This is a genomic window from Oceanihabitans sediminis (assembly GCF_003337215.1).
GTDB lineage: Bacteria > Bacteroidota > Bacteroidia > Flavobacteriales > Flavobacteriaceae > Oceanihabitans > Oceanihabitans sediminis.
On sequence record NZ_QPIG01000004.1, the window covers coordinates 57,672 to 115,342 of the forward strand.

Annotated in this window: 56 protein-coding genes and 1 tRNA gene (2 of these 57 cut by a window edge); 38 read left to right on the forward strand and 19 right to left on the reverse strand. The window is 32.8% G+C overall.

Translation table 11 applies throughout. The annotated features are described in order from the left end of the window. From nagB to DU428_RS10475, 3 genes are all read right to left on the reverse strand, one after another. Positions 1-485 carry the 5' portion of a glucosamine-6-phosphate deaminase gene (gene nagB, locus DU428_RS10465; RefSeq protein WP_113966323.1) on the reverse strand. Its footprint begins 295 nt before the window's first position, so the window shows 485 of its 780 coding nt (coding positions 1-485); the start codon lies at positions 483-485; the stop codon falls past the left edge of the window. 377 nt (positions 486-862) lie between these two features. Further along, positions 863-1,291, reverse strand: a complete 429-nt coding sequence (locus tag DU428_RS10470; RefSeq protein WP_072350791.1) for an FKBP-type peptidyl-prolyl cis-trans isomerase — start codon at positions 1,289-1,291, stop codon at positions 863-865. A gap of 351 nt (positions 1,292-1,642) precedes the next feature. Continuing rightward, a tRNA-Pro gene (locus DU428_RS10475) sits at positions 1,643-1,717 on the reverse strand. 115 nt (positions 1,718-1,832) lie between these two features. Between DU428_RS10475 and DU428_RS10480 the strand changes: the two genes are divergently transcribed. The 13 genes from DU428_RS10480 to DU428_RS10540 all read left to right on the forward strand — a co-directional run bounded on the left by DU428_RS10480 (position 1,833) and on the right by DU428_RS10540 (position 13,955). Next, the gene (locus tag DU428_RS10480; RefSeq protein ID WP_072350858.1) at positions 1,833-2,939 is read left to right on the forward strand and encodes a PQQ-dependent sugar dehydrogenase; all 1,107 of its coding nucleotides are present in this window, start codon (positions 1,833-1,835) and stop codon (positions 2,937-2,939) included. Between the two features lie 36 nt (positions 2,940-2,975). Continuing rightward, the gene (gene udk / locus DU428_RS10485) at positions 2,976-3,584 is read left to right on the forward strand and encodes a uridine kinase (RefSeq protein WP_113966324.1); all 609 of its coding nucleotides are present in this window, start codon (positions 2,976-2,978) and stop codon (positions 3,582-3,584) included. Further along, on the forward strand, positions 3,584-3,883 hold the full coding sequence (locus DU428_RS10490; RefSeq protein ID WP_072350789.1) for an FtsB family cell division protein: 300 nt from the start codon (positions 3,584-3,586) through the stop codon (positions 3,881-3,883). The genes udk and DU428_RS10490 overlap by 1 nt, the downstream gene beginning before the upstream one ends. Then, entirely contained in the window at positions 3,883-5,259 is a 1,377-nt protein-coding gene (locus DU428_RS10495) for a methylmalonyl-CoA mutase subunit beta (protein WP_113966414.1), read from the forward strand. The genes DU428_RS10490 and DU428_RS10495 overlap by 1 nt, the downstream gene beginning before the upstream one ends. A gap of 15 nt (positions 5,260-5,274) precedes the next feature. Beyond that, complete coding sequence (locus tag DU428_RS10500; protein ID WP_072350788.1) at positions 5,275-5,904, forward strand: hypothetical protein; 630 nt, start codon at positions 5,275-5,277, stop codon at positions 5,902-5,904. Between the two features lie 6 nt (positions 5,905-5,910). Continuing rightward, the gene (gene scpA, locus DU428_RS10505; protein ID WP_072350856.1) at positions 5,911-8,040 is read left to right on the forward strand and encodes a methylmalonyl-CoA mutase; all 2,130 of its coding nucleotides are present in this window, start codon (positions 5,911-5,913) and stop codon (positions 8,038-8,040) included. A 324-nt stretch (positions 8,041-8,364) separates the two neighbouring features. Next, a complete protein-coding gene (locus tag DU428_RS10510) occupies positions 8,365-9,129 on the forward strand; it encodes a ParA family protein (protein ID WP_072350787.1) in 765 nt (254 codons plus the stop codon). 3 nt (positions 9,130-9,132) lie between these two features. Next, positions 9,133-10,038, forward strand: coding sequence for a ParB/RepB/Spo0J family partition protein (locus DU428_RS10515; protein WP_072350786.1), 906 nt, complete (start codon positions 9,133-9,135; stop codon positions 10,036-10,038). Next, positions 10,028-10,621, forward strand: coding sequence for a DUF5683 domain-containing protein (locus DU428_RS10520; protein ID WP_113966325.1), 594 nt, complete (start codon positions 10,028-10,030; stop codon positions 10,619-10,621). The genes DU428_RS10515 and DU428_RS10520 overlap by 11 nt, the downstream gene beginning before the upstream one ends. 3 nt (positions 10,622-10,624) lie before the next feature. After that, positions 10,625-11,323 carry a 4-hydroxy-tetrahydrodipicolinate reductase gene (gene dapB, locus DU428_RS10525; RefSeq protein WP_072350784.1) on the forward strand — a complete coding sequence of 233 codons (699 nt, stop codon included), beginning with the start codon at positions 10,625-10,627 and terminating at the stop codon, positions 11,321-11,323. Positions 11,324-11,398: 75 nt separating this feature from the next. Further along, positions 11,399-12,997, forward strand: coding sequence for a signal peptidase I (gene lepB, locus DU428_RS10530; protein WP_072350783.1), 1,599 nt, complete (start codon positions 11,399-11,401; stop codon positions 12,995-12,997). 26 nt (positions 12,998-13,023) lie between these two features. Continuing rightward, positions 13,024-13,647 (forward strand): WbqC family protein, encoded by a 624-nt coding sequence (locus DU428_RS10535; protein WP_072350782.1) that lies wholly within the window; start codon positions 13,024-13,026, stop codon positions 13,645-13,647. Further along, positions 13,647-13,955, forward strand: coding sequence for a DUF6122 family protein (locus DU428_RS10540; RefSeq protein WP_113966326.1), 309 nt, complete (start codon positions 13,647-13,649; stop codon positions 13,953-13,955). Before DU428_RS10535 ends, DU428_RS10540 begins: the two co-directional genes overlap by 1 nt. Positions 13,956-13,986: 31 nt before the next feature. Here the strand turns inward: DU428_RS10540 and DU428_RS10545 are convergent, their stop codons facing one another. The 8 genes from DU428_RS10545 to DU428_RS10580 all read right to left on the reverse strand — a co-directional run bounded on the left by DU428_RS10545 (position 13,987) and on the right by DU428_RS10580 (position 20,578). After that, positions 13,987-15,012 (reverse strand): endonuclease/exonuclease/phosphatase family protein, encoded by a 1,026-nt coding sequence (locus tag DU428_RS10545; protein ID WP_113966327.1) that lies wholly within the window; start codon positions 15,010-15,012, stop codon positions 13,987-13,989. 33 nt (positions 15,013-15,045) lie between these two features. Continuing rightward, positions 15,046-15,909 (reverse strand): rhomboid family intramembrane serine protease, encoded by an 864-nt coding sequence (locus tag DU428_RS10550; RefSeq protein WP_072350779.1) that lies wholly within the window; start codon positions 15,907-15,909, stop codon positions 15,046-15,048. Continuing rightward, positions 15,909-16,658, reverse strand: coding sequence for a rhomboid family intramembrane serine protease (locus tag DU428_RS10555; protein ID WP_072350778.1), 750 nt, complete (start codon positions 16,656-16,658; stop codon positions 15,909-15,911). Before DU428_RS10555 ends, DU428_RS10550 begins: the two co-directional genes overlap by 1 nt. Before the next feature lie 46 nt (positions 16,659-16,704). After that, positions 16,705-18,558: a DNA mismatch repair endonuclease MutL gene (gene mutL, locus DU428_RS10560; RefSeq protein ID WP_113966328.1), complete on the reverse strand. Its 1,854-nt coding sequence runs from the start codon at positions 18,556-18,558 to the stop codon at positions 16,705-16,707. 3 nt (positions 18,559-18,561) lie between these two features. Next, a complete protein-coding gene (locus DU428_RS10565) occupies positions 18,562-18,843 on the reverse strand; it encodes a riboflavin synthase subunit beta (protein WP_072350776.1) in 282 nt (93 codons plus the stop codon). Between the two features lie 11 nt (positions 18,844-18,854). After that, entirely contained in the window at positions 18,855-19,073 is a 219-nt protein-coding gene (locus DU428_RS10570; RefSeq protein WP_113966329.1) for a hypothetical protein, read from the reverse strand. Between the two features lie 238 nt (positions 19,074-19,311). Next, positions 19,312-19,797: a 6,7-dimethyl-8-ribityllumazine synthase gene (gene ribH, locus DU428_RS10575; RefSeq protein WP_072350774.1), complete on the reverse strand. Its 486-nt coding sequence runs from the start codon at positions 19,795-19,797 to the stop codon at positions 19,312-19,314. A gap of 10 nt (positions 19,798-19,807) precedes the next feature. Further along, a complete protein-coding gene (locus DU428_RS10580; RefSeq protein WP_072350773.1) occupies positions 19,808-20,578 on the reverse strand; it encodes a tetratricopeptide repeat protein in 771 nt (256 codons plus the stop codon). A gap of 132 nt (positions 20,579-20,710) precedes the next feature. On the opposite strand from DU428_RS10580, the gene recF reads away from it, so the two are divergent. The 4 genes from recF to DU428_RS10600 all read left to right on the forward strand — a co-directional run bounded on the left by recF (position 20,711) and on the right by DU428_RS10600 (position 22,816). Beyond that, positions 20,711-21,790, forward strand: a complete 1,080-nt coding sequence (gene recF, locus DU428_RS10585) for a DNA replication/repair protein RecF (RefSeq protein WP_072350772.1) — start codon at positions 20,711-20,713, stop codon at positions 21,788-21,790. Beyond that, entirely contained in the window at positions 21,787-22,203 is a 417-nt protein-coding gene (locus DU428_RS10590; protein WP_113966330.1) for a hypothetical protein, read from the forward strand. The genes recF and DU428_RS10590 overlap by 4 nt, the downstream gene beginning before the upstream one ends. A 43-nt stretch (positions 22,204-22,246) precedes the next feature. After that, on the forward strand, positions 22,247-22,543 hold the full coding sequence (locus tag DU428_RS10595; RefSeq protein ID WP_072350770.1) for a DUF721 domain-containing protein: 297 nt from the start codon (positions 22,247-22,249) through the stop codon (positions 22,541-22,543). A gap of 81 nt (positions 22,544-22,624) precedes the next feature. After that, positions 22,625-22,816, forward strand: a complete 192-nt coding sequence (locus DU428_RS10600) for a cold-shock protein (RefSeq protein ID WP_072350769.1) — start codon at positions 22,625-22,627, stop codon at positions 22,814-22,816. Positions 22,817-23,099: 283 nt separating this feature from the next. Here the strand turns inward: DU428_RS10600 and DU428_RS10605 are convergent, their stop codons facing one another. Then, the gene (locus DU428_RS10605; protein WP_113966331.1) at positions 23,100-25,655 is read right to left on the reverse strand and encodes a M4 family metallopeptidase; all 2,556 of its coding nucleotides are present in this window, start codon (positions 25,653-25,655) and stop codon (positions 23,100-23,102) included. A gap of 116 nt (positions 25,656-25,771) precedes the next feature. Beyond that, a complete protein-coding gene (locus tag DU428_RS10610) occupies positions 25,772-26,191 on the reverse strand; it encodes a nucleoside-diphosphate kinase (RefSeq protein ID WP_072350767.1) in 420 nt (139 codons plus the stop codon). Between the two features lie 87 nt (positions 26,192-26,278). Between DU428_RS10610 and DU428_RS10615 the strand changes: the two genes are divergently transcribed. Genes DU428_RS10615 through DU428_RS10625 form a run of 3 tightly spaced genes read left to right on the forward strand, consistent with a single transcriptional unit; the run spans position 26,279 to position 29,037 of the window. Then, complete coding sequence (locus DU428_RS10615; RefSeq protein ID WP_113966332.1) at positions 26,279-27,298, forward strand: DHH family phosphoesterase; 1,020 nt, start codon at positions 26,279-26,281, stop codon at positions 27,296-27,298. Then, a complete protein-coding gene (gldI, locus tag DU428_RS10620) occupies positions 27,291-27,836 on the forward strand; it encodes a gliding motility-associated peptidyl-prolyl isomerase GldI (protein ID WP_072350765.1) in 546 nt (181 codons plus the stop codon). Before DU428_RS10615 ends, gldI begins: the two co-directional genes overlap by 8 nt. Positions 27,837-27,858: 22 nt before the next feature. Then, entirely contained in the window at positions 27,859-29,037 is a 1,179-nt protein-coding gene (locus DU428_RS10625; protein WP_072350764.1) for a peptidylprolyl isomerase, read from the forward strand. Between the two features lie 68 nt (positions 29,038-29,105). Here DU428_RS10625 and DU428_RS10630 read toward each other — a convergent pair whose 3' ends face one another. Next, a complete protein-coding gene (locus DU428_RS10630) occupies positions 29,106-30,566 on the reverse strand; it encodes an aminoacyl-histidine dipeptidase (RefSeq protein ID WP_113966333.1) in 1,461 nt (486 codons plus the stop codon). Between the two features lie 108 nt (positions 30,567-30,674). On the opposite strand from DU428_RS10630, the gene DU428_RS10635 reads away from it, so the two are divergent. From DU428_RS10635 to DU428_RS10710, 16 genes are all read left to right on the forward strand, one after another. Beyond that, complete coding sequence (locus DU428_RS10635) at positions 30,675-31,742, forward strand: DUF3810 domain-containing protein (protein ID WP_072350762.1); 1,068 nt, start codon at positions 30,675-30,677, stop codon at positions 31,740-31,742. A gap of 29 nt (positions 31,743-31,771) precedes the next feature. After that, the gene (locus tag DU428_RS10640) at positions 31,772-32,107 is read left to right on the forward strand and encodes a hypothetical protein (protein ID WP_123796514.1); all 336 of its coding nucleotides are present in this window, start codon (positions 31,772-31,774) and stop codon (positions 32,105-32,107) included. A gap of 75 nt (positions 32,108-32,182) precedes the next feature. Continuing rightward, positions 32,183-35,149 carry an amidohydrolase family protein gene (locus tag DU428_RS10645; protein WP_072350760.1) on the forward strand — a complete coding sequence of 989 codons (2,967 nt, stop codon included), beginning with the start codon at positions 32,183-32,185 and terminating at the stop codon, positions 35,147-35,149. 10 nt (positions 35,150-35,159) lie between these two features. Further along, on the forward strand, positions 35,160-36,464 hold the full coding sequence (locus DU428_RS10650; protein WP_072350759.1) for an amidohydrolase family protein: 1,305 nt from the start codon (positions 35,160-35,162) through the stop codon (positions 36,462-36,464). Positions 36,465-36,590: 126 nt separating this feature from the next. Continuing rightward, complete coding sequence (locus tag DU428_RS10655) at positions 36,591-37,400, forward strand: TrmH family RNA methyltransferase (protein WP_072350758.1); 810 nt, start codon at positions 36,591-36,593, stop codon at positions 37,398-37,400. A 3-nt stretch (positions 37,401-37,403) separates the two neighbouring features. Then, positions 37,404-38,636, forward strand: a complete 1,233-nt coding sequence (locus DU428_RS10660; RefSeq protein WP_113966335.1) for a M48 family metallopeptidase — start codon at positions 37,404-37,406, stop codon at positions 38,634-38,636. Positions 38,637-38,715: 79 nt separating this feature from the next. Then, positions 38,716-40,932 (forward strand): RelA/SpoT family protein, encoded by a 2,217-nt coding sequence (locus DU428_RS10665; protein WP_113966336.1) that lies wholly within the window; start codon positions 38,716-38,718, stop codon positions 40,930-40,932. Between the two features lie 25 nt (positions 40,933-40,957). Next, entirely contained in the window at positions 40,958-41,410 is a 453-nt protein-coding gene (locus tag DU428_RS10670; protein WP_072350755.1) for a Fur family transcriptional regulator, read from the forward strand. A gap of 10 nt (positions 41,411-41,420) precedes the next feature. Further along, complete coding sequence (locus DU428_RS10675; RefSeq protein WP_072350754.1) at positions 41,421-42,692, forward strand: adenylosuccinate synthase; 1,272 nt, start codon at positions 41,421-41,423, stop codon at positions 42,690-42,692. 127 nt (positions 42,693-42,819) lie between these two features. Then, on the forward strand, positions 42,820-44,631 hold the full coding sequence (locus DU428_RS10680) for an OstA-like protein (protein WP_243633507.1): 1,812 nt from the start codon (positions 42,820-42,822) through the stop codon (positions 44,629-44,631). A gap of 2 nt (positions 44,632-44,633) precedes the next feature. Next, positions 44,634-45,818 carry an aspartate aminotransferase family protein gene (locus DU428_RS10685; RefSeq protein ID WP_072350855.1) on the forward strand — a complete coding sequence of 395 codons (1,185 nt, stop codon included), beginning with the start codon at positions 44,634-44,636 and terminating at the stop codon, positions 45,816-45,818. Positions 45,819-45,959: 141 nt separating this feature from the next. Further along, entirely contained in the window at positions 45,960-47,342 is a 1,383-nt protein-coding gene (locus DU428_RS10690) for a tetratricopeptide repeat protein (RefSeq protein WP_113966415.1), read from the forward strand. A gap of 118 nt (positions 47,343-47,460) precedes the next feature. Next, a complete protein-coding gene (locus DU428_RS10695; protein ID WP_113966337.1) occupies positions 47,461-48,468 on the forward strand; it encodes a DUF368 domain-containing protein in 1,008 nt (335 codons plus the stop codon). Next, entirely contained in the window at positions 48,469-49,488 is a 1,020-nt protein-coding gene (locus tag DU428_RS10700; RefSeq protein ID WP_072350751.1) for a DUF368 domain-containing protein, read from the forward strand. Continuing rightward, positions 49,481-50,218 (forward strand): shikimate dehydrogenase family protein, encoded by a 738-nt coding sequence (locus DU428_RS10705; protein WP_072350750.1) that lies wholly within the window; start codon positions 49,481-49,483, stop codon positions 50,216-50,218. The genes DU428_RS10700 and DU428_RS10705 overlap by 8 nt, the downstream gene beginning before the upstream one ends. 84 nt (positions 50,219-50,302) lie before the next feature. Continuing rightward, complete coding sequence (locus tag DU428_RS10710) at positions 50,303-52,216, forward strand: DUF349 domain-containing protein (RefSeq protein WP_072350749.1); 1,914 nt, start codon at positions 50,303-50,305, stop codon at positions 52,214-52,216. Positions 52,217-52,440: 224 nt separating this feature from the next. Here the strand turns inward: DU428_RS10710 and mazG are convergent, their stop codons facing one another. From mazG to ruvX, 5 genes are all read right to left on the reverse strand, one after another. Next, positions 52,441-53,214 (reverse strand): nucleoside triphosphate pyrophosphohydrolase, encoded by a 774-nt coding sequence (gene mazG / locus DU428_RS10715; RefSeq protein WP_072350748.1) that lies wholly within the window; start codon positions 53,212-53,214, stop codon positions 52,441-52,443. Positions 53,215-53,292: 78 nt separating this feature from the next. Then, on the reverse strand, positions 53,293-53,712 hold the full coding sequence (locus DU428_RS10720) for a DUF5606 family protein (protein WP_072350747.1): 420 nt from the start codon (positions 53,710-53,712) through the stop codon (positions 53,293-53,295). Between the two features lie 53 nt (positions 53,713-53,765). Next, on the reverse strand, positions 53,766-54,356 hold the full coding sequence (gene def / locus DU428_RS10725; RefSeq protein ID WP_072350746.1) for a peptide deformylase: 591 nt from the start codon (positions 54,354-54,356) through the stop codon (positions 53,766-53,768). A 120-nt stretch (positions 54,357-54,476) separates the two neighbouring features. Beyond that, a complete protein-coding gene (locus tag DU428_RS10730; protein ID WP_113966338.1) occupies positions 54,477-55,055 on the reverse strand; it encodes a T9SS type A sorting domain-containing protein in 579 nt (192 codons plus the stop codon). A gap of 148 nt (positions 55,056-55,203) precedes the next feature. Continuing rightward, a complete protein-coding gene (gene ruvX / locus DU428_RS10735; protein WP_072350744.1) occupies positions 55,204-55,614 on the reverse strand; it encodes a Holliday junction resolvase RuvX in 411 nt (136 codons plus the stop codon). A 161-nt stretch (positions 55,615-55,775) separates the two neighbouring features. On the opposite strand from ruvX, the gene DU428_RS10740 reads away from it, so the two are divergent. Beyond that, positions 55,776-56,591 (forward strand): 2,3,4,5-tetrahydropyridine-2,6-dicarboxylate N-succinyltransferase, encoded by an 816-nt coding sequence (locus DU428_RS10740; RefSeq protein ID WP_113966339.1) that lies wholly within the window; start codon positions 55,776-55,778, stop codon positions 56,589-56,591. A gap of 7 nt (positions 56,592-56,598) precedes the next feature. Continuing rightward, positions 56,599-57,671: the 5' portion of an LTA synthase family protein gene (locus DU428_RS10745; protein WP_113966340.1), read on the forward strand. Its footprint extends 796 nt past the window's final position; the window shows 1,073 of its 1,869 coding nt (coding positions 1-1,073); its start codon is at positions 56,599-56,601; the stop codon falls past the right edge of the window.

Sequence of the window (57,671 nt, forward strand, 5' to 3'; positions counted from 1 at the left end):
GAGCGTGGTTCATTAAAACCAATATGACCATTGCGACCAATTCCTAATAATTGTAAATCTAAACCACCATAACTTGCTATTTTTTCTTCATATTCATTACAATACTTTGAAATATCAGTTGAAGAACCATCTACATGTGGGATATGAATATTTGAAGACTTAATATCTACATGAGCAAACAAATTTTGCTCCATAAAATAAGTATAACTTTGAGAGTCTCCTGCATTTATTGGGAAGTACTCATCAAGATTAAAGCTTATAACATTCTGAAAACTTAAACCTTCATCATTATGCATACGAATTAATTCCTGATAAACTCGCTTTGGTGTATTTCCTGTAGCCAAACCTAATACTGCATGCTTACCTTCTTTTTGTTTCCTTGATATAAGTGCTGCTATTGTATTTGCAGTATATATAGAAGCCTCCTCGGCATTTTTATACAATGTAAGATTAACTTGAGTAAGATTGTCAGTACTATAATTCATAATTGGTTAAAACTATTGCTATTTGCTATGATGATTAAAAGCTTCAAAAAAATATCAAATAATATTCTGCTTAATAAAATAAAAGGTTGCAAAAATACTACTTTTATATGAGTTCATCACATACCTTATTACGTTTTTCCAACAAAAAAAAACCATAGACACATGAATTTAAACAACTTATAAAACGATCATGTTTCTTAAGCAATTAAATAATATTTGATAGTTTTTTTATAGAGCAGCATATTTTTTAGTTATTTCAACTGGTGTAACCCTGTCAATTATCTTGAAAAATTGAAGAGTATTCTAGTATTCTTTCTGCAAAAAAAAAGCCATTTACAAAACTTGTAAATGGCTTTTTATATTATAATGATAGATGATTATTTGATCTCAACTAACTCTAAATCAAAAACTAAATCTTGACCAGCTAAAGGGTGATTTCCATCAACTACGATATGATCTTCATTAACCTCTGCAATTCTAAATTGGTGCTCTCTTCCGTCTTCACTTTTTGAAACTAAACCTAAACCTACTTGTGGTTCCAACTCTTGAGGTAACTGAGCTTTATCAACTTTGTGAAATAATTCTTCACGAACCTCACCATAAGCCTCATTTACAGGAATCTCTACTGTTTTTTTATCATTCACTTTCATATCGATAACAGCTTTTTCAAAACCAGGAATCAACATACCTTCACCTAATGTAAACTCTAAAGGTTCACGCTCTAACGAACTGTCAAAAACTTGACCATTACTTAATTTTCCTGTGTAATGTACTTTTACCGTGTCTTTTTCTTTTACTTGACTCATAAATATTTTTAAAATTTTAATAAATAAAGTGCAAAGCTATTATTTATATATTGAATATTAGGAGAATATGCGATTTTTCAATATAAATTAAGAAAAACTTAACTTTATTATATCTTTTTAAATATTTAGGTTACTAAAAGATTAAACTACATAGTATAGCGGAAATCACATTCCATGCGAAATTTACTTTCTATAATTAACCCACTACTAACTGTGTATTAACTTATAATCTAGTATCAACTTGTATCGCATTTTCTATGTAGAATAAATACTTAGGAAGCCAAAAAAACCATAAAACCTTGTAAATCATATGATTTACAAGGTTTTAGTTTCTTTTTGTATATTGTTTTGTCGGGGTGGCAGGATTCGAACCTGCGACCTCCGCGTCCCAAACGCGGCGCGATAACCGGGCTACGCTACACCCCGAATTGGTTATCTAGAAATCACAAATAGTGAATTTCGAGGTGCAAATATATAGATTTTCTTTATAAACAAACAATAAAAAGAAGTAAATTGTGAATAGATTTTATTTTTTTAAATGATGAAACAGATATCACTCCTTATAACTATATTATTTTCAATAAGTTTCAGCTCTTGTGCACAAGACAAAAATCCGGTAAATAAAAATCATTCTTATGAAATTATTGTTCCAGAATTACAAAATCCATGGGGATTTGAGTTTCTTCCAGACGGTTCTATGCTAATAAATGAGAAATCAGGAAGAATGATTCATTATAAAAATGGAAAAAAATCAATAATTAGCGGATTACCCAAAATAGAAGTCCTTGGTCAAGGTGGGTTAATGGACATAAAACTCCATCCAAACTACAAAAATAACGGTTGGATTTATATTACTTACGCTGCATCTAATGATACGAATAAAGGAGCCAACACTTCTATCATGAGAGCAAAACTAGAGGGCAACAAACTAAGCAATCAAGAAGTTCTTTATACAGCAACTCCCAACACAACGGCAGGTCAGCATTTTGGTTCGAGAATAGCTTTTGACGCTAATAACCACCTCTATTTTTCTATTGGGGATCGAGGCGAAAGAGATGTTAATCCGCAAGATCTTAGTCGTGATGGAGGAAAGATCTACAGACTAAATGATGATGGTAGTATTCCTAAAGACAATCCCTTTTTAAATAATCCAAATGCTAAAAAAGCTATTTTTAGTTACGGACATAGAAATCCACAAGGTATGGTGATTCACCCAGAAACCGGCGAAATTTGGTCGCATGAACACGGACCAAAAGGTGGAGACGAAATCAATATTATTCAATCTGGAAAAAACTATGGCTGGCCGCTTGTAACTTATGGCATCAATTATTACGGAACAAAAATTTCAGATAAAACTAGAATGCCAGGAACCCAACAGCCAATATATTACTGGGATCCTTCCATTGCACCAAGCGGCATGGCTTTTATTACAAGTGACATCTACCCTAACTGGAAAGGAAACCTTTTAATAGGCTCCTTAAAGTTTCAATATTTAAATAGATGTGTTATAAAAAAAAACAAAGTTATTAAAGAAGAAAGGCTGCTTGACAAAATTGGAAGAGTTCGCAGTATAAGACAAGGTCCAAATGGTTATATTTACGTCGGGGTGGAAAATGTTGGGATTGTTAAAATTATTCCGAAGAATTAATATTAAATTTGTGCTCTTATATAAAAACATAATTTCATGCTTATAATAGGAATAGCCGGAGGAACAGGTTGCGGAAAAACAACCGTTGTAGATCAGATTTTAAATCAATTACCTGAAGGAGAAGTCGGTATCATATCTCAAGACTCATATTACCAAGACACCACTCACCTTTCTTATGACGAGCGTGTAAAAATCAACTTTGATCACCCTAGAAGCATCGATTTTGAACTATTAGTAGATCACTTAAAAGAATTAAAAAATGGCAATCCCATTGAGCAACCCGTTTATTCTTTTGTAAAACATAATAGAACCGGCGACACAATTAAAACGCTTCCTAGAAAAGTAATGATAGTTGAAGGTATTTTAATACTTACAAATCCAGAATTAAGAGATATGTTTGATATTAAAATATTTGTACATGCAGACAGCGACGAGCGTTTAATAAGACGTTTAAAACGTGATATCGCAGAACGCGGAAGAGATATAAACGAAGTGCTTACCCGTTACCAAAACACACTAAAACCAATGCATCAGCAGTTCATTGAACCAATGAAAGAGTATGCAGATATTATCATACCTAACAACAAATACAACACCGTTGCTGTAGATATTGTAAAAACAATCATAAACGAAAAAATTAGCTAATGTTTAAAAGGATAAAAGAAAAAAAGTATGTTTTTATTTTTATATCCTTTGTTATTTGGATGCTTTTCTTTGATGCAAATTCCTATTTAATTCACAGAGAACTAAATAATGAGCTAGACGAACTAGAAGTTGAAAAAGATTTTTATATTAAAGAAATTCAAAAAGATAAAAAAGAGCTTAAAAAATTAAGTACAGACGAAGGTTTAGAAAAATTTGCTAGAGAAGAATATTATATGAAACGTCAAAACGAAGACATTTATATAATAGAATATGAAGACAGCTTAAAAACAAAGAAATGATGAATAAAAAACTGTTTACAGGTTTTGAAAAAGTTTCTTCCAAAGAATGGAAACAAAAAATACAAGTAGACCTTAAAGGTGCAGACTATAACGAAACACTTATTTGGAAAACAAACCAAGGTATAGACGTAAAACCGTTTTATCATGCCGATGAATTTGAAGCTCCTTTCCATAAGATTTCAAATGACATAAAATGGTCTATCTGCCAAAGTATTTTTGTGCACGATGTAGCTTTAAGTAACCAAAAAGCTTTAGATGTATTAAACAGAGGTGCAGAAAGTCTACAATTTATTCTTCCGAATGCGGAAGTTTCTATTAAAGATTTACTTCAAAATATAGATCTTGATAAAACCATTCTATATTTCAAACTAGAGTTTTTAGATGCTGCATTTGTAAAACAATTATCTCAAATCCCTTCAAAAGCTGGAATATATATTTTTACAGATATTATTGGTAATCTTGCTAGAACCGGAAATTGGTTCAGTAACTTAAAGGAAGACCATACACAATTTGAAGCTATTGTTAAGGAAACCAACAGTTTTAGTATAGATGTTTCTCTTTATCAAAATGCAGGAGCAACCATGGTACAGCAACTAGCGTACGCACTTGCAAAAACTAACGAATACCTAAATCTTTTATACAACAACAAGGAAGCTAGCGAAACAAAAAACCAAGAACTAACTTGTGTTTTCAATGTTGCTGTTGGCACAAACTATTTTTTTGAAATAGCAAAACTTCGTGCTTTACGAGTTTTATTTGATGCATTAGTTTCAGAATATAATATAGAAGCTACTTGCCATATTGTTGCAACACCTTCAAAACGAAATAAAACCATCTACGACTATAATACAAACATGCTTCGCACAACTACCGAATGTATGAGTGCTATTCTTGGTAACGCAGATGCTGTTTGCAATTTAGCTTACGACGCCATTTACCATAAAGACAATGAGTTTTCAGATCGTATTGCAAGAAACCAATTATTAGTATTAAAAAACGAAAGCTATTTTGATGCTGTAGAAAATGCTTCTGATGGATCATATTATATAGAAAGCCTGACCAATCAACTTGCAGAGAAATCCTTAGAATTATTTAAAGATATCGAAGAACAAGGTGGTTTACTACACCAACTAAAAGAAGGCACAATTCAGCGTAAAATAAAAGAAAGCGCTGCTAAAGAAAAAGAGCAATTAGATGCCGGAAAGATGGTGCTTTTAGGAACCAATAAGCATCCAAATAAAGCAGATAAAATGAAAGAGGAATTAGAGTTATTCCCTTTTGTTAAAACAAATATCAGAAAAACACTTATCTCACCAATCATTGAAAAAAGATTGGCAGAAAACATAGAACAAGAACGATTAAAAACAGAAAATTAAATTAATTAAATCATCATGAAAACTTTTAGTATTAAACTTTTATTGGTAATCTTAATTATTAACCTTTCTAGCTGTAAACAAGAAAACACTCCGACATTTTCAAATTATAAATTTGCTGAAAAACCTCAAGTATTATCCTGTACAGATGTAGATAGTAAACTTTTAAATGAAGCATTATATTCTTTTGAAAGTGATATTGCTGCATCGTATAATAACCATCGAAACAACTTAGTCTTATCTATTAATACTTTTACAAGACAAGCAGCCTCTAGAACTCCAGACTATGCTAAAATTGCAACGCAACATTCTGTAGAATTAGCTTCAGCTTTAAAAGATGCAGGATTTTTAAATGATAACGGAGTTAATTATAACAATCCTGTATTTGATTGCTTTACAGAAAAAATTCAAGAGAGCGGATTAAAAACAACTTTTAATGCATTGCTTTCTACCAATAGCCTTAAAAAAGAATTAATTAACCCGCCACTACAAAGAAACGCACATACTGTAGGAAACGATAAGTATTTAGCAATGTATGTAGCTTTAGAATATTATTATTCAGCAATTTTAAACATGGATTTAGAAGCTGAAAATAAACCAGCAGAAAACACTAAAGTAGATTTTAACAAGCGTCCAGCTAGGAAATAAATGAATATGCGCAAGAAAGTTCAACATATTACTCTTAAAACATACCATTCTAAAAGTAAAGAAGCGAATACCAAAAAGGAGCTTTTCAATACTGCGGAAGATATTCCTGTAAAACAGAATTACACAGAAGAGGATTTAAAAGATGTAGAGCACATCGGTTTTGTTGCAGGAATTGCTCCAAACCTTCGTGGCCCATACAGTACCATGTACGTTCGTAGACCATGGACTATCAGACAGTACGCAGGTTTTTCAACTGCAGAAGAAAGTAATGCCTTTTACAGAAGAAACCTTGCTGCTGGACAAAAAGGACTTTCCGTTGCCTTCGATTTGGCTACACATAGAGGCTATGACTCCGATCACGAAAGAGTGGTTGGAGATGTAGGAAAAGCAGGTGTTGCAATAGATTCTGTTGAAGACATGAAAGTGCTTTTCGATCAGATTCCTTTAGATAAAATGTCGGTTTCCATGACCATGAACGGAGCCGTTTTGCCAATCATGGCCTTTTATATTGTTGCTGCTGAAGAACAAGGAGTTAAACCAGAACAACTTGCAGGTACTATTCAAAACGATATTTTAAAGGAGTTTATGGTAAGAAACACATACATCTACCCTCCTACTCCTTCCATGAAAATCATATCAGATATTTTTGAGTATACGAGCAAAAACATGCCGAAATTCAATAGTATTAGTATTTCGGGTTACCATATGCAGGAAGCTGGTGCAACTTGTGATATTGAGTTAGCTTACACTTTAGCAGACGGATTAGAATATATAAGAAAAGGTTTAGATGCCGGAATGGATATTGACACCTTTGCTCCTAGACTTTCTTTTTTCTGGGCAATTGGGATGAACCATTTCATGGAAATCGCCAAAATGCGTGCAGCAAGAATACTTTGGGCTAAATTGGTAAAACAATTCCAGCCAAAAAACGAAAAATCTCTTGCTCTAAGAACGCATTGCCAAACTTCTGGATGGAGCTTAACAGAGCAAGATCCTTTTAATAACGTAGCTAGAACAACTGTAGAAGCTGCAGCAGCTGCTTTTGGAGGAACACAGTCCTTACATACTAATGCCTTAGACGAAGCCATTGCTTTACCAACCGATTTCTCTGCAAGAATAGCAAGAAACACGCAAATATTCTTACAAGAAGAAACCAATATCACCAAGACAGTAGACCCTTGGGCTGGTAGTTATTATGTTGAAAAACTTACTCATGATATCGCACAAAAAGCTTGGACTTTAATTGAAGAGGTGGAAGAACTAGGCGGAATGACCAAAGCTATTGAAGCTGGAATTCCAAAAATTAGAATTGAAGAAGCTGCGGCAAGAAAACAAGCTAGAATAGATTCTGGTCAAGATATTATTGTTGGTGTTAATAAATATAGACTAGCGGAAGAAGCTGCAATTGCAACTTTAGAAGTAGACAACCAAACCGTTAGAAACCAACAAATAGCTAGCTTAAACAAAATTAAAGCCGAAAGAAATAACGAAAAAGTAAAAGAAGCTTTAGCTAATTTAACCGAAGCTGCTAAAACAGGAAAAGAAAACTTACTATCTTTAGCTGTAGAAGCTGCTCGAGAAAGAGCAACATTAGGTGAAATTAGTGATGCTTTAGAAGTAGCTTTTGGAAGATATAAAGCACAAATAAAATCATTTTCTGGCGTGTATAGTAAAGAAATAAAAGATGACAAATCTTTTGCTACAGCAAAAGAAATGGCAAACCAATTTGCAGAATTAGAAGGTAGAAGGCCTAGAATTATGATTGCAAAAATGGGTCAAGATGGCCATGATCGTGGAGCAAAAGTTGTTGCAACTGGTTATGCCGATGTTGGTTTTGACGTAGATATAGGCCCCTTATTCCAAACACCTAAAGAAGCTGCCAAACAAGCGGTAGAAAACGATGTTCATATTCTTGGTGTTTCTTCTTTAGCAGCAGGACACAAAACATTAGTTCCACAAGTAATTGAAGAACTTAAAAACTATGGCCGTGAAGATATTATGGTAATTGTTGGTGGAGTAATACCAAAACAAGATTATCAATATCTATTTGATGCTGGTGCAGTTGCTGTATTTGGACCTGGAACTAAAATTAGCGATGCAGCAATTAAAATCTTAGAAATCTTAATTGACGAATAAATAAATTCTCTTCTATTTTTACAAAGAAATTCTAGTTTATGTCTGATAAAAAAAGATGGTTATTGGTGATAATTATGACAATAGTTTCCGTTTTAATCGGAGGAATTTCTTTGTTTTTCATCTAACATAAACACCTGAAGCATCTAGATTAACAATCGTTTAAAAGAAAATATTAAAAACTTTCTTCTAAACGATTGTTTGTTTTTGGGGCTTCGCAAAACAAATCTGCTTTTTTGACTTTGTTTTAACCAAGTGTTAACAACTTCCGTTTTATTTACTCATAAATAATCGTATTTTTGATTCTCCTAAAATCAAATCAAATTAATGGGTAAAATTATAGCTATTGCTAATCAAAAAGGTGGTGTTGGAAAAACAACTACCTCTATAAACTTAGCAGCCTCCCTAGGTGTGCTTGAAAAGAAAGTATTACTGATAGATGCAGATCCGCAAGCAAATGCGACTTCTGGATTAGGTATAAATGTTGAAGAAGTAGAAGTTGGTACTTATCAACTTTTAGAACATACCAATTCCTCTAGACAAGCTATTGTAAAAACAGAAACTCCAAACCTAGATATAATACCTGCTCATATTGACCTAGTTGCAATTGAAATTGAATTAGTTGATAAGGACCAGAGAGAATATATGCTAAAAACAGCATTAGAAGAAGTTAAAGATGATTATGACTATATTTTAATCGATTGTGCTCCTTCTTTAGGCTTATTAACATTAAACGCTTTAACAGCTGCAGACTCGGTTATTATCCCAATACAATGTGAATATTTTGCATTAGAAGGTTTAGGAAAATTATTAAACACCATAAAAAGTGTTCAAAAAATTCACAATACAGAATTAGATATTGAAGGACTTTTACTTACTATGTACGATTCGCGTTTACGCTTATCTAATCAGGTAGTAGAAGAAGTACAAAAGCACTTTAACGATATGGTTTTTAACACCATCATCCAACGTAATGTACGTTTAAGTGAGGCTCCAAGTTATGGTGAAAGCATTATTAATTATGACGCTTCCAGTAAAGGTGCAAGTAATTATTTAAGTCTTGCAAAAGAAATTATTACAAAAAACTCTTAGAAAATGGCGAAGGCAACGAAGAAACAAGCTTTAGGAAGAGGGCTTTCAGCTCTTTTAAAAGATCCTAGCAACGATATACAATCAGCAAAAGACAAAGATGCAGACAAGGTAATTGGTAATATTGTAGAGTTAGAATTAGACTTAATTGAAGTGAACCCATTTCAACCACGTACTAATTTTAATGAAGAATCGCTTCGTGAATTAGCTTCCTCAATCAAAGAGCTTGGTGTTATTCAACCAATAACAGTAAGAAAACTTGCTTTTAACAAATACCAATTAGTATCTGGAGAGCGTCGTTTCCGTGCTAGTAAACTTATAGGTTTAGCTACGGTTCCTGCATATATACGAATTGCAAACGACCAAGAAAGCCTGGAAATGGCACTGGTTGAAAACATTCAACGTCAGGATTTAGACCCAATCGAAATCGCATTATCCTACCAACGTTTAATTGACGAAATTCAATTAACACAAGAGGAAATGAGCGAGCGTGTTGGTAAAAAACGATCAACTATTGCTAACTATTTACGTTTATTAAAACTAGATCCGATTATTCAAACAGGAATGCGCGATGGCTTTATTTCTATGGGCCATGGTCGTGCAATTATTAATATTGAGGATCAAGATGTTCAGTTAGAAATTTACGGAAAAATTGTAGAAAACAAACTTTCTGTTAGAGATACAGAAACGCTTGTAAGAAACTATAATTCCTCACAAGAAGTAAGTGTTCCTAAGAAAGACAAACCTGCATTACCTAAGTTTGTAAAAACAGGAATTAAAGATTTTTCAGAATACTTCGGACATAAAATAGACGTTAAAGTTTCTTCTAACGGAAAAGGAAAAATAACCATTCCTTTTCATTCGGAAGAAGATTTCAACAGAATTAAAAGGTTGTTACAGCGTGAAAAGTAGAATTTTCATATTAGTAGCTTTTTGTTTTTGTTTTCAGTTTTCCGCTTTAGCGCAAGAAAAAAAAGAAAATAAAGCAGAAAAGCAAAAACTAGAAGAAGGGCTTATTATCGAAGGAGAATTAGACACCAAAGATGCCATAGACCCGCTTTCGCCTGCTCGAGCTGCATTCTACTCTGCCGTCTTACCTGGCTTAGGGCATATACACCTTAAACAATATTGGAAGGTTCCTGTAATTTACGCAGGTCTTGGTGCCGGAACCTATTTTTACATCAACAATCATAATGATTATAAAAGATACCGAGAGGCTTACAAACGTAGGTTAGCAGGTTTTCAAGATGATGAATTTTATGGTTCGGTGACAGATAAAGGTTTAGAGGAAGCCCAAAAAACATTAAAAAGAAACAAAGAATTATCGCTTTTGGTAACTGCCGGTGTTTACGTATTAAACATTGTTTGGGCGAATGTAGATGCACATTTACTTCAGTTTAATGTAGATGAAAATCTAACTTTTATGCCACATTATAAACTTAATGAATTTGACAATTCTGGTGATGTAGGTCTTACCGTAAACTTTAAATTTTAAATAATGAAAATTGCACTACTTGGCTACGGAAAAATGGGAAAAACCATTGAGCAAATCGCTATACAACGTGGTCATTCTATTGTAATTAAAACCAATAACGAAGATTACGATATTAGCAAAGCAGATATTGCTATTGATTTTAGTATTCCAACAGCTGCTTTTAATAACATCACGCACTGTTTAAATAACAATATTCCTGTAATTTCCGGAACCACAGGTTGGCTTGAAAATTATGATAAAGCTGTAGCTTTATGTGAAGAAAAAAAAGGTGCATTTATCTATGCTTCTAACTTTAGTCTAGGGGTAAACATTTTCTTCGAACTGAATAATACGCTAGCAAAAATGATGCATTCTTTAAAAGAATATAATGTTTCTATTGAAGAAATTCATCATACACAAAAACTAGATGCTCCTAGCGGAACGGCAATCACACTTGCTAACGGAATTATTAAAGAATATTCGAATTTAAACGGATGGAGTTTAGAACCGAATAAAGAAGATGCTTTACCTATTACAGCAAAAAGAATAGATGCAGTTCCTGGCACACACACTGTAACTTACCAAAGCAAAGTAGATACCATTGATATTAAACACACGGCCCACAGCAGAGAAGGTTTTGCTCTTGGTGCTGTAGTTGCTGCAGAATGGCTTTTAGGTAAAACAGGGGTGTTTAGCATGAAAGATGTGCTAAATATTAACTAAGTAATAATATATTTGTACTGCTTAAAACAGTAGAATAACCATTAATTGCTTCATGCAATTAGCATTATATAAATTATGACATTAACGCAATTACTTATCATTTTCCTTATTATTCAAGTAATCCACGGATTAGGTACTTGGAAATTATATATAAAAGCTGGTAGACAAGCATGGGAAGCTTTTGTTCCTGTTTACAACGCGGTAGTTTTAATGAAAATTATAAACAGACCTTGGTACTATACCATTCTATTATTTTTACCTATCGTAAACCTGATTATGTTTCCAGTAATTTGGGTAGAAACAGCGAGAAGTTTCGGTAAAAACCAATATCTAGATACCTTTCTTGCAATTGTTTCTTTAGGTTTTTATAATTACTACTTAAACTACGCGGCAGATGTAGAACATATTAAAGACAGAAGCTTACAGCCTAAATCTTCGTCTGGCGATTGGGTAAGCTCTGTGTTATTTGCTATTGTAGCAGCAACTATTGTACATACTTATTTTATTCAACCATATACTATCCCTACTTCTTCATTAGAGAAATCTTTATTAGTAGGTGACTTTTTATTCGTTAGTAAGTTTCATTATGGAGCTCGTGTACCTATGACTGCAGTTTCAGCACCTATGGTACATGATACTATTCCTATTATTAATAAGAAATCTTACTTATATGATGATAATGTAGAAAACAAAAACACTTCTTTCATCAATAAGCTATCCTTACCATATTTAAGAATTCCTGGATTTCAGAAAATTAAACGTAATGATATTGTAGTTTTCAACTGGCCGGTAGATACTTTATACAATATGTATATGCCAGCAGAAAGAAATTATTACAAACCTATTGATAAGAAAACAAACTACGTAAAACGTTGTGTGGGTATCCCTGGAGACAGTTTATCTATTCGTGATGGATATGTATATATCAACGGAAAGCAAAATGAATTACCGGATAGAGCGAAGCTTCAGTTTTCCTATTTAGTAAAAACTAAGAACAACCAAGATTTCAATCTGCAATACCTACATGACAGGTATGATATGAACCCTAATAGAGTTGGAAAAGTAGATCAAGACGTTTATAAATTCATGGGAATTTATTCAGGAGATTTAGAGAAATTCAAGCATAACCCGAAAGTAGATCAAATTATTCCTTTAAAAGAAGAAGAAGGAAAACGTAACCCAAGCATTTTCCCTCACGACCCTAATTACCCTTGGAACAATGACTACATGGGTGCTTTATATATTCCTGAAAAAGGAGCAACTATAGACATTAATTTAGATGTATTGCCAATTTACAAACGTATTATTACTGAATACGAAAATAATACGCTTCAAGTTAAAGGGAATCAAATATTTATTAATGGAGAATTAGCTACCAAATACACCTTTAAACAAGACTATTATTGGTTAATGGGAGATAACAGACATGACTCTCAAGATTCTAGAACCTGGGGATTTGTACCTTGGGATCACGTAGTAGGCAAGCCTGTATTTATTTGGTTTAGTTGGGATGCTAACGGACAAGGAATTGCAAACAAAATTCGTTGGGATAGAGTATTTACAACTGTTGGAGGTAGCGGAGAACGTGTTTCATACTTAATACCATTCTTAATTTTACTAGCAGGATGGTATGGCTACGGTAAATGGAGAAAAAGAAAAGAAGCAAATAGCTAATTTCTAAAAGTAAAAACCTGAAACGAATGAGTGCTGTTATTCACCCAACGTATTTTCCAAATATCGCGAATTTCACTGCTATACTGCATGCTGCAGACGATTTAGTTTTTGAAATGCACGATAATTACCAAAAGCAAACCTATAGAAATAGAACTTTTATTTATGCTGCCAACGGAAAGCTGCAATTGAGCATTCCTATAATTCACTCGCATAAAGACAGACAAATGTATAGGGACATAAAGATTGCTAATACAGAAAAATGGCAATCTATACATTGGAAATCACTTGAAACTGCTTATAGAACTTCTCCTTATTTTGAATTTTATGAAGATGATATTCAGCCCTTATTTACTGAGGAAGCAGAGTATCTTTTAGATTTCAATATAAAGTGCTTTGAAACCGTTTTAGAATGTCTACAATTGGAAGTAAACACTTCAGAAACAGAAGTATTTCAAAAAACAATTACTAACAAGTCTGACTTTAGACATTTAGCAAATTCTAGAAAAGAACCTAAATACGCTTTTGATAAATACACGCAAATTTTTGACGATAAGCATGGATTTATCTCTAATTTAAGCATCTTAGATTTATTATTTCACGAGGGCCCAAACGCTATAAGTTATTTAGAAAACCAATATAAACACTTATAATGCTACAAGCCTTTCTACATTATGGTATTCACTTCGGTTTTCCACTAGTTGTCGCACTTATATTCTTTAAGTCTAATTGGAAAATTGCTTATTTAATAATGGCTGCTGGTATTTTAATAGATCTAGATCACTTATTAGCTACGCCAATGTTTGACCCGAATAGATGTAGTATTAACTTCCACCCTTTGCACACTTACTATGCTATGGCGGTTTATGTATTGCTATTAATTCCTAACAAAACAAGATTAGTAGGGTTAGGATTAAGTATTCACATCCTAGCAGATTATGTAGATTGTTCTTTTATGTAATAATTTCTAGGGAAGATTTTAAAAGACGAACTTAATCTTTGAAAGAAAGTTTTGCCATTACAGGAAAGTGATCGGAATAATGCACATCATAAGTTTTGAAAGCATCTACTTCAAAATGATTATCAACTAAAATAAAATCTATTCTTGTAGGGAAAAATTTAAAGTCATAGGTTCTTCCGAAACCATTTCCTGCCACTTTAAACGCATCGGTTAAGCCTTCGCTTATTTCTTTATAAACATAAGAAAACGCAGTATTATTTAAATCGCCACAAACAATAACCTTGTGTTTAGACTTGTTTTTATGTTTTAAGAACATTTCTGTTTGTTCTTGCTGCATCTTAAAAGAATTCCCAATTCGCTTCACCAAACGCTCAGAATTCTCTTGAGAAATAGCTTCAACTTTCGTGTCTATTTTCAAAGATTGTAAATGAATATTATATACACGTATAGTATCTTTTTTCTTTACAATGTCCACAAAAATGGCATTATTAGAAGTTTTAGGAAATGAAATAGAACCAGAGTTTATGATTGGATACTGTGAGAAAATCGCTTGCCCAATCTTATTTCTTTTTCCTGAAAGTTTTTCGTATTTATATTTAAAGAAAGATAAATCTATATCTATATGCGGATGATACTCTTGGAAACTTACTACATCGGGTGCTTTATCTTTAATAAAGTCCACTAGTTTGACTTGTGTATCTTTATCCTCTATCCAATCGTATAAATTAAAAAGCCTAACATTATAATTCATTACACTTAGGCTATTCTCTTTATCTATTTCAGCGGGAGTAGAAAATTTATATAAGGAGCCGAAATACAAATAACCGACTACTAAAACAACAAAAGATAAAAAGAACTGCTTTTGGACTTTTAGCAACCAATACAGAAAAAACAATGCATTAACCAATATCAAAAATGGTACAGCCAAACTTAAAACAGAAAGTACTGAAAATGTCTTTGGAGGAATAAAAGGTAAAACATACGAAAGCAATAAAAGTGTGGCCGCAACAGAGTTGAAGAAGAATACAATTTTATTAATAAAGTTTAATTTTTTCATATGTTGGTTAAAACAGCAAACTAACTTTAGCGTCTACTTCCCTGCTCTAAATAAAAGTTCCTTTTCCTCTTTTGTTAAACTATCGTAACCGCTTTTACTAATCTTATCTAGGATAATATCAATCTTCTTTTGGTTATTAAACTCTTGAAATTCTTCTTTAGTATATCCTGCGACTTTTCCTTTCTTTTTATGAACGGTTTTTAAATTACTAGGTTTATTTTTAAATAAAGCCATAAAACTATCCATATACTTTTCAAAACCTTTACCTATATCTTTTCCTTTGGTGAATTGTGTGGCATAAAAATATCCTAAAATACTACCACCAAAATGCGCTAAGTTTCCTCCTGCATTTGCTCCAAATAACCCTAAAAAATCTATAGCAACAATGGCAATCCCGATATGTTTTAATTTGATATTAAAGGTGAAGAATCGTAAATCCATATTAGGTATATAAGCACACATAAAAATAATTAATGCTCTTACTCCTGCAGATGCTCCAACTAATTTTGAGCTAGGATTAAAAAATCCTGGTAATAAATTATACCCCAATAAAAAGGCTAAAGCACCAAAAATAATACCTAGAAAATATACGTTTAAAGCTAGTTTAGTAGGAAGCATATTTAGAAACATCCTACCTATAAAATACAGCCATAGTAAATTGAATAGTGTGTGAATAAACTCATAATGTACAAAGGCATAAGTTATGATACTCCATGGTTGCATTAAAAACGCATAAATATCACTCGGTAACTCAAACCAAGCTAAACTAGAGCTTGTTTTTAAGGCAAACCTTAAAATTTGTGCTAGTATAAAAACAACAATATTTACAGCTATTAGTTTTTCAAAAACATTTAGCTGCTTAAATTTATGCTGAAAATCTTGCGTGAAATTATTCATTAATCCCAACGATTTTGGTTAAACTGATTTCGTTTCCAATACCACATAATAAGAAAACCTGTTATTGCTCCACCAACGTGAGCCATATATGCTGTATTACTCGGACTAAAAAAAGATTGCCCTGATAGTGCAGAAACAACATCTAATAAGATAATTCCTGGTATAAAGTATTTGGCTTTTATAGGTATTGGCAGAAAAATCATCATCAATTTTGCTTCTGGATTCATCATACCAAAAGCTGCCAAAACCCCCATAATACAACCAGAAGCCCCAACCATGGATGCATTATAAATAGGAAAAATGCTTTTAAGATTTGCTAACTGGCTATCACTTATTTGCGAAGTAACTTGATTGGAAGAAACCATACGCACAATCTCTTCACTAGTTAATCCTGAATTTACTAACTCGTTAAAAGTTGGTATATAATTAAAATAATAAAACCCTAACTGAAATAATAAAGCTCCTAAACCCGCAGACAAATAAATAAACAGAAACTTCTTACTTCCAAGAACTTGCTCTACGGCAGTACCAAACATCCATAAGGCAAACATATTAAAAAGTAAATGTGTAAAACCACCATGCATAAACATATGCGTTATAATTTGCCACGGCTGAAAGGCTTCATTTTTAGGAAAATATAAAGCAAACCAATCATAAAATAATTGTCCGCCACCAATAGTCATCGTACCTATAAACATAATTACGTTTATGATGATAAGATGCTTTACTGTGTCTGTAATTCTATTCATATGTATATTCCGAGAAACTGGAAACCTATTTTAATTAAACTTGTATTTATAAAAACTTTCTATCCAACTCATCTATATTCATAGTGATAAAAGTTGGTTTGTTTGTTGGCGAAACACTAGGCTCCTTACAAGCAAAGAGTTTATTAACTAAATGCTCTTGCTCTTGCATGGTTAAACCTTGTCCTGTTTTAATTGCCAAGCTTTTAGACATGGATTTTGCAAGTAAATCTGCAGCGCTAAAGTTACTATCTGGCACCTCATTTTCTACGTCGCTAATTAGCTGTTCTAAAATAATAGAAACCTCACTCTCTGGCACACTAACAGGCACACCAGTAATTTCTAATCCGTCTTCAGTAATATTATCAAACATAAATCCTGTATGTTCTAAATCTTCTTTAACCTGTTTGATAATAGCTATTTCTTGCGGTGAAAAATGTAATTGCAAAGGGAACAATAGTTGTTGACTCATTGCTTCTTTCACCGTTATATATTGAAGAAAATCTTCATATAAAATACGCTGATGTGCTTTATGCTGATCTATAAGAAGCATACCTGATTTTATCTTGCTAATAATATACTTGTTATGTAGCTGATAGGTGGATTGCTGCTGTTCTACTTCATTTTCATTTTGAAACATAGAAGCCGTTTTCTCATCACTTTCATAACGAACCTCACTAAAATCTTTTTGTGATTTTGTTCCTTTAGATTCTAATCCAACATAAAGACCTTCCCTGGAACCAGCAGGCTCTTTTTTAAAGGAACGCGTTTGCGTATTACTCGCAGTTCTTTCCTCTTGAAAAGGGTTAAAGCCTTTATCCACTTCAATTACAGGCACTTTAACTCCTTTGTTTTGATAGTCATAAGGCGTATCTAAATCGGCATCACGGTCAAAATCTAAAACTGGTGCTATATTAAATTGCCCTAAACTATGTTTTACCGAAGCTCTTAAAATGGCATATAAAGTATGCTCATCATCAAATTTTATTTCGGTTTTTGTTGGGTGAATATTTATATCTATGGTTTGCGGATTCACTTCTAAATTTAAGAAATAGCTCGCATGCGCTCCGTCTTTCAATAAACCTTCAAAAGCGGAAGCAATTGCATGATTTAAATATGCACTCTTTATAAACCTATTGTTTACAAAGAAAAACTGTTCTCCTCTAGATTTCTTGGCATATTCTGGTTTTCCCACAAATCCTGAAATCTTAATAACTTCAGTATCTTCATTAACAGGTACTAACTTTTCATTTGTTTTGTTTCCAAAGATATTAACAATACGCTGTCTGTAGTTACTTTCCGGAAGCATAAAAACTTCACTTCCGTTATGATACATAGCAAAAGCAATATTAGGATGTGCTAAAGCTACTCGGTGAAACTCATCTACAATATGGCGTAATTCTACGGTATTCGATTTTAAAAAATTTCTTCGTGCTGGAATATTAAAAAACAAATTCTTGACAGCAATCGAAGTTCCTTTAGGGGTTACCACTACCTCCTGCTCTACTACTTCACTTCCTTCAATAATAATACTTGTTCCAACTTCATCTTCTTCCTGCTTGGTTTTTAATTCTACATGTGCAATCGCTGCAATACTAGCCAAGGCTTCCCCACGAAAACCTTTTGTATTTAACTTAAAAAGATCATCTGCAGTACGAATTTTGGAAGTTGCATGGCGTTCAAAACTTAAACGAGCATCTGTAGCACTCATTCCTTCGCCATCGTCTATAACTTGAATTAAAGTTTTACCAGCATCTTTTACAATTAGCTTAATGCTTGTAGCATGAGCATCAATAGCGTTTTCTAGTAATTCTTTCACTACCGAAGCAGGACGCTGTACGACTTCGCCTGCCGCTATTTGGTTAGCAACATGATCTGGTAAAAGTTGAATAATATCTGACATAAATTATTTTGAAAAGAATATAGATAAATCAAAATCTATAATAAGCAAAAATACAAAGATGAGGATAGCTAGAATAATCAAAACACGTTTATTTGCCGACTTGTCTTCGTTGTGTTTATAGTCGTTTAAAGCAGAAACTAGCTTCGATTTTAGTCCACCTTGATTACCAACCGTTTGTCTGTGGTCATCAAATTTATGTTTAATTTCATAAGGATTTCCTTCGCCCTTATAAAAGCGAGGTTCGTAGCCAAACTTCTTATTTTTTCGTGTTTTAAATATTCCCATAATCTCTTTCTTTATTCGTAACTACCTAAAACATATAGCAATATTAATACTGCTATCAAAAACATTACCATTACCGGTAAACTAGAGAAAACACTTCCTTTTCTTTTAGAAGTACTTCGAATCTCATCCCATTGGGATGCTAAACTTTCTTTTTGTGAAAGTTCTTCTTCTCGCTTCTGTTTAGATGGAAAGTTAAACTTTCTGTTTTTTCTCTGATTAAATAAATTCACTGTAAAATTGAAAGTGTGAGTTACTCTTCAAATTTACTCAATTTAGTAGGATATAGCAGATATTTAGTGCTAAAAATTGTTAACATACAAACCGAAAACAGGCAGAATGACATAAGTTGTAATTGAAATATTACAGAAAGATTTAAGCTATATACTAAAAAAGAAAAAGCGACTAAAATGATTTTAAAAAATCACTCTAGTCGCTTTTTATATAATTATTTACTATCTATAACAAATACTAAAGACTAGTATTTAGATATGCCATTTTAATTGCAGCTACAGCAGCCTCTGTCCCTTTGTTTCCATGTTTTCCTCCAGAACGATCAATAGCTTGTTGCATATTCATATCTGTAAGTACACAGAATATTACCGGAACATCATGTTGTACATTTAGGTCTTTAATACCTTGAGCAACAGCTTCGCAAACAAAGTCAAAATGTTTTGTTTCTCCTTGAATAACACTACCTATTGCAATTACAGCATCTACATTGTATTGCTGCATTTTTTTGCTTCCGTAGATAAGTTCGTAACTTCCAGGAACATTCCATCTAAGGATATTTTCAGCATCTACACCATTTTCTATTAGTGTATCGTAAGCACCTTGAAATAGTCCTTCTGTAATATTATCATTCCATTCTGAAACAACAATCCCAAATCGAAAATCTTCTGCATTTGGGATTGTAGCTTTATCATACTCTGATAAATTTGTATTTTTTGTCGCCATGTTGTGCTTCTTATTTGTTTGCCAACACTTCTGCTTTACCTATAAATACATCGATATTTGTAGCTTCTTTAGCAGTAGCAAAATCTTCTTTAATTTTATTGAAATATTTTAAAGCTTCATTAGCCTTTCCTAAATCTAAAGCAGTAATTCCCGCTTTATATAAGTACATTGGTGTTGTTAAGTTGTTTGTACGCATTTCAGCAGCTTGTACATAATAACCTAAAGCATCTTCTTTTTGGTTTAATTGTACAAATGCATCACCAATAGCACCTTTAGCAATAGGACCAGTAGCTTCGTCTTTTCCTGTATATTTACCTAAATATGTTACTGCATTCTTGTAGTCTTTCATATTTAAATAAGCCATACCTGCATAGTAAGTTGCAAGGTTAGCAGCAGGAGTTCCGCTATGTTCAGAAATAATATCTAACATACCGTATTTTCCTTCACCTCCATTTAAGGCTAAGTTAAATAAAGAATCTTTTTCTGTTCCTGTTATCGCTTCGTTATAATATTTCTGCGCTTGGAACATGTCGTTCATTGCTTCTGTTTGTGCAGGTTTTGCTACAAATTCATTGTAACCCAAGTAACCTAATACTCCAGCTGCAACAATTCCAACGATAACAAAAATGTATTTTTGATTCTTAATAACCCAGTCTTCAGTTTTAGAAGCCGATTCATCTAGTGTATTAAATACTTCTGCAGTTGTTGAATTTTCTTCTTCAACATGCACTTCTTCCTCTTTCGTTTTCGGTTTATAACCTCTTTTCTTGTAAGTTGCCATGTATATATAATTATTGCGTGCAAAAATAAAATTTTTCTTCAGATATAAGGTCTATTTATTTGTTATTTTTGCAATAATTTGTAACTAACATTAAAAAAACAACTTCTAGGTATATCTTTATCTAACTATTTTATGATTTTAAAATCTCTTTCTTTACTTAATTATAAAAATTTTGACTCTAAATCTTTTCAGTTTAACGAAAAGATAAACTGTATTGTTGGTAACAACGGTATAGGGAAAACCAATGTTCTAGACGCCATTTACCACCTTTCGTTTGGTAAAAGTTATTTCAACCCAATAGCATCTCAAAACATAAAACACGACGAAGATTTTTTTGTAATTAATGGAGATTATGAAAAAGAAAGCAATACCGAAAAAATAGTTGTAAGTCTAAAAAAGGGACAAAAAAAGATTATTAAACGAAATAATAAGATTTACGAAAAATTTAGCGACCATATTGGCTTTTTACCTTTAGTGATTATTTCGCCAGCAGATAGAGATTTAATTACTGAAGGAAGTGATACTAGAAGAAAATTTATGGATAGTGTTATTTCTCAAAGTGATAAAAACTACCTAGACGACGTAATTAAATATAATAAGGTTTTAGCTCAACGAAATTCTCTTTTAAAGTACTTTGCGTTAAACAACACGTACAATCAAGATACTGTTGAAGTTTATAACCAACAATTAACAGATTACGGGACAAGAGTTTTTGAAAAGCGAAAGGCATTTTTAGAAGAATTTATCCCGGTATTTAAGTTACAATACCAAGCAATTAGTAATAATAATGAAGAGGTAGAATTAGTATATAAGAGCGATCTATTTGATACAGACCTCAACACCTTACTAATGCAAAACATCAATAAAGATAAGGCTTTACAATACACAAGTGTTGGTGTACATAAAGATGATTTAATTTTCAATATCTCGGAACATCCTATAAAAAAATTTGGGAGTCAAGGACAACAAAAATCTTTTTTAATAGCTTTAAAATTAGCACAGTTTGATTTTATCAAAAAACAAAGTGGCGTGAATCCTATTTTACTTTTAGACGATATTTTTGATAAGTTAGATGAGCAGCGTGTGGCGCAAATCATCAAGTTGGTAAACGATGAAAACTTCGGACAGCTTTTTATTAGCGACACGCATGCTGATAGAACCGAAAATGCCGTAAAACAAGTACATCAATCCTACGAAATTTTTAAATTATGAAACATTACGCATTAATTTTAGTCACATTTCTAGTATTTAGCTGCTCAGCAGATCCTAAAACCTATATAGAACATATAAATGGTTATTGGGAAATTGAAGAAGTCACACTACATAATGGCGAAAAAAAAGCTTATAACTATAACGATACTATTGATTATTTTGAAATAAACGATAGTTTAAACGGCTTTAGAAAAAAGCTGAAACCTAATTTTTCTGGTACTTTCGAAACTTCTAAAGATGTTGAAAACATAAAGCTTGTTTTAGAAAATGATAGTTTAAATATTTACTATACTACTCCTTTTTCTAAATGGAAGGAAACTGTTTTGTTAGCAACTAAAGAGCAGTTAAAAATAGTAAACCAGAATAAGCACGTATATTTATACAAACGCTACCAACCCTTAGATTTAGATTAAATAGTAACAAATAAAAAGATTCTCGCTTTCGCGGAAAACACCTATGGCAAAACGTAATAATGAAAACTTAAGCATTGCAGATGCATTAAAAGAATTTGTAGAAACGAATAAATTAGAAAAAGGTTTAGACAAAGTTCATGTAGCTGAAGCTTGGGCAAACTTAATGGGTAACGGCGTAAACAACTACACAACAGCGATACAATTAGAACGCGACACCCTTTACGTACAACTAAGTTCTAGTGTTTTAAGAGAAGAATTGAGCTATGGTAAAGAAAAAATAATTAAAATGCTCAATGAAAATCTTGGAAAGGACCTCATCAAAAAACTTATTTTAAGATAATTTTCTGTAATTATGGTTTTATTTAATTTATTGGCACTATATTTGCCCTAACATAAATAATTAATATTTAATATTTTAACAATGAGTAAAGGAACAGTTAAGTTCTTCAACGATACCAAAGGTTTTGGTTTTATCACAGAAGAAGGTTCAAACAAAGAACATTTTGTACACATTTCGGGATTAATCGATGAAATTCGTGAAGGCGATGACGTTGAGTTCGAATTAACAGAAGGAAAAAAAGGATTAAACGCAATAAACGTAAAAGTTATCTAAATATATACGCTTATCTTTTTAAACAAAAACGCAACCAAATTAGGTTGCGTTTTTTTGTTTATAGCAAGCTTCAAAGAACTTCCCAAACTAAAATATTTAACATTGCATAGCTCGATAATGTTTTTAACTCTTCCCCAAACTAACTAATCCTCTTATTAATAGTCGGAGTTTATCATACCCCCTCTTGCTTTAATACAATAAGCACATTCATATAAAATTGATGTATAACTAAAAAAAAAGCACAACTTAAGAGTTGTGCTTTTTACTTTTTACAAATTTGAAATTATTGCTTCACTAGCTTCAATACTGTTTTAGCTTCTGGGCTTGTAATGGTTACAAAGTAAATTCCGGATGAAAGATGTGTTAAATCCATATCCTTTTTCATTTGCATATTTGATAAATCAAACTCTTTTATTACTCTTCCGTTTATATCATGAATTTTCGCAGAACTTAAATGAATGTTTTGTGTTTTCTTTAAAGTAAACACTCCGTTTGATGGGTTTGGATATACTTTCACACTATTAGTTACAACATTAAAATCTGTAACCGATAACGGCATTGCACAGTTAAAAATAGCAATATCATCAAGATACCAACCTATTCTTCCATTACAAGCATCTGAACCCAATTCCCATCTAAATTTAACAGCATCATTTGCTCCAACTCCTATTGCTGATAAATCAATAACACTTCTACCCCAACTTCCTGAAACAGAACCTCCATCTGTACCAGTAAAAGCTTCTTCACCTCTAAGCGGGTTGGTGTTTTGAGCAAATCTTAAAGTTGCGTTATACGGATTTGCAGTAAATGCCGAACTTGGTACAATAGCCCATGTAAGACCATTATCTACACTATATTTTATATTTCCTCCATCCCATTCATATTCCGTTGCAACAAAATGATCAAAGAACATTTGAAAGTCACCATCTGTAAAGTCTGGCAAGGTAATTAACGGACTCTCTAATCTAATCAATCCGTCTTGTAGGTCGAATTGGCAGTCACCATTCACTGGGTTTGCTCCAAAGACACCTTGTCCTTCTCTACCATCTGGAAGTGAAGAAACAATTGTCCAATCTCTAGATTCCCAGGTTAACGGATTTAAAGGTAATTCAGACACAGTCCATCCTTGCAACCCAGTTTCCCAATCTTGTTTATAAACTGGATTACCTTCTGCTACAGGACATAATTCGAATATTGGACCTAAAATAGTTTCAAAATTACAAGCATCTGGATTTGTTTTTAATTCAACAGCTAAAAGTACATTTACTAACTCATCAAAATCTGTAGAAGTTATAATTTCTCCGGAAGGCCCTGCCGGAGTACTTGTAAATGAAAGTCCTTCTAAATTTATGCCTAATAAATCAGTGCAAGAAGCTTCTAAGGCATCTGCTAAATTGTAAAAATCACTTGTTGCCGTTAGATAAGTACTTTGGGCTCTCCAAAAAATATGAGCTGCTTTCGTAAAGCCTAACCCATTAATGGTATACCCATTAAAAGTACCACCATCTACTAATAAAGCGTAGGCATGATTTGGAACACCAGAGTTAATATGTACTCCTCCGTTATCTCCTTCATTACACCAATAGTTATTGTCAGTTACTTTTCCTGGATGGTTTTTACAATTAGGATTCCACATATCTCTAATTGGTGAAGATATAGCAGTTGCACTTTCTCCTATTTTCCATCTCTGTGAATTAGAACAGTCTGTTCTTAAAGAAAGGTCTTCATTTTGATCACCATAAGCATTTAGTATATCTACTGTTTCTCCCCAAATATCTGAATAAGACTCGTTAATTGCACCAGATTGCCATGCATAAATTAATCCGCTTGTATATTCAGTATAAGCATGTCCCCACTCATGTGCAATCACATCATCAGAAGCTATTCCGTCACAGTAATTTACTGTTACTCCGTTCCAGTTTGCATTAGGACAATTAATATTCGGATTATTATTTATAGTTTTCATTTGAGCACCAATACCATCATAAGAATCTTGTCCAAAAGTATTATTAAACAGATGATAAACATGCCCTGAAGCCTCTACTTCATTTAATTGCCAAGTAGACAAAGTTCCAGGCAAAGGGTCACCTTCCTCCCAAACAGTATTATTCATATTACCCTCATAAATCACTCGATACAAAGCATGAGGCATTCCTGTAAACTGCTCTACAAGCTCCTTTGAGTGCGCATCTATAAAAACAAATTCACGTACTCCTGCTCCATTTCTAACCTCTACTTCATAAACAAGGTGACGCGTAGTAAAATTTCCTTGCGCTAAGCCCTTCTGAAAAAGATACAATGTATTATTATTAGCTTCTAAAGCTAGTCCAGAGGTATTTAATTTTTGATTATTTACAGTTTGAATTGCTAACGACGCTGCTTCCGATGGACTAATAGCCGGTGTAGCATCAATTTTTATATTCGGAATAAAATTTCCATTAACAGCAGTTAGTTTATTTTCAGCATTAAAATGGAATCTTAATTTACCATCGTATACAGGAACATTTTGATGCACCTGTTTTAATGTTATACGATTAAACCCATATGCATCTGTTTTTACATCTTCTACTTTAAAAGATGCTTCAACAGCGCTAAGCTGAAATATTGCTTTGTATTTTTCTAGAAAATAAAAGGCTTTGTCTTGAATAGTTACTCCTTCTAAATCTAGAAAATTTTCAGGAGCAAATTTTATAAACTCAGGAACTCCAGAATTTTCATTTACTGTAACAGTAGCATGAGTTTGTTTTACAAAAGCTACAAGATCTTTTTGTGCCTCTTGTGCATTTAAGAAAAATGTGAAAAATAAAAATACAATTAACGATAATGGGGATTTATACATGTCTAAAAATTTTCGCTAAATATAGTATTTGATATTTTAAATTATCTTAAATCTTATTTTAAAAAACAAAAAAGCCTGCAAATTGCAGGCTTTTTATTATAAATATATCTATTTGTCTAGAACATTTCTCTTCCAGAAAAGTGAAATGCGCTTTCAATAGCTGCATTTTCATCACTATCACTTCCGTGAACAGCATTTTCTCCTATAGAAGCTGCATACAACTTACGAATAGTTCCTTCTGCTGCATCTGCAGGGTTAGTTGCTCCAATTAAAGTTCTAAAGTCTTCAACTGCATTTTCTTTTTCTAAAATTGCAGCTACAATTGGACCACGAGTCATGTACTCTACTAATTCTCCAAAGAAAGGGCGCTCACTGTGGATTGCGTAGAATTCTTGTGCATCTGCAGTAGTCATTTGCGTTAACTTCATTGCTACTATTCTAAATCCTGAAGCTGTAATTTTTTCTAAAATTGCACCAATATTCCCTTTTTCAACAGAATCTGGTTTAAGCATTGTAAATGTTCTATTTGTTGCCATTCTTTTATTATAATTTTGTGCAAAAGTAACGTTTTTCTACAAAAAAACAATATAAAGCATTATTAAAAAATTGTATCTTCGCTTTCTATGAAAAAACAAGAGATTGCAGATATAAAATCACTATTAAGCACACCTAAAAAAATAGTGATTGTACCACACAAAAACCCAGACGGGGACGCTATTGGCTCTACTTTAGGATTATATTTTTATCTTTTAAAATACCAGCACGAAGCACAAGTAATTGCTCCTAATGATTATCCGGATTTTTTAAAATGGATGCCAAATGAAGATAGTGTCTTAAAATACGACACGCAAAAAGAAGAAAGCGACAAGCTTATTAATCATGCAGATATCATCTTTACATTAGACTTTAATGCACTAAATAGAACTGGCGATATGGAAACAGTTCTTGCAAGCACAGAGTCTATAAAAATCATGATAGATCATCACCAACAACCAGAAGATTATGCACTTTATACCTATAGTGATGTAAGCATGAGCTCTACCTGTGAAATGGTTTACAACTTCATCGACATGCTTGGAGATATAAATAAGGTTGATGCAAATATTGCCACCTGTTTATATACAGGTATTATGACAGACACTGGCTCTTTTAGATACCCATCTACAACAGCTACCACACATAAGGTTATTGCTGATTTAATAGAAAAAGGTGCTCAAAACGCGCAAATTCATAATGCTATTTATGATACTAACAGCTATAGTAGATTACAACTTTTAGGCTGCGCTCTAAGCAACTTAAAGGTTTTACCAGAATACCGTACTGCCTATATTACATTATCACAACAAGAGCTAAATGACTTCCAATATAAAAAAGGAGACACCGAAGGCTTTGTAAACTACGCACTATCTCTTCAAAATATTATTTTTGCTGCTATATTTATTGAAGACCAACAGCAAAACATTATTAAAATATCTTTACGTTCTAAAGGAGATTTTTCTGTAAACGAATTCTCAAGAGCTCATTTTTCTGGTGGAGGACATACCAATGCAGCAGGAGGTAGAAGTGAATCAAGCTTAGAGGAAACTATTGAAAATTTTATTAGTATCTTACCAAGCTATAAAAACATATTAAAGAATGAATAAACTCCTATTAACATTCTCTCTATTAACACTAGTTTTTTCTTGTAAATCACCTGAAGCAAGAAGACCAATTTCTGAATCATCTGGTTCATTTATTAAAGAATCGGTAGAAAGAAACAAAGAACTATATGCAAAAGAACAGTCTAGCATTGAAGCAATAATGCAACAAAACCCGGAGCATGAATACCTAGCTTCAAATAGTGGTTTTTGGTATTATTACAACACAAAAGAAAACGACAGTTTAGAAAAGCCCGACTTTGGAGACATTGTAAACTTCGATTATAATGTAAAGTCATTAAACGGCGATTTTATTTACACCAAAGAAGAGCTTAAAACACAAAACTACGCAATGGATAAGCAAGAGCTCTTTACCGGATTACGAGAAGGTCTTAAACTTATGAAAGCTGGTGAAACAGTAACTTTCTTATTTCCATCGCAAAAAGCCTATGGTTACTACGGAGACAACAATAAAATAGGAACAAGCATTCCTTTAATTTGTGAAGTAACTGTAAATTCAATAACTCAAAACCAATCTAACTAATATGAATTTTTTAAAACAGACTATGAAAATTTTTATCCTAGCACTACTACTTAGTGCTACCTCTTGCCAAGACAAATATCCAGATCTTGAAGACGGACTTTACGCTGAATTTGTAACGAATAAAGGTACAATGGTTGCTAAATTATATTTTGAAAAAGCTCCTGTTACCGTTGCAAACTTTGTTGCATTGGCAGAAGGAACACACCCTAATGTTACCGATTCTTTAAAAGGAAAAAGATATTATAACGGCATCATTTTCCATAGAGTAATTGACAAATTTATGATTCAAGGAGGAGACCCTACAGGAACTGGCGCAGGGGACCCAGGTTATAAATTCACAGATGAATTCCATGTAGATTTAAGACATAATAAGCCTGGTATTTTATCTATGGCAAACTCTGGAGCAAACACCAACGGATCTCAATTTTTTATAACAGAAGGTCCTACTCCAAACCTAGATGCTTTTGATGCTGCAGACAACCCAAAAAACTGTGGAACTCCAGGAGTAAGCTGTCACGCTGTTTTTGGTGAATTAGTTATAGGTTTAGATGTACAAGACACTATTTCAAACGTAGCTACACAAAAACCAGCAAACAGACCAATTGAAGATGTTGTTATAAACGAATTAAACATCATTAGAAAAGGGAAAGCTGCAATAGCTTTTGATGCTCCAAAAGTATATACAGAAGAGCTACCTAAGATTGCAGAAAGAAATAAGAAATTAAAAGAAGAAGCAGAAGCAAAACTTAAAGAGGAAGCAAAAGCTGCTACAGAAAATTTCTTAAAAAAGAATGAAGATTTAGAAGGCACTGTAAAGAAACTACCTACAGGATTGGTAATGATTGTTAACGGTTCAGAAAACGCTACAAAACCAAAGTCTACAGACAAGGTATTAATTAACTATGCTGGTTACTTTGAAAACGGAACCTTATTTGACACTAGCTGGGCTAAGGTTGCAAAAGAAAACAATCAATACAACGAGCAACGCGATAAGCAAGGTGGTTACAAACCATTCCCAATGATATATAACGAAACAGCTACTCTTATTCCAGGATTTAGAGAAGCGATGCTTAATATGAAGGTTGGTGATAAAGCTCGTGTTTTTATTCCTAGCTATTTAGGTTATGGCTCTAACGGAGCTGGACCAATTCCACCAAACACAAACTTAGTTTTTGATTTAGAGATTATGGGTATTCAGTAGTAATTTGAATACTTACTAAACAAAAAAAGCAGCTCTAAGAGCTGCTTTTTTTTATGACTTACAATTCCTTATTTCTTCGGAATATTCTTTAAAATCTCTAATACAAATTTCCAGTATTTTTGAGCAGAAGATATGCTTGCTCTTTCATCTGGTGAATGCGCTCCTTTAATAGTAGGTCCAAAACTAATCATTTCCATATCTGGATAATTAGTTCCTAGAATACCACATTCTAAACCAGCATGACATGCTGCTACATTTGCTTTTTCACCATTCATTTCTTCATATAAGCTATCTAAAACTTTTAATATAGAAGAATCCATGTTTGGAGTCCATCCTGGGTAATCTCCAGAAAGTTCTACTTCACATCCTGTTAATTCAAAAGCTGCACGAAGGGAGTTTGCTAAATCTTCTTTAGAACTTTCTACAGAAGATCTTGTTAAGCATCCTATTTTAATTTCACCATCTTTCACTATTACTCTAGCGATATTGTTAGATGTTTCAACTAAATCAGGAATATCTGCACTCATTCTATATACACCATTACAAGCTGCATATATTGCACGAGTTAATCCTTCTTGCACACCAAGATCCATTATTGTTGCAGGAGTATCTATTTTAGAAACTACGATTTCCAATTCTGGCTCCATAGTTTTTAACTCTGTTTTAATAGTAGCTGCTAGCTCCTTCATTTCAGCAATAAATGCTTCTTCGTGCACAGCATCAATTGCAACCTTTGCGTTACTTTCTCTAGGTATAGCATTGCGTAAACTTCCACCGTCTATTTCAGAAATACGTAAACCAAAGTTTTCAAAACCATCAAATAAAACTCTATTCATGATTTTATTTGCATTTCCAAGTCCTTTGTGAATATCCATTCCTGAATGCCCTCCTTGAAGTCCTTTAACGCTAATAGCAAATCCAGTTTTAAATTCCGGAGTTTCTTCTACTTCATACGTTCTAGTTGCTGTGATATCTACACCACCTGCACAACCAACACCAATTTCATCATCTTCTTCTGTATCTAAGTTTAAAAGTATTTTACCGTCAAGTAAACCTCCTTTTAAACCCATTGCTCCTGTCATTCCTGTTTCTTCATCTATAGTAAATAAAGCTTCAATTGCAGGGTGCGCAATATCGGTACTTTCTAAAATTGCCATAATAGTAGCTACTCCCAAACCGTTATCTGCTCCTAAAGTTGTTCCTTTAGCTCGTACCCAATCACCATCCACATACATTTCAATTCCTTGTGTGTCAAAATCAAAATCTGTGTCGTTATTCTTTTGGTGAACCATATCTAAATGCGATTGCATAACAATGGTTACTCTGTCTTCCATTCCTGCAGTAGCTGGCTTTTTAATTATTACATTACCAACTTCATCTTCTATGGTTTCTAATCCTAGTTTGCTACCAAAATCTTTCATAAACGCAATAACGCGCTCTTCTTTTTTTGAAGCTCTAGGAACCGCATTTAAGTCTGCGAATTTATTCCAAAGTTGTTGTGGCTGTAATTGTCTTATTTCTGAATTCATATATAAGTATTTTTTTGAAAGCGCTAAGATACAAATTGTATTAAACAACCTTGTTCCTTTTTAAAACCTTAAGAGAAAGATTAACAAACAATTGTTTATTTTTGAAGGATGCTAAAGAACCCAAAGCCATATATAGCCTTTTCTATACTCCCACTCTACTTTATTGTTAGACTGATTTCTAAGTACCCAGAATTTATAGAAACTTATTATAGTAACGGATTGTATCCCATAACCTCTAAGTTGTTTCGATATTCTTTTGGATGGCTTCCGTTTTCATTTGGGGATATTTTTTACGCAGTTTCCATCATATATATTATTAGATGGTTTTATAAAAATAGAAACCGTATTTTAAAAGACACCAAGGCTTGGTTCATTGATGTTTTAGCTGCAACTTCCATAGTCTATTTTGCATTTCATTTATTCTGGGGAATGAATTACTACAGACTTCCACTACATAAAAACCTAAGCCTAGAAGCAGATTATACCACTAGTCAATTATTGGAAGTAACCAAACAACTGATAAAAAAATCGAACGACATACACCTTCAAATTACCCAAAATGATTCGGTAAAAGTAGAAATGCCTTTTAGTAAATCGGAATTATTACAACTCACTCCAAAAGGTTACACTGTTTTAGAGGAAGAATTTCCGCATCTAAGCTACCATTCAAAGAGCATAAAAAAATCTATTTTTAGTACACCCCTAACCTATATGGGATTTTCTGGTTATTTAAATCCCTTAACTAACGAAGCACAAATAGATGCTTTAATTCCTAAATATAAATTCCCTACTACTGCTTCACATGAAGTAGCGCATCAATTAGGATATGCTGCAGAAAACGAAGCGAATTTTATTGGTTTTCTAGCTGCAACACATCACCCAAATATCTATTTTAATTATTCGGGTTACAGTTTTGGATTGAGACATTGTTTAGTAGAAGTATACCGACGAGACCCTGCTATTTATGAAGAATTATTAAGCACTATAAACCCAGGTATTCTAAAGAACTATCAAGAAACACAAGATTTCTGGAAAAGCTATCAAAATATTACAGAACCTGTTTTTGAGTTTATATATTCTTCTTTTTTAAAAGCTAATAACCAAAAAGGAGGTATGAAAAGCTATAGTTATGTAGTGGCTCTTTTAGTAAATTATCATTATTCTAAAACATTATAATTTATTATCTTGGTGCAATAAATTAACTTATGAAAACTACATTAGCCATTATCGCTCTTTTTGTAAGCTCTATGAGTTTTTCACAATCTACGGATCTGAAAGAATTCTTCAAGAAAAACTATACTTTTTTTGACAGCTATACTTTTGACAAAATATACACTTTAAAGGAAAATTTAAAAACAACCATTCCTTTTAAAATCTACGAAACCTCCAATAGTGGTATAATTAGTTTCGCTCCACAAGATTTAAATAAAAGCATTTATTTTCAGGATTTTTCTAAATATTATTTAAAAGACGAACTTAGAAAAGTAATGTTAGAAATCCCTGGTTTACACAGACCTATAGACCATGACCCTAGAAAATAATTAGCAAACCTAATTCTAACTTTTTTAACCCTAATACTTTTAAGTATCTTTAAAACTTATTTTTAATTAACCAATATGACTAGAAGACTTTATCTACTCATGCTGTTTTTGTTTAGCATAACAATTTCTGCACAAGAGTATTTTCCGAAAAACGATGGTGTAAAAACCACAAACAACCACTACACCGCATTTACAAATGCCAAAATCTATGTTAGTCCCACACAAATTATCGAAAACGGTACTTTACTAATTAAAGACGGTAAAGTTGTAGCTACAGGAAAATCTGTAGCTATTCCTAAAAATTCGATTGTTATTGACGCAAGCAATAAAAGCATCTACCCTTCTTTTATTGATGTTTTTTCAGACTTTGGGATTTCTAAACCAGAAAGAATTTCTGGCCGAGGCGCACAATATGATGCTAGCAGAGAAGGTTTTTATTGGAACGACCATATAAGACCAGATCAAAACGCCATCGATTTTTATAAATATGATGAAAAATCTGCATCAGATTTACGTAAAGCAGGTTTCGGAGTAGTAAACACGCATTTACAAGACGGAATTATTAGAGGTACAGGAACTCTAATTGCTTTGACTCCAAATAGCACAGATGCTTCTAGAATTTTAGAAAATAAGTCTGCGCAATATTATTCCACTAGAAAAAGTGTACAATCCAGACAATCATACCCTAACTCCTTAATGGGAACTATGGCTCTTTTACGTCAGGTACATTATGATGCAAAATGGTATGCAAACGGAAACGTTAATAATAAAGATAGAGCTTTAGAAGCATATAATACAAACAAAAGCTTAGTACAAATCATGGATGCTGGCAGCAAAATAAACGCTTTGCGTTTTGCTAAAGTTGGTAAAGAAACAAATACGGAGTTTGTATTTGTAGGCGGCGGAGATGAATACGAAAACATCATCGAAATTAAAGCTACCAATGCGTCGTTTATTATTCCTTTAAATTTCCCTGATGCATTTGATGTTTCAGATCCATTCTTAGCGGAAGGTGCTGGAATAGCAGATTTACGTGCATGGAATCAAAAACCTGCAAACCCAAAAATATTAGCAGAAAACAATGTTCCTTTTTCGTTTACTTTAAAAGGATTAGATGCTGCAAAAGATTTAATGCCAAACCTTCAAAAGGCAATTCAATATGGTTTAGGTAAAACCAAAGCATTGGAAGCTCTAACTACCACTCCAGCAAAAATCTTAGGTAAAGAAAATAGCATTGGTTCGCTTAAAAACGGAGCTTACGCTAACTTCCTTATTACTTCTGGAGATGTTTTTGATAAAAACACAATCCTTTATCAAAACTGGGTAAATGGTGAAAAGCACGAAATCCACCCCATGTCCACTAAAGACATTAGAGGGGATTATAACTTTACCCTTGCAGGCGAAACTTACGATTTAAAAATTTCAGGCGACATAGCGAAGCCAAAAGCCAGCGTTTCTTCTAAGGATAAAAAATTAGGAACAATACTTTCGTTTAAAGACGATTGGTTAAATATTTCTTTTACTAGCACAGACACAACTAGCAAGAACCTTACGCGATTAGTTTCCAAAATTTCTAACCCGAAGATTTTAAGTGGAAAAGCTATTTTACCTAACGGAAATGAAACAAGCTTTTACGCTAAAAGAGCAGAAAGCAAAGAAGTTTCCGAAGAAGATAAAAAAGAAGAAAAAGATACACCAAAGGTATTTCCTATAACATATCCTAACGAAGCTTACGGATTCAAAACACTTCCGCAGCAAGAAACCATCTTATTTAAAAACGCAACGGTTTGGACAAACGAAGCAGAAGGTATTTTAGAACAAACAGATGTTTTAGTGAAGGATGGAAAAATTGCAAAAATTGGAAACAACCTGAAGCACGGTAATGCAAAAATTGTAGATGCTACTGGAAAACACCTAACTACAGGAATTATAGACGAGCATTCACATATAGCAACTTCCGCAGTAAACGAATCGGGTCAAAATTCTTCTGCAGAAGTTAGCATAGAAGATGTTATTGACGCTGAAGATGTAGATATCTATAGAAATCTTGCTGGTGGAGTAACCTCTATTCAAGTTTTACATGGTTCGGCAAACCCTATTGGTGGTCGTTCGGCAATTATCAAATTAAAATGGGGTGAAACAGCCGATAATTTAATTTACAAAAACTCTCCTAAGTTTATCAAATTCGCTTTAGGTGAAAACGTGAAACAAAGTAACTGGTCAAGCTTTAATCGTTTCCCACAAACAAGAATGGGTGTGGAACAAATGTTCATAGATTACTTTACCAGAGCACAAGAATATATTGCGAAAAAGAAAAGCGGTAAACCTTATAGAAAAGATGTAGAGCTAGAAGTTCTTGCAGAAATTTTAAATGAAGAACGCTTTATTAGCTGCCACTCTTATGTACAAAGCGAAATTAATATGCTTATGAAAGTTGCTGAAAAATTCAACTTTAAAGTAAATACATTCACGCACATTTTAGAAGGTTATAAACTAGCCGACAAAATGAAAGAGCACGGTGCTGGAGGTTCTACTTTTAGTGATTGGTGGGCGTATAAATATGAAGTAAATGACGCTATCCCGCAAAACGCAGCAATTATGCATAATAACGGCGTTACGGTAGCAATTAATAGTGATGATGCAGAAATGTCAAGACGCTTAAATCAAGAAGCAGCAAAATCTATTAAATACGGTGGAGTAAGTGAAGAAGATGCATGGAAGTTTATCACTTTAAACCCTGCTAAATTATTACATATAGACGATCGCGTAGGTAGTATTAAGGTAGGAAAAGATGCAGACCTTGTACTTTGGAGCGACCATCCATTATCAATTTATGCAAAAGCAGAAAAAACAATTATTGAAGGTGTTACTTATTTCGATATAGAAAGAGATCTTCAATTAAGAAAAGAAATGAAAGCAGAGAAAAATGAACTTTTAAATAGGATGCTTCAGGCAAAAAATAAAGGACTAAAAACAATTCCTATTAAGAAAAAAGGAAACGAAACTTTCCATTGTGATACCGAAGCAGAACATATTCACTAAAAATTTAGAAATGAAAAAAATAAACAATTATATAATTACAGCTTTTTTATTGTGCACTACATTTCTTTTTGCACAACAAACTCCAGCTCCTAAACAAACAAAAGCTATCTGTATTATGGGAGCTACAGCCCATATAGGAAACGGAGAAGTTATAGAAAACAGCATCATTATTTTTAATAATGGAAAAATAGAAACCGTTGCAGATGCTAGACTAGTAAAAATCGATATTTCTAATATGGACCTTATTAAAGCCGAAGGAAAACATGTTTACCCTGGCTTTATCGTTCCTAACTCCACTCTTGGTTTAGGGGAAATAGATGCAGTACGTGCTACTATAGACAGTGACGAATTAGGAAGTTTGAATCCGCATATTAGAAGTTTAATAGCCTATAATACAGAATCTAAAGTCATAGAAACTATGCGACCTAATGGTGTTTTACTTGCGCAAATCACTCCGCAGGGCGGGCGTATTTCAGGAACTTCATCTATCGTGCATTTAGATGCTTGGAACTGGGAAGATGCAGCAGTAAAAGTAGATGACGGAATTCACATTAATTGGCCTAGACCATACACTCGTGGTCGTTGGTGGAGAGGTGAGCCTTCACACTTAAAACCAAATAAAGAATATGGGAAACAAGTTGAAGAATTAGCTAACTTTTTTAAACAAAGTAAGGTGTACCAACAAAGTACTAAAGAAGTGAAAAACCTGCCCTTTGAAGCTTTAGCAAAAGTTACAAATGGTTCTGCTAAGCTATTCATTCATGTAGATGATGCTAAAGGAATAACAGATGCAACTGAATTTGCTAAAGCTAATGATATTGCAAACATGGTAATTGTAGGAGGTTATGAAGCTTATAAGGTTACAGACTTACTAAAGCAAAACAATATTCCAATAATTTTAAATAGAGTACATTCTAGACCTAATTCAGATGATGAAGACTATGATTTACCTTTCAAAATGGCAAAGAAATTAGTAGATAGCGGTATTGTAGTTGCTTTACAAGCAAATGGAGATATGGAAAGAATGAATTCAAGAAACCTACCTTTTTACGCTGGAACCTGTGTTGCTTACGGATTAGATAAAGAAGAAGCATTAAAACTAATTACAAGTAATACTGCTAAAATTCTAGGTATAGATGATACCTTCGGAACTTTAGAATCTGGAAAAGATGCTACTTTATTTATCAGCGAAGGAGATGCATTAGATATTAGAACAAATAAACTAATTAAAGCATTTGTTCAAGGTAGAAATCTTAGTTTAGAGTCTCACCAAACCCAACTATCTAAACGTTATTCTGAAAAATATCAAGAATAAAAACTAAATTCTTTTTTAATACCTAACAGAAAGCGAGCTTGAAATTCATGCTCGCTTTTTTATATTATTTAAAATAAGGTTTCCTTATATTTAGCTTAACTTTGCAGGCCTAATACAAGTAAAACCATGTCTTTTAAACAAATAACTAGTTCTAAAAACGCATATATAAAAGAAATAACCCTTTTAAAGGATAAATCTAAAATCAGAAGAAAATCTGGGTTATTTTTAATTGAAGGAGCGCGAGAAATCTCTCTAGCAATAAAGGGTAACTATGCATTAGAAACTATTTTATTTTATGAGGATTTGTTTCCGGAAGAAGCGCTGAACAAACTGCTAATCACTACTATTAACAAGCCAGAAATTATTTCAATTTCTAAGGAAGTCTATCAGAAATTAGCATATAGAGACACCACCGAAGGTATTTTAGCCATTGCAAAATCAAAAGACCTATCGTTTGAAAGTTTAAAGTTTGAAAATAAAAACCCTTTACTTTTAATTGCAGAAGCTCCTGAAAAGCCTGGTAATATTGGCGCTATTTTACGTACTGCAGACGCTGCTAATGTGGACGCGGTAATAATAGCAAACCCAAAAACAGATTTATACAACCCAAACATCATTCGCTCAAGTGTTGGCTGCGTTTTTACCAATCAAATTGCCACCGGAAGTACCGAGGAAATCATCCATTTTTTAAAGGAGAACAACATAAACATTTACAGTGCTATTTTACAAGAAGCAGTTAATTATCACGAACAAGATTACACACAAGCTTCTGCAATTGTAGTTGGTACAGAGGCAGACGGATTAAGTGAAACATGGAGAAAAGCTTCAAAGCAAAACATAAAAATACCAATGCAAGGCGAAATAGATTCTATGAATGTATCCGTAGCTGCAGGAATTTTAATCTTTGAAGCAAAAAGACAGAGAAATTTCAAATAAAACATGACAGCCACTACCCTATTTTATATCATCATTGCCATCTTAATTATTGATTTTATCATTGATAAAACATTAGATGCTTTAAATGCAAAACATTTTAAAGATGCAATTCCTAAAGAGCTTCAAGATGTTTATGATGAAACCGAATACAAAAAATCACAGGACTATAAGCAAACCAATTACAAATTCGGAATCTTAACTTCCAGTTTTTCTATTGTATTAACCCTTGCTTTCCTGTTTTTAGATGGCTTTGAAATAGTTGATAAAATTGCTAGAAGTTATTCTGAAAATCCAATTATAATTGCACTAATTTTCTTTGGTATCATTATGATTGGAAGCGATATATTAACAACGCCTTTCTCCTATTATAAAACATTTGTTATTGAAGAAAAATTCGGTTTTAATAAAACAACGAAAAAAACCTTTTGGCTAGATAAAATAAAAGGATGGTTTATGATGGCTATTATAGGTAGCCTAATTTTATCGGCAATTATTTGGTTCTACCAATCAACCGGGAAACATTTTTGGCTTTATGCTTGGGCGCTAATTACAATATTCACCGTGTTTATTAATATGTTTTATGCTCGTTTAATTGTTCCCTTATTCAATAAGCAAACACCACTAGAAGAAGGTAGCCTTCGCGATAAAATTTCAAAGTATGCACAAACTGCAGGTTTTACTTTAGATAAAATTTTCGTGATTGATGGATCTAAACGAAGCACAAAAGCAAACGCTTATTTTTCAGGATTTGGAAGTGAAAAACGAGTTACATTATATGATACTCTAATAAATGACCTAGAGGAAGAAGAAATTGTTGCCGTGCTCGCACATGAAGTCGGACACTACAAAAAGAAACATATTGTATTTAATTTAACTGCTTCGGTATTACTAACAGGTTTGACACTTTTTATTCTTTCCTTATTTATTTCAAATCCATTACTTTCTCAAGCTTTAGGGGTTGAAACTCCTAGCTTTCACATCGGACTTATAGCCTTTGGTATTTTATATAGTCCGCTTTCAGAAATCACCAACCTAATTATGAACTGGTTTTCTAGAAAATTTGAATACCAAGCAGATGACTATGCGAAAAAGACTTATAAAGCAGCACCTTTAATTACTTCCTTAAAGAAACTAAGCAAAAACAGCCTAAGCAATTTAACACCGCATAAAGCTTATGTATTTATGCATTATTCGCACCCAACTTTATTAGAAAGAATTAAGAATTTAAAAAGATAGTTTTCCACTTTATAAATTCCTTTAACTTTATGTTAAAAAGGGTTGTACAATAACATTCTTTATACTAATTTTAGTTATTATGACAGAAGTAGATATAGAAAAAGAAAACGCAGCCATCACCAAAGCATATAAGGAACTGCTTAGGGTAAGTTATAGAACACTTAGCACCGAAGACAAAAAACTTATACGTAAAGCTTTTGATGTTGCTGTAGACGCCCATAAAGAACAACGCAGGAAATCTGGTGAAGCATATATTTTTCACCCCATTGCTGTTGCAAAAATTGTAGCACAGGAAATTGGCCTAGATGCTACTTCTATTGCTGCTGCCCTACTCCATGATGTTGTTGAGGACAATGAAGATTATACCGTTCAAGATATTGAACGCCTTTTTGGTGAGACCGTTGCTAAAATTGTAGACGGACTCACAAAAATCTCTACATTTAACGCAGACATGGATGTGTCTATGCAAGCAGAGAACTTCAGAAAAATGCTGCTTACACTTAATGATGACGTTCGGGTTATCATTATCAAAATTGCCGATAGATTGCATAATATGCAAACCATGGAATCTATGCGAGCAGATAAGCAAGTAAAAATTGCCAGCGAAACACTTTATATCTACGCACCATTAGCCCATAGAATCGGACTATATAATATTAAAAGTGAACTAGAGGATCTTGGTCTAAAATATACCGAACCAGAAGTTTATAACGACATCCTGCTTAAAATGAAAGAAAGCAAGGAAGAGCAAGATTTGTATATACAAGAGTTTACAGAGGTTATTAAAAACTCTCTAGACAAAGAAAACCTGAATTACGACATCAAAGGAAGGCCAAAATCTATTTTCTCTATCAGAAGAAAAATGATAAACCAAGGGGTTTCTTATGATGAGGTTTACGATAAGTTTGCGGTTCGTATCATCTATAAAACCGATGCTGCTAACGAAAAATTCTTAGCTTGGAAAATATACTCCATAGTTACAGATCACTTTAGACCAAACCCTACTCGACTTCGCGACTGGATTTCATCACCAAAATCCACAGGTTACGAAGCGCTTCATATTACGGTAATGGGACCTAAAGGTCGCTGGGTAGAAGTGCAAATTCGTAGTGAGCGAATGAATGAGATTGCAGAAAAAGGTTATGCTGCTCACTATAAATACAAAAATAAAGGTGAAAAATCAGAAGATAATCTAGATACATGGATTAACAAGCTTCAAGAAGCTTTAGAAAACCACGGAGCAAATGCTGTTGATTTTGTAGAACAATTCAAACTAAACCTATATTCTAAAGAAATATTTGTTTTCACGCCGCAAGGAGATTTAAAATCCCTACCAAAAGGAGCTACCCCATTAGACTTTGCTTTCAGTATTCACACAGAAGTAGGATTAAAAACAAGAGGCGCAAAAGTAAACGGAAAACTCGTTCCCCTAAGCCATCAACTTAAAAGTGGTGATCAAGTAGATATATTAACTTCAGAAAATGCAAAACCTACTCCAAACTGGCTAGACTATGCGACAACGGCTAGAGCTAGAAGTAAAATTAAAAACGCTTTAAAAGAAAGTACGAAGATTGTAGCAGAAGAAGGAAAAGAAATTTTAAGAAGAAAACTAAAACAGCTTAAAATTACTTTGAATGAAGATTCTGTAAACGAAATGGTAAACCACTTTAAACTTAAAACAAGTTTAGATTTATTTTATCGAGTAGGAACAGGAACTATAGACAATACCATGCTAAAAGAGTATGCTTCGTCTAGAAGCAATGCTTTTGTTAGCTACCTAAAGAATAAAATCACACGAAAACCTAGTATAAACAAGGAAGAACTTGACAAAGAAGAAATCACTAACAAATACGATTTATTAGTCTTTGGAAAGGAAGAAGAAAAACTTGACTACAAGCTAGCAGTTTGTTGTAATCCTATTCCTGGCGATGCTGTTTTTGGATTCTTAACGATTAAAGAAGGCATCAAAGTACATAAATCCAACTGTCCTAACGCAGTGAGTTTACAATCTAATTACGCTTACAGAATTCTGCCTGCAAAATGGATAGATTCCACCCAACAGGACTTCCCTGCACAAATTATTCTTTCAGGTATTGATAATTTAGGTTTAGTAAACGACATCACAAAACTCATTTCGGCTAACATGAACGTAAACATGAAAAGCATAAGTTTTGAGAGTAATGACGGGGTTTTCTCCGGAAAAATAAACGTTGTTGTAAAGAACAAAAACTTATTAACAAAACTTATGGATAACCTTAAAAAAATTAATGGAATTGATAAGGTTAAAAGAGTATAATATGTTGTAAATTTACGCCGGAATTATGAGTGTAAAAACAGAAATAAAAAATCAGGAAATAGTAAAGAATGTCTTTACTAAGTTTTTAGAGAGCAAAGGCCATCGCAAAACACCAGAGCGATACGCTATACTTCAAGAAATTTATAATAACGATGAACACTTCGATATAGAGTCGCTGTACCTAAACATGAAAAACAAAAAATATCGTGTTAGTAGAGCTACCCTATACAATACTATTGAATTACTTCTAGAATGTGCATTGGTAAGAAAACACCAATTCGGTCAAAACCAAGCGCATTACGAAAAGTCGTATTTCGATAAGCAACACGATCATGTTATTCTAACAGATACTGGAGAAGTAATCGAATTTTGCGATCCTAGAATTCAATCAATAAAAAAAACTATTGAAGAGGTTTTTGATATTGAAATTTCTAATCATTCACTTTATTTTTACGGAACAAAAAAAACAACTAAATAATTAAATTATAATGGCAGTAGATTTACTACTAGGTTTACAATGGGGAGACGAAGGCAAAGGAAAAATTGTTGACGTCTTAACGGCTAACTACAATATTATTGCTCGTTTTCAAGGAGGCCCAAATGCGGGACACACACTTGAATTTGATGGTATAAAACACGTTTTAAGAACCATTCCATCAGGAATTTTTCATAAAGACTCTACCAATGTTATTGGTAACGGTGTTGTTATAGACCCTGTAGTATTTGCAAAGGAATTAGAAGGCTTAGATCAATTTGATATCGACTATAAATCTAAACTTATAATTTCAAGAAAAGCACACGTAATTTTACCAACGCACAGACTTTTAGATGCTGCAAGTGAAGCTTCTAAAGGAAAAGCAAAAATTGGTTCTACTTTAAAAGGAATTGGCCCAACTTATATGGACAAAACCGGTAGAAACGGTATTCGTGTTGGAGATTTAGAGCTTAGCGACTGGAAAGAAAAATACAGATCTCTAGCTAATAAGCACGAAGCAATGATTGAATTCTACAATGTAGATATTCAATACAACTTAAAAGAAATGGAAGAAGAATTCTTTGAAGCTGTAGAGGTGTTAAAATCACTACAATTCATAGATTCTGAAGAATATTTATACCAAGCACAAAAATCTGGAAAAACAATTCTAGCAGAAGGAGCTCAAGGTTCTTTACTAGATATCGATTTCGGAACCTACCCTTTTGTTACTTCAAGTAACACAACTGCGGCAGGTGCTTGTACAGGATTAGGTGTAGCACCAAACCAAATTGGTGAGGTTTACGGTATTTTTAAAGCATACACAACAAGAGTTGGATCTGGACCATTCCCAACAGAACTTTTTGATTCAGTTGGAGATGATATGGCTAGAATAGGTCATGAGTTTGGTGCAGTTACAGGAAGAGCAAGAAGATGTGGATGGTTAGACTTAGTAGCACTTAAATATGCTTGTCAAGTAAATGGTGTTACTAAATTAATGATGATGAAAGGCGATGTGCTTTCTGGTTTCAAAACACTTAAAATTTGTACAGCTTACAAATATAAAGGAGAAAAAATTACACATTTACCATATAATATTGAACCTGAAAACTTAGAACCAGTTTATTCAGAGTTTAAAGGGTGGAAAGAAGATTTAACTAAAATGACAGATAAATCACAATTCCCAAAAGAACTAAATGAGTATATAGCTTTCCTTGAAAAAGAATTAGAAATTCCTATTCATGTAGTATCTGTAGGTCCAGATAGAAAACAAACTATTTTCATGTAATAAGTTTAGAACTTACACTAAAGAACCTGTCTTGTATATACTTGACAGGTTTTTTTGGTATTAAAAATATCTTAATGACTAATACTGCATCATTTATATTAGTTATTTTTACCACAAATTTGAAATTTTGAAAGTAAAACCAATTTATATACTTACCCTCTTCTTTGCCTTTGCTTATACCCAAGCACAACAGCAAATAGAAATTAAATATTCTGGGTTTTTAGAATTTAAAGAAGAAGATACTCCTGGCTTAAAAGTCATGACTCGTGATGATTCTGGACAAATTCATATAGTACACGAAGGAATCGATATGTATTGCGACCAAGCACTTCTCTACTCCAACGATAATTTTGTAGAAGCCTACGGAAACGTAAAAATGCATCAAGGAGATAGCATTAATATGACTTCTAAATACGTGGAGTATAGCGGAAAAACAAAGCTAGCTTTTGCTAGTGGCGAAGTGGTTTTAAGAGAGCCCTCCTCTACCCTAACAACAGACACGCTGTATTTTGACAGAGCCAAACAACAGTCCTATTACAAAAGTGGCGGACAAGTAGTTCGAGATTCTTCAGGAACTATTACCAGCAGAATTGGTAGGTATTATATGAATGCAAAAAAATACCAATTTGTAAAAGATGTAGAGTTAGTTAATCCGGATTATACTATCCATACAGAACAGTTAGATTTTTATACCGAAACAGGTCATGCTTTTTTATACGGCCCTTCTACCATTAAAACAGCAGAAAGTAAGACCTACTGTGAAAAAGGTTTTTATAATACCGAAACCAAACAAGGCTATGCCGTTAAGAAGTCAAGAATAGATTATGACAACAGAATCTTTGAAGGAGATAGCATGTTCTTTGATAATAACCGAAACTTCGCTTCTGCCACCAATAATATTAAAGTAACAGATACAACAAATAAAAGCATCATTAAAGGGCATTATGCAGAAGTATATAAATTAAAAGACTCCGTATTTATTACCAAACGAGCATTAGCAATTACGGTGCAAGAAAAAGACACTGTATATATTCATGCAGATACGCTAATGGTTACAGGTAAAGCAAACAAACGAATTACCCGAGCTTTTAAAAATGCAAAGTTTTATAAATCCGATATGAGTGGAAAAGCAGATTCTATCCACGCAAACCACCAAACAGGTTTAACGGAACTTATAAACATATCTAAATCAAATTCAAAAGATGCTTTTAGCACCAAAAGACAACCGATACTTTGGAACTTAGGAAATCAAATGACTGGAGACACAATTCAAGTGAAGTCAAATCCTAAAACCGAAAAAATGGATTCCCTCTTGGTTTTTGATAATGCCTTCATTATTAGCAAAGACACATTAAATGCTGGCTATAATCAAATTACAGGAAAAACACTTACAGGTTTATTTGATGAAAACAATAAACTGAAGCAAGTAGATATCGATAAAAACGCCGAATCTATTTACTTTGCTAGAAACGATAAAAACGAATTAGTCGGGATTGACAAGTCTAAATCTGGTAGTATTAGCATATTCTTCCATAATGGAACGGTTGAAGAACTGCGTAAAATCAGACAAGTAGACGGAAAAACGTATCCGGAGTCCCAATTCCCTAAAAACGTTAGAAAGCTCCGTGGTTTCGACTGGCGTGAAGAAGAAAGACCTAAAAGCGTGGAGGACTTATTTAGTGATGACCCACCATTAAATCTTCCTATAATTAAAGGTTTAGAAGATTATGTACCACAAGAAGATTTTTTTGATGACGAAATGCTAAACCGTATGGAAGCTGCAGATAAGTCTGAAATTAAAAGATCAGAAAATACCGTTACAAATCCAAAGGCTTCTAGAAACCTTCCGGAACGTAAAAAGAAAGAAATTAGAGGTAAAAAAGAAACCATACAGGTTAAAGAAAGAAAACCACAAATATTACAACCTAAACAAGAATAGTGATTAAGAAAGATTTCATAACATATCAGGCGCAAACTTCGCCACACCCATTAGCTATGGAGGTTTCTCATGCTGAAGGGTCTTATATTTATGACAGCAACAATAAAGCTTTTTTAGATTTTGTTGCAGGAGTTTCAGCATGTACACTTGGGCATAAACACCCTAAGGTTAATACAGCTATAAAAGAGCAAGTAGATAGCTATCTACACGTTATGGTTTATGGTGAATACATTCAAAAACCTGCAGTAGAATTAGCAAAATTATTAGCGAGTCATTTACCCGATTCCTTAGAGAAAACATACCTAGTAAATTCTGGTACAGAAGCAATTGAAGGCGCTTTAAAATTAGCAAAAAGAGCCACTGGAAGATCGGAAATGATTGCTGCAAAAAACGCATATCACGGAAACACAATGGGCTCTATGAGTGTCATGGGTTACGAAGAACGCAAACAAGCTTTCCGCCCTTTACTTCCAAATGTGTCTTTTATTCAATTCAATGATGAAAAGGATTTAGAAAAAATAACCAATAAAACTGCTTGCGTTATTTTAGAGACAATCCAAGGTGGTGCAGGATTTATAGAACCAACAAACAACTACCTAAATAAAGTACAAAAACGCTGTAAGGAGGTTGGTGCTATTTTTATTTTAGATGAAATCCAACCTGGAGTTGGTAGAACCGGAAAACTTTTCGGCTTTCAAAACTACAATTGCGTTCCTGATATTCTAGTAACTGGAAAAGGTCTTGGTGGCGGGATGCCAATTGGTGCTTTTACAGCTTCTTCAAAGCTCATGGATTTACTACAAGACAACCCGAAACTTGGACATATAACTACTTTTGGCGGACATCCTGTCATAGCGGCTGCTGCCTTAGCGACATTAAAAGAGGTTACTGAAAGTGACTTAATGGCTCAAACCCTAGAAAAAGAAGCATTAGTACGTAAACACTTAGTACACCCTTTAATCACTGAAATAAGAGGAAAAGGATTAATGTTGGCAGCAATGACACCATCAGCAGAAATAACAAACGAAGTTGTTTTACAAGCTAAAGACGCTGGTTTAATACTGTTCTGGCTGCTATTTGAACCTAAAGCAATTCGAATTACACCTCCTTTAACTATTTCTAATGAAGAAATCATTAAGGGCTGTGAAATCATCATTAACATCTTAGATGGAATAAAAACCAATTAACTTTTTTAACCAACTATTAATCAACATATAAAAGCAATATGGCTCAATTGTTGATTACTTTGTTAAAAACATTTAACGCATTTATGGCTTTTTAGATGTTTAGTATAGTACATTTATTAAAGTAGAATAATGCAATTGCTTATGGAGTTTAGCCAAAACGATAATAATAATTTACCGCTTACAAAGTTTGAGTCGATGCTTAAAACAAACAATGTTTTATTTTTCGATTCAGAAGAGTTTGAGAATATTATTCATCATTATTTAAATCAAGGAAAAGTAGCTTTAGCGAAAAAGGCTATCAAACTTGGTTTGTCACAGCACCCTTCTTCAGTAAACCTAAGACTGTTTAAGGTAGAGGTATATATTTTTGAAAACGAACTAGATAAAGCAAACGCCCTGCTTAACGAGTTATATGTTTTAGAACCTAATAATGAGGAGATTTATATTCAGAAAGCGAATATTTTCTCTAAGCAAGACAACCACGAAAAAGCAGTAGATGTTCTTAAAAGAGCTTTAGAATTTGCTCAAGACACAACAGATCTTTATTCCTTAATTGGAATGGAGTACTTGTTTTTAGACAAGTTTGAAGAAGCTAAAGAATATTTCAAAAAGTGTTTAGAGCAAGATATTGACGATTATTCTGCGCTTTATAACATTATATATTGCTTTGATTTCCTTGACCAAAACGAAGAAGCAATTGAGTTTTTAAATGACTATTTAGAAACAAATCCATATTGCGAAGTCGCTTGGCACCAATTAGGAAAACAATATTACACTATAAAAGATTATGAAAAAGCACTATCTGCTTACGATTTTGCAATCATATCTGATGATACTTTTGTTGGCGCTTATTTAGAAAAAGGAAAAGTACTTGAAAAATTAAAAAGATACGAAGAAGCTATTGAGAGTTATAGTTTAACTTTAGAATTAGATGACCCTACTTCATTTGCTTTATTACGTATTGGACATTGCTACGAGAAATCAGGAAAGTATGATCTAGCAGCAAAATATTATTTCAAAACAGTACATGAAGATCCTTTATTAGATAAAGGATGGATTTCGCTTACAAAACTTTATAACAAGCAAAGAAACTACCAAAAAGCTTTACACTACATTAATAAAGCAATTAATATAGATTCTGAAAATATAGCATACTGGAAACTCTATTCGCAAATTAATCATCGTTTAAATTTTTTAGAAGAAGCTGAACGTGGTTACAAAAGAACTTTAGAACTTGGTAATTACGAATTAGATACTTGGATTGCTCGTGGAGATATTCTTATAAAACTTGGAGAAGCTGAAGCTGCTATTTTCAATTTTCTACAAGCTGCAGAATTTCATCCAGAAAGCGCAGAAATAGAATACAGACTTGCTGGTTTGTACTTTTTACAACACGAGACAGAAAAAGGAACATTTCATTTAAAAAATGCACTTCGCACCAATAAAGAATATGCTTTTATTATTGAAGAGCTTTTCCCTAATGTGTACCAAAAACCTCAAGTAAAAAGAATCTTACAATCCTAAGGATATCCTTCTTGAAATTTTAGAACGCAACTTACGAAGCTTTTTAACTTACTAAGTCGAAAAAGGTATTGCACCTTATTAAAAAATACTACCTTTGATTATCTAAAAAAGGTAAAGTATGCAAAGACGTTTTATAGACTATTTAATCATTTCATTAAAAGGAATGGCTATGGGAGCTGCCGACGCAGTTCCTGGAGTTTCCGGAGGTACTATTGCTTTCATCTCTGGTATTTATGAAGAACTTATAACAACCATAAGCAATGTAAACCTATCTACATTAAAGGTTTTAAAAACAGAAGGAATTGCTGCTTTTTGGAAAAAAGTAAACGGAAACTTCATCCTTGCTTTATTAACCGGAATCATTATAAGTTTCGCTTCTTTTATGAAACTTGCTAAGTACCTAATTGAAGAACATCCTATTTTAATATGGTCATTCTTTTTCGGACTCATTATAGCAAGTATATATTTTGTTGCAAAGCAAATTACAAAATGGAATACTGGATCTATTGCTGCTTTAATAACTGGAGCTGCTCTTGCTTATTATATTACGTCCTTACCTTCCATGGCAAGTAATGATAGTCCGTATTTCTTATTTTTCGCTGGAGCTATTGCAATTTGCGCAATGATTTTACCAGGAATTTCAGGTTCTTTTATATTAGTAATTCTTGGAGCTTACAAAACTTTAAGCAATGCAATAGACAGCCTAGATATTAAGAAAATTATCATTTTTGCTCTAGGAGCAGTTATAGGACTTTTAAGTTTTTCTCGTGTTTTAAAATGGCTATTTAAAAACTACCACAATACAACATTGGCTGTACTTACAGGTTTTATTTTTGGATCCTTAAATAAAATTTGGCCTTGGAAAAAAACGGTTTCCGTAATGAGTGATTCTACAGGAGAAATAATCTCATTTTCTAAAGTAAGTGAATTGGGTACGCTTTCGGTTTACCAAAAAGAATTACAGAATTTTGAAAGCTATAAAACAGTAGTAGAAAATAGCATCTTACCAAACCACTTTTCAGAAATCAACGGACAATTAGATGCGCAAATATTATATGCTGTTTTATTAATGATCGCTGGATTTTCAATTATATTTATATTAGAAAAAATAGGAAACAAAGCATAAATGCAAAGCACTAGAACATTTTCAGATAAAGTATTTTTAGTTCTAAAAGGACTAGGAATGGGAGCTGCAAATAAAGTTCCTGGTGTATCTGGTGGTGTTGTAGCATTTGTTGCTGGCTTTTATGAAGAGTTTATTTATTCGCTTCAAAAAATAAATTTAAAAGCCTTTAAATTATTCATCAACGGGAGATTTAAAAGCTTCTTTCAATATATAAACGGGAAGTTTTTAAGCTTGTTATTCCTCGGAATGATTATAAGCTATTTTAGTGTTTCAAAAATACTAGATTATTTAATTGTTCATTACGAACTCTATGTTTGGAGTGTATTCTTCGGAATGATTATAGGTTCCATTTACTATATAAGTAAAGATTTTAAAGATTGGAATTACCAAACCTACCTAGTACTGTTTATAGGAATTATAATAGGCGTAAGCATCAGTTTCTTAGATCCCGCAAAAGAAAATGACAACCTTTGGTTCGTGTTTTTCTGCGGTATTATAAGTGTTTCAGGTATGACTTTGCCTGGTTTCTCTGGCTCATTCATTTTAATTCTTTTAGGGAATTATGTTTTACTTTTAGTAGATTCTGTTAATGCCCTTGCAGATAGTTTTGCAGATGTAATTCGAGGAGATTTTTCGTTTTTACAAAATGACGAACGAACAAGAATGTTAAAGGTTCTTGCTGTTTTCACCATAGGATCGGTTGTTGGCCTAGTTACTTTTTCACACGTTTTAAACTATATTCTTAAAAACTATAAAAGCATTACAATAGCTTCTATAATAGGTTTTATTGTAGGTTCGCTTGGCGTTGTTTGGCCATTTAAAAAAACCATATTTAAAACCAAGGAAGACGGAAGTTTTCTAGTAGATTCTACAGGAAAGAAAATCATAGAAAATTACGAGCGTTTTATACCAGAATTAAATCAAGAAACTTACCTCGCTATTTTTTATGCTATCATTGGAGTCTTTATTGTTTTAGCATTAGAATACTACGGAAACAAAACTAGAAAGCAACATGCGTAAATTTGGATTAATAGGAAAGAACATAAGTTATTCTTTCTCTGAAAATTATTTTACAGAAAAGTTTAGAACAGAAAAAATCGCAGATACAACTTATCATACCTATGATTTAGATACGATTTCAGAGCTTCCGAAACTACTAAAGAAAAATAAGCAGCTAAAAGGTTTAAATGTAACTATTCCCTACAAAGAACAAGTAGTTCCGTATTTAGATGAAATCAACAAGCAGGCGAGAAAAATTGGTGCTATAAATACCATAAAAATCACCAAAAAAGGAAAACTAAAAGGGTATAACACCGATTATTACGGATTTAAACAATCTTTATTACCGCATCTAAAACCACACCATACATCTGCTTTGATTTTAGGAACTGGTGGAGCTAGCAAAGCAGTTGCATACGCACTAAAAAAACTAGGTATTAAATATTTTTATGTGTCTAGAAACATATCTGAAAAAGAAACTTTTACTTATCAAAGCCTAAGCAAATTTGCTATACAAAAGAACACAATAATCATAAATTGTACACCACTAGGAACATATCCAAACATAGATGCATGTCCTGATATTCCGTATCAAGAAATAACGGAAAAGCATTTGCTATTTGACCTGATTTACAATCCGGAAGAAACCAAATTCCTACAATTTGGAAAGCAAAAAAAAGCAACCACCATAAACGGTTTAAGAATGTTGCAACTTCAAGCCGATAAATCTTGGCAAATCTGGAACAAATAAGAATACTACTTTCTTTTTCTTGAAAATATTCCGCTTGTTTACTATCTTTAACGCTAGAGTATTTAACTAAATAAACATTTTTAAATGTCAGAGCAAGATAACCTGCTTCAAGCAGACGGAAAACCAGAAGAACAGTCTACAGAAAACACTGAAAACACAGTAGTAAATACAGAAACTGATTCTACAGAAGATCATGAAAATCGTGATGAAGTAATTGATGAAATCGAAGCTTCAAATGCAGAAGATGCCGAAGATGAAGGAACGCAAGAAAGGCACGAAATTGAAGTAAAAGATTATCATAAAATGGATTTGGAAGCTCTAGTTGTAGAGCTTGAAAAACTGGTTAAGTATGAAAAGGTACAAGCTATAAAAAAGCATGTTGAAGATATAAGAACCGAATTTAAAACGAAATTCAACACGCTTCTTGAAGAAAAGAAAGAAGAGTTTTTAAACGAAGGTGGAAATGAAATCGATTTCCATTACGCTAGTCCAATTCAGAAAAAGTTTAAAGATATTTATCGTGATTTTCGCGATAAATTAAATGCTCATTATAAAAGCATCGAACAAAACCATCAAAAAAACTTAGCAGAACGCCTAGATATTATTGAAGAAATTAAAGGACTAATTAATGTTGAAGAAAACATCAACACGACCTATAATTACTTCAAAAAACTTCAAGAAAGATGGAAAAACGCTGGTGCAATTCCAAGAGACAAATACAATACCGTTTGGAATAATTATCACCATAATGTAGAGGTTTTTTATGACTACTTACATCTAAACAGAGATCTACGAGATTTAGATTTTAAACACAATTTAGAGCAAAAGCAAAAAATTGTAGAAAGAGCTGAAGAATTGGCTAAAGACGACAATTTAAATCGTGCTTTTAGAGAATTACAAGTTTTACATAAAATTTGGAAAGAAGACTTAGGCCCTGTTGCGAAAGAGCACAGAGATGAAATTTGGAATAAATTTAAAGCTGCTACTAAAATCATTCATGACAAACGTCAAGAGTATTTTAAAGATTTAGATAAAATTTATGTACTAAACTTAAAAACGAAACAAGCTATTATTTCTAAAATAGAAGCTATTTCTAAACAGACTCCAAAATCACACAGTGCTTGGCAAAACAAAATCAAAGAAGTTGATGCATTACGTAACGAGTTTTTTAGCGCAGGAAAAGTACCGATAAAAGTTAACGAAGCTACTTGGACTAAGTTTAAAGTGGTTGTTAGAGAGTTTAATAGAAATAAAAACGCTTTCTATAAAAACCTAAAAAAGGATCAACAGGAAAACTTAGATAAAAAATTAGAGCTAATTAAAATAGCTGAAGCAAATAAAGACAGTGACGATTTTGAAACTACTACGCCATTAATGAAGAAAATTCAAAGCGAGTGGAAAGAGATTGGACATGTACCAAGAAAAGACAGCGATAAAATCTGGAAACAATTTAAAAGCGCTTGCAACCATTATTTTGACAAGTTTCACGCTACGAAAGAAGCAGAAAACAAAGAAGGTTTCGAGGTGTATAATAAAAAGAAAGAACTATTAGAAACCATGAAATCCTTAGAAATGAGTGGTGATAAGGATAAGGACCTAAAACTAATCAAAGTTCATATTAAGCAGTGGAAAGACCTAGGAACGGTTCCTTCAAACAAACGTTATATTGAAGGTAAGTTTAGCAAAACATTAGATGCTTTGTTTGACAACCTGAAAATGGATAAGAAAGAAGCAGAAATGATTAAGTTTGAAAATAAACTTGAAAGCTTAAGCAATGCTAACAATAGTAGATTCTTAGATAATGAACACTCTTTTATAAGAAAGAAAATTGATGAAATTAAAGGAGAAATTAACCAATTGGAAAATAATTTACAATTCTTTACAAATGTAAATGACGACAATCCGTTGGTGAAAGAAGTGCATAAAAACATTAAAAATCATAAAGAAGATTTAGCTCTTTGGAAGACTAAACTTAGCAAAATAAAAGAACTTTATTAGTTATAAAAAACTAAGCCCTATCTAAATACTTCAGTATTTAAATAGGGCTAGTAACTAACTAAACTAACTAAATCGTTATTACTTTTTTAGTAAAGAAATAACAATATTATAAAATGACACTTTAAAGTATTTGTTCTGCTATTAACCTATCTACCAATGAAAGTAGTGCCATTTATTATATATACGCAGGAAAATCTATTTTGGATTATTTAACTTCTAAAAAATTATATTTTTTTAGCTTCTTCCCAAAACACATCCATTTCCGCAAGGCTCATATCTTTTAAATCTTTATTTAAAGATTTAGCTTTTCCTTCTAAATATTGAAAACGATTTATAAATTTTTTATTTGTTCGTTCTAAGGCGTTTTCTGGGTTTATTTTTAAGAACCTAGCATAATTCACTAAAGAGAACATAACATCTCCAAATTCGCTTTCCATAGCGTCTTTATTACCTAGTTTCACTTCGTCTTTAAATTCCTGAAGCTCCTCCTCTACTTTTTCCCATACTTGACTACTTTCCTCCCAGTCAAACCCTACACCAGCAACCTTATCTTGAATTCTGTTTGCTTTCACAAGAGCTGGCAATCCTTTAGGAACTCCCTCAAGAACACTTGTTTTTCCTTCTTTAAGTTTCAGCTTTTCCCAATTTTGCTTTACTTCTTCTTCATTTTCAACAATAACATCTCCGTAAATATGCGGGTGCCTGTCAATTAATTTATCACAAATACTATTACAAACATCCGCGATATCAAAATCTTTAGTTTCGCTTCCTATTTTAGAGTAAAAAACAATATGTAATAAAACATCTCCCAGTTCTTTTTTCACTTCTTCTAAATCATTTTCCAGAATTGCATCACCTAGTTCATAGGTTTCTTCAATAGTTAAATGACGAAGCGTTTCCATGGTTTGTTTTTTATCCCAAGGACATTGCTCACGAAGTTCATCCATGATAGTTAAAAGTCTATCAAATGCTTTTAGTTGGTTTTCTCTAGAGTTCATAAAAAGTGTTTTGGCAAAAATACTAACAAAAAATCCAACTGTAGTAGTTGGATTTTTTTAAATATATGTATGTAAATGTTATTCTTCCTCTTCTGAAGTTGCTGTTGCTTCTTCAAAATCTAACATATTGTGTTTTTCTAATAAGTTATACCACTGAATGATTTTTTTAATATCACTAGCGTATACTCTATCTTCATCGTAGTTTGGTAAAACCTCAAAAAAGTATTCTTCTAATTTATCTTTACTTTCTTTATGACTAATAGAAGTTTGCTTACCACCTTCTTTTTCTTTGATTTTTTTAAATACTTCTTTTAAAGGTAACTCCTCTTGAAGCGTATAAATTGCTATTTCGCTTAATACACTAACATTGTCTTGCATGTTTACTGGAATCTTTTTTTGATCTATTAAAGATTCAACAATAAAACCACCTCTAGTTTGAGTAATTAATTTAAATAATCCTGGTCTTCCTGAAATGGATAATACTTTATCTAAACTCATATCTTAATTATTAAAGTCCGCAAATATATTTGTTTGCTTTGGCTAAACAAATTTTATCGTTTCTTTTTTTGGTTAGGGAATCTCATTTTATAATCAATATTGATTTTACCCTTAGAGATATTTGCTAATTTCCCTTTAATCAAACGTTTTTTTAGACTAGAAAGTTTATCTGTAAATAAAATACCATCTATATGATCGTATTCATGCTGAATAACTCTAGCTATTAAACCTTCGTAGGTTTCAGTATGCTTCTTGAAGTTTTCGTCAAAATATTCAATAGTGATTTTCGGCTTTCTAAAAACATCTTCTCTCACATCTGGAATACTTAAACAACCTTCATTAAAAGCCCACTCGTCTCCTTCTTCTTCAAGAATCTGAGCATTGATAAATACTTTTTTAAATCCTTTTAGCGTTTCTTGTTCTTCTTCTGTTAAAGACTCATCTTCAGCAAAAGGTTCTGTGTCTACTAAAAACAATCTAATTGGTAATCCAATTTGCGGAGCAGCTAAACCAACACCAAAAGCGTTGTACATTGTCTCGAACATATTAGCTATTAATTGGTCTAACTCCGGATAGTCTTTAGTAATGTCTGTACCTGTTTTCTTTAAAACAGGATCTCCATATGCTACAATAGGTAAAATCATGCGATATTTTAAGTAATTTCAGGCAAAAATACAATACTTCCGCTATTTACTAAGTAAAAAACAAAAAAAACTCCTTTAAATAAAAGGAGTTTTAAAATATTATTTATTAAAATTAAACTACTAATTCGAAATAATTACTTTTCTATTTATAGTTCCAAAATCGGTGATAATTTGCGCTATATAAATACCGTTTGCTAAATTAGACACATCTACAGACACTTTACTTAGGTCTGCTGCTTTAGTGCTTAACATTTCTTTTCCAGTAACAGAATAGATCTTTACTTTAACATTTGTGTTAATTCCTAATTCCACATTTAAACTGTTTCCTTTAGAAACAGGGTTTGGATAGACTTTAAGCATAGAACGAAACATCTTTTCAAATTCTGCTGCAGATAAACTTCCTCCGGTGTAATCACATATAATATCTCCAAAATCTACGGTAATATTATTTGGATCTGCTAAAGTAGATCCAGGTGTAATATTATAAACAGTGATTTCGTCTGAACATGAGATTAAAGTAAATACAATAGATTCTACAGTTACAGTTGGTGGTCTTTGCGAACAAGGCAAAGTTCCTGGGTCATAAACAACAATAAGTTTGGTTTCTGTTGCAAACGCATTTGGCGGGCAAAATTGCGCCTGTATTTGGTTTATTCCTAAAAACGCAAACACAAGCAATGCTAAGTAGTAGTTTTTCATATATAAAGATTTGAGTTCTATCAAATATACATAAAAACAAACCACAAACAACTAATTTATTAGCTAACAGACAATAAAAATTCGATATCAGGTAATTATTTGCAAAAAAATCCAATAAAAGTTACGGAATATGTAAGAAAAATACTTTTTATTTAGAATATAAATAACTCTGCAAGATGATAGTGGCACTTATTTCATCTACCAAAGCCTTATTCTTACGTTGCTTTTTATTCAGACCAGAATCAATCATCGTTTGAAATGCCATCTTAGAAGTAAAACGTTCATCTACACGTTTCATTGGCATTTCAGGAAAAGAAGCAGTAAATTTCTTTATAAAATTTTGAATGGCAGCTTCACTTTCTGAAACTTCATTATTTAGTTGTTTTGGTTCCCCAACAACAACAAGTTCTACTTTTTCGTTTTTAAAATAGTCGGTTAAAAACGGAATCAATTCTTTTGTCGGTACAGTTGTTAAACCAGAAGCTATAATCTGTAACTCATCGGTTACGGCAATTCCGGTTCTCTTAGTTCCAAAGTCTAATGCTAGTATTCTTTTCATCTGGATGCAAATTTAAACTTTATTCTGAAGCTTTAATAGCTATACCATATTTTTAATCTTAGCACTTAGTTTTATCAATTATAGATTTATCTTTGTAAATCATAGAAAAATAATTCAGCCCCAACTTTAATAGAGGCTTTAGAAATAAAATACCTTTTAAAATGAAAGAACTACAACAAATAATTGAAAACGCTTGGAACAATAGAGAATTACTTAAAGAAGAACAAACCATCTCTGCTATTAGAGAAGTTGTTAATTTATTAGATTCAGGTAAGCTTCGTGTTGCCGAACCAACAGAAAATGGATGGCAAGTTAATGAGTGGGTGAAGAAAGCTGTAGTTTTATATTTCCCTATTCAAAAAATGGAAACTTTTGAAGTTGGTATTTTTGAATATCATGACAAAATTCCTCTAAAAACTGGCTATGCCGAAAAAGGAATTCGTGTAGTACCTCATGCAGTTGCTAGACATGGTGCCTATATTTCTGCAGGAACCATATTAATGCCTAGTTATGTAAATATTGGTGCATATGTTGATGAAGGTACGATGGTGGATACTTGGGCAACGGTTGGTAGTTGTGCGCAAATAGGTAAAAACGTACATCTTTCAGGAGGTGTTGGAATTGGTGGTGTTTTAGAACCTTTACAAGCGGCGCCAGTAATTATTGAAGACGGAGCTTTTATTGGATCAAGATGTATTGTTGTGGAAGGAGTTCGCGTAGAAAAAGAAGCTGTTTTAGGTGCAAATGTCGTTTTAACCATGAGCACAAAAATTATTGATGTTACCGGAGATGAACCTGTAGAAACAAAAGGTGTTATCCCTGCTCGTTCTGTAGTAATTCCTGGAAGTTATACTAAAAAGTTCCCTGCAGGAGAATTCCAAGTTCCTTGTGCTTTAATTATTGGAAAACGAAAAGAAAGCACGGATAAAAAAACATCATTAAATGATGCTTTACGTGAATACGGAGTAGCAGTCTAGTATTAAAATGACAAATTATTACAAAAGCTTAAGCCTCTTTGCAAAGCGTATTTTATTAGTGGTAATAATATACCAACTTTGCAGGTTATTGTTTTTAATTTTCAACTTCAATACTTTTAATCAACCCTTCTTTAATACTTTTTTAGGAGGGTTACGATTTGACTTATCTGCAATTGCTTATATCAATATTCTTTTTGCAATATTACACTGCGTTCCGGGAAAATTCAAATATAGTAATGCTTACCAAAAGACACTGAAAGTAGTGTTCTACAGCGTGAACTTACTTTTTATAATCACTAATTTTATTGATTTTGAATATTATAAATTCACGGGAAGAAGAAGCACTTTCGGGATGATTACCGCCCAAGGAATGGAGCAGGAAATTTCAGGACTTATAGTTTCTTTCTTAATGGAGTTTTGGTATTTATTACTATTAGGTATTGCACTAGCTATTGCGTTCTACAAGGCTATTCCTAACTTAAAACTACCGGTTACAGAACAAGAATATTCAAAGAAAGATTATACCAAGCAAACCTTAATATTTTTAGGTGTAATGGGGTTAACCCTAGTTTTAGGTAGAGGTGGTTTTCAAAAAAAACCCCTTCGTATTATCGACTCTAGTGCTTATGGCGCATTAAATCATTCTGCTTTAATTTTAAACACGCCTTTCTGCATCTTAAAAACCCTAAATAAAAAAGAAGTTTTACGTAGTCCAAATTATTTTTCAAAGGAAGAATTAGATACTATATTCAGCCCAATTACTTCTATACAATCGGAACATGAAAACACTAAAAAGAATGTAGTCCTAATTATTTTAGAAAGTTTTGGAAGAGAAAACTTAAACATTGGTGCTACACCGTTTTTAGACTCCTTGATTACAGAATCTTATTATTTTGAAAATGGTTTTGCTAACGGAAAACTATCTATAGACGCAGTACCTTCTACGCTATCAAGTATTCCGAGTTTATTAAAACATTCCATTATCACTTCAAATTATGCTGTAAATAAAGTAAATGCACTTCCAAAAATATTAAAAGAAGAAGGATATCACACGTCATTTTTTCATGGTGCATTTAATGG

Bases quoted from the DNA above. Each gene is read 5' to 3' on its own strand.
- DU428_RS10470 (WP_072350791.1), bottom strand. From the start codon at position 1,291: ATGAGTCAAGTAAAAGAAAAAGACACGGTAAAAGTACATTACACAGGA.
- DU428_RS10480 (WP_072350858.1), top strand. From the start codon at position 1,833: ATGAAACAGATATCACTCCTTATAACTATATTATTTTCAATAAGTTTC.
- udk (WP_113966324.1), top strand. From the start codon at position 2,976: ATGCTTATAATAGGAATAGCCGGAGGAACAGGTTGCGGAAAAACAACC.
- DU428_RS10490 (WP_072350789.1), top strand. From the start codon at position 3,584: ATGTTTAAAAGGATAAAAGAAAAAAAGTATGTTTTTATTTTTATATCC.
- DU428_RS10495 (WP_113966414.1), top strand. From the start codon at position 3,883: ATGAATAAAAAACTGTTTACAGGTTTTGAAAAAGTTTCTTCCAAAGAA.
- DU428_RS10500 (WP_072350788.1), top strand. From the start codon at position 5,275: ATGAAAACTTTTAGTATTAAACTTTTATTGGTAATCTTAATTATTAAC.
- scpA (WP_072350856.1), top strand. From the start codon at position 5,911: ATGCGCAAGAAAGTTCAACATATTACTCTTAAAACATACCATTCTAAA.
- DU428_RS10510 (WP_072350787.1), top strand. From the start codon at position 8,365: ATGGGTAAAATTATAGCTATTGCTAATCAAAAAGGTGGTGTTGGAAAA.
- DU428_RS10515 (WP_072350786.1), top strand. From the start codon at position 9,133: ATGGCGAAGGCAACGAAGAAACAAGCTTTAGGAAGAGGGCTTTCAGCT.
- dapB (WP_072350784.1), top strand. From the start codon at position 10,625: ATGAAAATTGCACTACTTGGCTACGGAAAAATGGGAAAAACCATTGAG.
- lepB (WP_072350783.1), top strand. From the start codon at position 11,399: ATGACATTAACGCAATTACTTATCATTTTCCTTATTATTCAAGTAATC.
- DU428_RS10535 (WP_072350782.1), top strand. From the start codon at position 13,024: ATGAGTGCTGTTATTCACCCAACGTATTTTCCAAATATCGCGAATTTC.
- DU428_RS10540 (WP_113966326.1), top strand. From the start codon at position 13,647: ATGCTACAAGCCTTTCTACATTATGGTATTCACTTCGGTTTTCCACTA.
- DU428_RS10545 (WP_113966327.1), bottom strand. From the start codon at position 15,012: ATGAAAAAATTAAACTTTATTAATAAAATTGTATTCTTCTTCAACTCT.
- DU428_RS10550 (WP_072350779.1), bottom strand. From the start codon at position 15,909: ATGAATAATTTCACGCAAGATTTTCAGCATAAATTTAAGCAGCTAAAT.
- DU428_RS10555 (WP_072350778.1), bottom strand. From the start codon at position 16,658: ATGAATAGAATTACAGACACAGTAAAGCATCTTATCATCATAAACGTA.
- mutL (WP_113966328.1), bottom strand. From the start codon at position 18,558: ATGTCAGATATTATTCAACTTTTACCAGATCATGTTGCTAACCAAATA.
- DU428_RS10565 (WP_072350776.1), bottom strand. From the start codon at position 18,843: ATGGGAATATTTAAAACACGAAAAAATAAGAAGTTTGGCTACGAACCT.
- ribH (WP_072350774.1), bottom strand. From the start codon at position 19,797: ATGGCGACAAAAAATACAAATTTATCAGAGTATGATAAAGCTACAATC.
- DU428_RS10580 (WP_072350773.1), bottom strand. From the start codon at position 20,578: ATGGCAACTTACAAGAAAAGAGGTTATAAACCGAAAACGAAAGAGGAA.
- recF (WP_072350772.1), top strand. From the start codon at position 20,711: ATGATTTTAAAATCTCTTTCTTTACTTAATTATAAAAATTTTGACTCT.
- DU428_RS10590 (WP_113966330.1), top strand. From the start codon at position 21,787: ATGAAACATTACGCATTAATTTTAGTCACATTTCTAGTATTTAGCTGC.
- DU428_RS10595 (WP_072350770.1), top strand. From the start codon at position 22,247: ATGGCAAAACGTAATAATGAAAACTTAAGCATTGCAGATGCATTAAAA.
- DU428_RS10600 (WP_072350769.1), top strand. From the start codon at position 22,625: ATGAGTAAAGGAACAGTTAAGTTCTTCAACGATACCAAAGGTTTTGGT.
- DU428_RS10605 (WP_113966331.1), bottom strand. From the start codon at position 25,655: ATGTATAAATCCCCATTATCGTTAATTGTATTTTTATTTTTCACATTT.
- DU428_RS10610 (WP_072350767.1), bottom strand. From the start codon at position 26,191: ATGGCAACAAATAGAACATTTACAATGCTTAAACCAGATTCTGTTGAA.
- DU428_RS10615 (WP_113966332.1), top strand. From the start codon at position 26,279: ATGAAAAAACAAGAGATTGCAGATATAAAATCACTATTAAGCACACCT.
- gldI (WP_072350765.1), top strand. From the start codon at position 27,291: ATGAATAAACTCCTATTAACATTCTCTCTATTAACACTAGTTTTTTCT.
- DU428_RS10625 (WP_072350764.1), top strand. From the start codon at position 27,859: ATGAAAATTTTTATCCTAGCACTACTACTTAGTGCTACCTCTTGCCAA.
- DU428_RS10630 (WP_113966333.1), bottom strand. From the start codon at position 30,566: ATGAATTCAGAAATAAGACAATTACAGCCACAACAACTTTGGAATAAA.
- DU428_RS10635 (WP_072350762.1), top strand. From the start codon at position 30,675: ATGCTAAAGAACCCAAAGCCATATATAGCCTTTTCTATACTCCCACTC.
- DU428_RS10640 (WP_123796514.1), top strand. From the start codon at position 31,772: ATGAAAACTACATTAGCCATTATCGCTCTTTTTGTAAGCTCTATGAGT.
- DU428_RS10645 (WP_072350760.1), top strand. From the start codon at position 32,183: ATGACTAGAAGACTTTATCTACTCATGCTGTTTTTGTTTAGCATAACA.
- DU428_RS10650 (WP_072350759.1), top strand. From the start codon at position 35,160: ATGAAAAAAATAAACAATTATATAATTACAGCTTTTTTATTGTGCACT.
- DU428_RS10655 (WP_072350758.1), top strand. From the start codon at position 36,591: ATGTCTTTTAAACAAATAACTAGTTCTAAAAACGCATATATAAAAGAA.
- DU428_RS10660 (WP_113966335.1), top strand. From the start codon at position 37,404: ATGACAGCCACTACCCTATTTTATATCATCATTGCCATCTTAATTATT.
- DU428_RS10665 (WP_113966336.1), top strand. From the start codon at position 38,716: ATGACAGAAGTAGATATAGAAAAAGAAAACGCAGCCATCACCAAAGCA.
- DU428_RS10670 (WP_072350755.1), top strand. From the start codon at position 40,958: ATGAGTGTAAAAACAGAAATAAAAAATCAGGAAATAGTAAAGAATGTC.
- DU428_RS10675 (WP_072350754.1), top strand. From the start codon at position 41,421: ATGGCAGTAGATTTACTACTAGGTTTACAATGGGGAGACGAAGGCAAA.
- DU428_RS10690 (WP_113966415.1), top strand. From the start codon at position 45,960: ATGGAGTTTAGCCAAAACGATAATAATAATTTACCGCTTACAAAGTTT.
- DU428_RS10695 (WP_113966337.1), top strand. From the start codon at position 47,461: ATGCAAAGACGTTTTATAGACTATTTAATCATTTCATTAAAAGGAATG.
- DU428_RS10700 (WP_072350751.1), top strand. From the start codon at position 48,469: ATGCAAAGCACTAGAACATTTTCAGATAAAGTATTTTTAGTTCTAAAA.
- DU428_RS10705 (WP_072350750.1), top strand. From the start codon at position 49,481: ATGCGTAAATTTGGATTAATAGGAAAGAACATAAGTTATTCTTTCTCT.
- DU428_RS10710 (WP_072350749.1), top strand. From the start codon at position 50,303: ATGTCAGAGCAAGATAACCTGCTTCAAGCAGACGGAAAACCAGAAGAA.
- mazG (WP_072350748.1), bottom strand. From the start codon at position 53,214: ATGAACTCTAGAGAAAACCAACTAAAAGCATTTGATAGACTTTTAACT.
- DU428_RS10720 (WP_072350747.1), bottom strand. From the start codon at position 53,712: ATGAGTTTAGATAAAGTATTATCCATTTCAGGAAGACCAGGATTATTT.
- def (WP_072350746.1), bottom strand. From the start codon at position 54,356: ATGATTTTACCTATTGTAGCATATGGAGATCCTGTTTTAAAGAAAACA.
- DU428_RS10730 (WP_113966338.1), bottom strand. From the start codon at position 55,055: ATGAAAAACTACTACTTAGCATTGCTTGTGTTTGCGTTTTTAGGAATA.
- ruvX (WP_072350744.1), bottom strand. From the start codon at position 55,614: ATGAAAAGAATACTAGCATTAGACTTTGGAACTAAGAGAACCGGAATT.
- DU428_RS10740 (WP_113966339.1), top strand. From the start codon at position 55,776: ATGAAAGAACTACAACAAATAATTGAAAACGCTTGGAACAATAGAGAA.